The sequence below is a fragment of the Pseudomonas sp. StFLB209 genome (genome assembly GCF_000829415.1).
Lineage (GTDB): Bacteria > Pseudomonadota > Gammaproteobacteria > Pseudomonadales > Pseudomonadaceae > Aquipseudomonas.
On sequence record NZ_AP014637.1, the window covers coordinates 914587 to 972257 of the forward strand.

Below are 57671 nucleotides of genomic sequence, written 5' to 3' on the forward strand. Positions count from 1 at the left end.
GCGCATCGCTTTCAGGACATCGAAGAACTGCAGGTGCCGTGTGAGGGCGTGCAGCAGTTCAAGCTGCAGGATTACCTGGCCACCGACGCTCTGCAGTTCGGCACGCCGACAAAAATCCGCTTCAAGGCCTGGATCAGTGCCCGCCAGGCCCGCCTGATTCGCGAAACACCGCTCAGCCAGGATATGGAACTGCAGGCGCAGGAGGACGGTTTTCTGGTGCAAGCCACCGTGAGCGATACCTGGCAATTGCAGTGGTGGGTTCTGTCTCAGGGTGATGACCTGGTGGTCCATGAACCGGTCGAGCTTCGCCAGCGAGTCCAGAACACGTTGCGCCGGGCTCTGCGGGCTTACGACGACAACCACTCTCATCAAGCAGCGCAACAAACCGAAGCAACAACCGACAACCAAGGAAAGTAATGAAAAAGGCTATCAGGAAAGAACACCGGGCGCGCCGTGCCATTCTGGTACTTGAATCGCCATGGCAACTGGATGAGCGGGATGCCAACCGCTCCAGTGTCGTACCCTTTGTGGAAGGCATCGCCAAATACGCTGGCGATACTGAGGTCTACCACGCCAACTTCTACAACAAGCGCACCTTCGAGCAGGCCTTTGATGTGCTGCGTCGTTGTGGCGCAGACAACGCTCTGGTGTACATCGCCGCACACGGCGCCAAAGGCAAGATTGCAGGGTCGAAAATCGAAGACCTGATTTTCACAATCGGCGCGCATGCCCAAGAGTCCAACATCACCGGCATCATGATCGGGTCCTGCTACGTGGGTGAGGACACAACCATGATGGAAGTGTTCATGGAAGGCACCGGGCTGCGCTGGTGCGCCGGTTATGGTTCCAGTTGCGAATGGCTGACCGGTACCATGATCGACTGCGCGATCATGGCGCAGATGCTCGAACTCGATGAAGATGATCTAAGCGACCGAGACCTGATGGTTGAAAACCTCGGAGCAGCATTGAGTCCGTTTTCCAGAAGTTTTGCTATTGGTGCCGACACCGCGAACAACGATGTCGCGCTGGAAGACTCCATCAACTTCGTCGTCCAGCCTTCCGGACGGGGCTTCCGGGCCCGGGACGTCAAGGCGGAAGTTCTCGCCGAGTACGAGTTCTTTCAGATCTACGAAGACTATGACGAAGAAGACGAGGACGATTGATCCTCGATACCCGCCTGAGGATGATCAGGCACTGGTCCGGCAACTGGAAGAAACCCGTTATCCATCCCCGCCCTGAACGGCGGGGCTGGTCGCGCCCCGATGGTCAGGACATTCACGGCCCCTGCCAGAGTAGCCGCCGTCTGCCCATGAATACGTTTGGCGACATACCCCTGGAGCATACGACCCTGACCATCGATGCAGATCGACACCTGCGCCTTGTCTATTACACTCCGGGCGAAAACTGCAGCACAAAGATCGAGTTCGAACAGTGGCTGGCTTCACCGCAGTTGTGACGAAACAGAAACGGATCCTAGAATCCCCCCGAACCTCACAGGGAGTCACGCATGTCATTCAGGGTGCTGGTTGTCGGCGGCTACGGCAATTTCGGTTTTATCGTCTGTCGGCATCTGTCCGGTGCGCCGGGCATCGAGCTGTTCGCGGCCGGGCGCGATGCGGCGCGTTTGCACAAGCTGGCAGGCCAATTCCCGCTGCAGACCTGGTGCGGTGACGCCCAGGGGGCAGGGTTTGCCGAGGCGCTGCGTCAGTTGCAGATCAATCTGGTGATCCACACCGGCGGGCCGTTTCAGGGGCAGCCCTACCGGGTCGCCGAGCAGTGCATCGAAGCGGGCGTGCATTACTGCGACCTGGCCGACTGCCGGACCTTCGTCAACGGTATTGATGTGCTCGATGCCCAGGCCAAAGCGGCCGGGGTCGCCGTGCTCAGCGGCTGCAGTTCGGTGCCGAGCCTGTCGGCGGCGTTGCTGGATGAACACCGCCAGCACTTCAGCCGCATCGACCGGATCGAGCACGGCATTTCCTCGTCCTCGAAGATGCCCGGCCTGGCCACCATCGAGGGCGTCCTGGCTTACGCTGGCCAGCCGATCCTGCAACGCCGCAATGGCCAGCCCCACGCGGTGCCAGGCTGGCTGGGCTTGCAACGCCGGCATTTAGCGGGGCTGGGCTGGCGCTGGCTGGCCAATGTCGATGTACCGGACATGGACCTGTTCGGCGCCCGTTATGGCGCCCGTGAGCTAGTGTTCAAGGCCGGTCCCGGCCTGATGCCCGGCGCCCTGGCCAATGCGCTGCTGGCCCAGGCGCGGCGCATGGGGCTGATCAACGACCCGCAACCCTGGGCGCGGCGCCTGCACCGGCTGGGCACGGCCTGCGAACGGTTCGGTAACGGTCTCAGCGCGCTGTACATCGAGGCCCATGGCGTGGACCACAACAACCTGCCGTTGCGCCTGAATATCCAGCTCACCGCCGCACGCGAGAAAGGCCCGGAAATACCCAGCTGCGCCTCGGTGGCGTTGGCCCGCAAGCTGGCCAACGGTTACCGGCCTGCAGCAGGCGCGCGCCCTTGCCTGGACGAAATCAGCGTGGCCGAGTACCTGGCCGCCATCGACGCACCGAACGATATCCGGCTCAGCGTGCAGTACCAAGGTCCGGCATGACTTACCTGTACCTCAAGTATCTGCACGTCATCGCAGCGGTATTTCTGTTCGGTTTCGGCATGGGTTCGTACCTGTACCTGATCGCCGCACAGCGGACCCGCAACCCGGTTGTCATCGCCTCGGTGGCAAAGATGGTGGTGCGCTTTGACACTTGGATCACCACCCCGGCCGGGGTCCTGCAATTGGCCACCGGCCTTGGCATGCTGCACCTGACCGGTCTGTCGATAGCCCAGCCCTGGCTGCGCGATGCGCTGATCGTGTTTGTCGCGGTCGGCCTGTTGTGGCTGCCGGTGCTGGTGCTGCAAAAACGCATGCAGAGCCTGGCCGAACACGCCGCCGAGCGCGGTCTGGCACTGCCGTCGAACTGGAACCGGCTGTACCGGCCATGGCTATGGATGGGCGTGGCGGGGTTCGCCGGGATGTTCGTGATTGTGCTGTTGATGGTGACCAAGCAGGGCTTGTTTTAAAGCATGCCCTCATGGCGCGGGCGGATCGTACTCGTTCACGTGCGGAATGTTTTTCTGTAAGCGCCCCAGCAGGTCGACGAGTGTATCCACCTCGGCGGACGACAGGCCGTCGAGCAACCGGCTCTCGCGCTCCAGCGCGACTTTCAATACCCGATCATGCAAAGCCTTGCCTTCTGGCGTCAGGCTGACGGTATAGCGCCGACCGTCGAGCTTATCCACCTGGCTGGTCGCATAGCCCTGTTGTTCCAGGGCCTGAAGGGATCTGCTGACCGCCCCCTTGTCCAGCCCGATGACCTGGCATACGCGGTTGGCCGTGATGTTGTTCTCCACCGCAAGCATTGAAAGCAAGCGCCACTCGACCACGCCGATACCAAAGTGCTTGCGGTACGTCAGAGAAGCGCCCGTAGCCAGTTTGTTGGCCAAGAAGGTCAGCAACGCCGGAACGTAGCGAACAAGATCAAGCTGAGTGGGTGCAGGCATAAAAATACGAACCTTAAGAATCAAACGTTTCAGGCAAATTGGTTGACACCGCAACTAAATACGCCGATTCTACATTCCACGAACCGTGCGTGCTGATCGCATCATAAGCGACAGCCTGATCCCACAAGAATAAATAACGGGAATCCTCATGAACCACACACCTATCCTGCACCCGCCCTCCGCCACCACGTGAGCTAAGCGCTCAGCCCCTATTGAACATTTTTGTGCCACTTGACTGTGGAGGGAGAAGCCATGCTCCGTGTAAAGGTTAGCCACAAGCACCTTGTGGCCGATGATATCTGCAGCTTCGAGCTGTCCCCCGTCGACGAGCAGATCCTGCCCGCGTTCACCGCAGGCGCCCATATCGACGTCTGGACCCCAGCAGGGACGGTGCGCCAGTACTCGCTCTGCAACCACCCTGAAGAACGCCATCGCTACCTGATTGGTGTCCTGCGTGATCCCCACTCAAGGGGCGGTTCGCAGGCCATGCACGAGCTTGTGCAGGAAGGCCAGGAACTCACCATCAGTGCGCCACGAAATCTTTTTCCACTGTCGCCCGATGGGAAAAAACACCTTCTGCTCGCCGGTGGCATTGGCATCACACCCATGCTGGCGATGGCCTATGAGCTGTCCCAGCGCGGCGTTGATTTCGAGTTGCACTACTGCTTTCGCGCCAAAGCAAAAGCCGCGTTTATCGATGTGCTTGAGTCAGCGCCCTTTGCCCGGAACGTGGTGCTGCACGATGACAGCGCCGGCCCGGACGCCGCGTTGAATGCGAGCCTGTTGCTGCAGTCCCCCGTGACTGGCGTTCACCTGTATGTGTGTGGCCCAGGCGGGTTCATGGATTACATCCTGAAGGCCGCCGAAGCTGCGCACTGGCCGCAGGAACAGGTTCATCGGGAGTTCTTCGCCGCCGCACCTGTCGATCAGACCGGCGATCAAGCGTTTGAAGTGGTGCTCGCACGATCGTCCCTCACCTTTCAGATCCCGGCCGACCGCAGCGTCTTCGAAGTGCTTGATGAGGCCGGTATCGAGATACAAAGCTCCTGTGAACAGGGCATCTGCGGCAGCTGTATGACCCAGGTCCTTGAAGGCACGCCCGATCATCGCGACCAGTTCATGACCAAGGCCGAGCATGCATTGAACGACCAGTTCACCCCGTGCTGCTCACGTGCCAAAACACCGCGTCTGGTCCTGGATCTCTGACTTTCCCACTCTAACAACAGCATCGGAAAAGCCTATGAACACCTCAACCAAAGAGCTGGCCTATGAGGTCGGCAAGCAATCCACCCTGCCCAAATTTCCACTCGATCAGTGGTATGTCGCGGCGCTGGGCTGGGAGCTGAAAGACAAACCGGTCGGCCGCACACTGTTGAATAAAGCGGTGGTGCTGTTTCGTACAGCGGACGGGCAAGTCGCTGCTCTGGAAGATCGCTGCTGCCACCGGGCGCTGCCACTCTCCAGCGGCACACTGGAAAGCGGTGGGCTTCGTTGTGGATACCACGGGCTGCTGTTCGATTCTGCAGGCAAGTGCATCGAGATTCCGGGTCAGGAAAAAGTGCCCGGCAAGGCCAAGGTCGCCCTGTTTCATGTCCGCGAGCGTGACCAGATCGTCTGGGTCTGGTTTGGCAGCGAGTCGCACCCGGAGCCGACCTGCGAACCGCCCGAGTACAACGTGCACAGCAGCGGCAAGTATCTGTTTGACGGTGACGTGTACCACTACGACGCGCCCTACCAGCTTATTCACGACAACCTGATGGATCTCAGCCATCTGGGTTATGTGCATCTGAAGACGATTGGTGGCAATGCCAACGTTCATATGCATGCGCAAATGACCGTGCAAAGCGAAGGCGATGTGGTCAAGGTCATCCGTCACATGCCCAACTCGACACCGCCGCCCACCTACTCTGCCGCCTACCCGTTCAAGGGAAACATCGATCGTTGGCAAGAGATCGAGTTTCATGTCAGCCACCTGCGCATCTGGACGGGCGCCGTTGACGCCAACACAGAGTCTCTGCAAGACCCTGAACGCGGCGGATTTCACATGCGTGGGTTCCATGGCGTCACACCCGAGACCGAAAATACAACCCACTATTTCTGGTCGATGGCCACCAACCCCGAAAGCAATCATGCAGAGGTCAAGGCAAAGGTCATCGAACAAACCGCGCTGACCTTTGATGAAGACAAAATCATCATTGAGGCCCAGTACAAGAACATGTGCCGATTCGGCGAACGCCCCATGATCGATATCCATGTCGACGTCGGCGCAAATCGGGCGCGCAAAATCATTGAGCGCCTGCGCCAATCCGACCCGGCATGAGGCCGCTACACCTGCCCCGCCCCCGTCTGCAAGTCCAACGGCAGACTGACTGAAATGAGATGAAAGCAACGCCTTTGTGACTCGTCGAGAAACTGAGGTGCTGGTTAACCCGTGCGTGCTGTTTAAACAACAATAAAAGGTATAGCGCTATGTGTAAGCAATCTTCCCGATTTATCGGGCAGGCTTCGGCCGCCTTGCTTTTGCTCAATTCATTGCCATTGAACAAGGAGGTTTGACGATATGGACAAGTCAATTGGGCAACTAATGGACGAAAAACCCATGGTCAGTTCTCAATGGGGCGTGATCGCTCTTTGCATCCTGATCAACATGCTCGACGGCTTCGACGTGCTGGTAATGGCCTTCACCGCCGCGTCGGTTTCGGCAGACTGGGGACTCAACGGCATCCGCGTCGGCTACCTGCTCAGTGCCGGATTGGTCGGCATGGCAATCGGCTCGTTGTTTATTGCGCCCTGGGCGGACCGGTTCGGCAGACGCCCGCTGATCATGCTCTGCGTGAGCATCGCCGGACTGGGTATGCTCGCCTCCTCTCAAGCAAACAGTTTCGAAACACTCGCCATTCTGCGGCTGATTACGGGGCTTGGCATTGGTGGGGTTCTGGCCAGCAGTTACGTGATTGCCGGCGAATACGCCAACAAAAAATGGCGCGGGCTGGCAATCAGTTTGCAGTCGACGGCCTACGCGCTGGGTGCAACGATTGGCGGGATCATTGCCGCTCAGATCATCCCGACCCAAGGATGGCGCTCGGTGTTTCTGTACGGCGGCATCACCACGCTCTCGACACTGCCGCTGCTGTTTCTCTGGCTTCCAGAGTCACTTGCCTTTCTGACGTCTCGCCAACCGGTCGGCGCCCTGGCCAAGATCAATAAACTGCTGGTACGCGTAAAACTGAACACCATCAGCGCGCTGCCCACCGTTAACGACACCAGCCGTGCGCGCATGCGCGATACGGTAGCCGAATTGTTTTCACCGGCACTGCTGCGTTCAACCTTGCTGATCTGGCTGGCCTTCTTTCTGGTGATGTTCGGCTTCTACTTTGTGCTGAGCTGGACGCCCAGGCTACTGGTCTCGGCCGGCCTCTCCAACGCCCAAGGCATCACGGGCGGTGTACTGCTTAACATGGGCGGCATCGTCGGCACGACCGTCATCGGGCTGCTGGCTGCCCGCTACCCACTGGCTCGCCTGCTGATGCTGTACCTCATCATCAATGCGCTGTTGCTCGCGCTGTTCGTCCAGTTCACCCACAACCTCACACTGGCCTTTGCCGTGGCACTGGCCATCGGCGTATTCGTCAACGGCTGCGTCGCCGGGCTGTATGCCCTTGCCCCGTCTTTCTACAGCGCGTCACAGCGGGTAACAGGCCTGGGCTGGGGAATCGGCATGGGCCGTATCGGGGCCATCCTCTCACCGTTGGTTGCCGGTCACTTGATCGACGCCAACTGGAGCCCGTCGAAGCTCTACATCTTGTTTGCCAGCGCCTTCGTTCTGGCCGCGCTGGTGGTCTGGGGCCTCAAGCGCCGGGCAACGGCGCGCCTGGCACCGGCCAGCGCCAACTGACTGAACTGACAAAAACAAGAAATCAGGATGCTCGCAATGACTAACCGTATGAGTTGCCCCCAGCTGTTGAGCATGGGCGCGCTGGGCGTGTGTGTGTCTTTCTGCGCCGAGGCAGAACTGCTGAAGGATTCAACCGTGACATTAATGTCACGCAACTTTTATCTGGACCGTGATTACAAGGGTGCCACACCGTACGCCGAAGCCAGGGAATGGGCGCAGGGTTTCATCCTCAAGGCCCACTCCGGCTTCACCGAAGGCCCCATTGGGCTGGGCCTGGACCTGACCGGCATGCTGGGTCTGAAGCTCGACTCGTCACCCGACAGAACCGCAACCCAGCTATTGGCCTTTAACCCGCAGACCCGACAGGCGCGTGACGAATACTCAGAGCTGGGGGCGGCACTCAAAGCCAGGGTTTCCAAGACCCAACTCTCGGTAGGCACACAATTTCCCAACCTGCCGGTCCTCACCGGCAGCCCTGCGCGCCTGCTTCCACAAACCTTCCGGGGCGCCTATTTACAGTCAGGTGACATCAAGGATTTATCACTGCATCTGGGGCGAATGGACCGAGTGAACATGCGCGACTCCACGGACTACCAGCCCATCTCGATCGCCTCTCCCAATGGCCGCTTTCGGCCCGGCGCCTCTTCGCAAGAGTTTGATTTCATCGCCGGTGATTACAAGTGGTCCGACGCGCTGACGCTGCGTTACAACCACGCCAAACTCGACAACATCTATCAACAGCATTTTTGGGGGCTTTTGCACACGCTGCCCATCGGTCCGGGCCTGTTGAAAACTGACCTGCGCATTTTTGATAGCCGTGAGGATGGGCGCGCAGAATCTGGCCGGGTGGATAACCGGAGCACCGGGTTGATGTTCACCTACCAGATGGGCGCACACAGCTTCGGCCTGGGTCACATGCGCCAGACCGGTGACACCGCCATGGTCTACCTCGCAGGTGGCGAGCCCAATGTGTTGAGCGACGGGACAATGAGTGCGGACTTCGTCAACCCGAAGGAGCAGACCTGGGCGCTACGCTACGACTACGATTTCGCCGGGCTGGGCATTCCCGGCCTCAGGGCCATGGCGCGCTACCTGCACGGCAGTCACATCAATCTCCCGGCACTCGGGGGGGATGACTTATCGGAGTCGTCCAAGGATTTCGAGCTGTCCTATGCAGTGCAGTCAGGCCCTGTGAAGGGGCTGGCGCTGCGGCTGCGGCAGAATTTCTACCGCAGCGACCTGAGTTCGGCTGCCACGTTCAGAAGTGACAACGAAACCCGCGTGAACATCGATTACACCTGGAAGCTTTGGTAACCATGCGCTGCCATTGGCGCAAGGTCTGACCCACGCCACAACAACCCCCGGCATCAGGCTGGGGATTGTCGCTTTCAAGGTGACAGTAAAACGCTTTTCAGCCGATTTATCCCGTTCAGGTAAATCCTTAATCTGTGCCCAGGTTGAACACAGCGCTGAACCCAGCGCACTGACTCAACAACTTACTCAAAACCTCTCAGATAAAGGACTTACCCCATGGCCAACTTCACCTACAACCGCCTGAACAAAGACGACGCCGTAGTACTGTTGATCGACCACCAGACCGGCCTGATCTCGCTGGTGCAGGATTTCTCGCCAAACGAGTTCAAGAACAACGTGCTGGCGCTGGGTGATCTGGCCAAGTTTTTCAACCTGCCGACCATTCTCACCACCAGCTTTGAACAAGGCCCCAATGGCCCGCTGATCCCTGAATTGAAAGAGCAGTTCCCGGATGCGCCGTACATCGCCCGCCCTGGCCAGATCAACGCCTGGGACAACGAAGAGTTTGTCAAAGCGATCAAAGCCACCGGCCGCAAGCAACTGATCATCGCCGGAGTGGTGACTGACGTGTGCGTGACCTTCCCGGCCTTGTCGGCTCTGGCAGAAGGCTTTGATGTGTTCGTGGTGACTGACGCTTCCGGCACCTTCAACGAGACCGTGCAGCAAGCCGCATGGAACCGTATGAGCCAGGCGGGCGCGCAGTTGATGAACTGGTTCTCGGTGGCTTGTGAGCTGCACCGCGACTGGCGCAACGATATCGAAGGCCTGGGTAACCTGCTGAGCCAGCGCATCCCTAACTACCGCAACCTGATGAACAGCTACACCGCGCTGACTTCGCGCTGAGCCGAAGGCCTGCCGGGAACTCAAGCTGACGCTCCCCGGCAGGCCTGCTTTTACACGACTGCGCGACATATTCCTCTCTGAAATATGCATATCTCTTATTAACTGTTTCAGGAATAAGCGTTTACTTCTATAAGAGCGTTCATCTCGTTGCAGCCTCTGCATCCAACCGAACGCTCAGATGTAAACCATGCATATCGACCTTCGCCAGCTTCGTCACTTTATCGCTCTGGCCGAGCACCGCAGCTTTGTCGCGGCCGCCGCCGCGGTCAATCTGTCGCAGTCGGCGTTCAGTCGCAGCATCCAGGCGCTGGAGCACAGTGCGGGGTTTCAACTGGTCGACCGGGCCAGCAAGGAACTGCCACCGACCCAGCAGGGCCTGGTGGTGCTGGAACATGCCCGGCGGCTGATCCGCGAGGCCCAGGAGCTGAACAACGAGATTGGCCGCCTGAACGGGGCAGAAATCGGCACCCTGCGGTTCGGTTGCGGACCGGCACCGGCCGGGCAACTGGTGCCCAGGGCGGTAGCGCTGTTCATCGCCGAGTATCCCAAGGCCAAAGTGCATTTTCAGGTGGATAACTGGCAGGACCTCAACCAGCGGTTGATCAGCGAGGACATCGAGTTTTTCGTGGCCGACACCCGGCGCTTTGAAGCGGACCCCGATTACCGCATTACCCGCCTGCGTGCACAACGCATGCGCTTTTATTGCCGCGCCGATCACCCCTTGGCGCAGCAGGCATCGGTGACTTGCAAAGAGCTGTTCGGCTATCCGCTGGCGACCACCTTCCGCCCACCGAACATCCGCAAGTTACTCACCGAATACAGCGGCCGCCGCGATTTCGTGCCTCAGGTGGAATGCGAGCACACCTACGCGTTGCTCAATGTGGTCCGCCATTCGGATGCCATTGCCATCGGTAATGCGATGAACCCGGAACCGGCCTTGTTCACCGATGAGTTGCACTGGCTGCAACCGGTGGACCTGCCGCCGCATCTGGAAGAAATGAACACGCGCTACGGCATCGTCAGCCGTAACGCGAGGTCCTTGTCATCGCTGGCCAAGGCGATGATCGGCCTGATCGAAAAGACCGATCTGCACCTGGCCGACCACCTCAGCGGCGTGCCAATGCCGCATGTCGGGGTGTAGATAGGCCCGGCCGGGCCTACAAGCATTCACCCGCAGGAGATGCTTATGCCTCAAAGCATTTCAGAAGTCGTAACGCCCGGTCACACCCACGGTCCGCGGTGCGCCCATAAAGCCCGAGTAGCCGCCGTTAGGCTCACTCCACAACGAGGTGTAGTAGGTCTTGTCGAAGGCGTTCTTCACCCACAGCGACACATCCCACTGACCCTGGCCCCAGTCGCCGCGCAAGCCGGTGGCGAAGTTGGCCACGCCGTAGCCGGGGATCTGCGCATGCACGGAGTCTTCGACGATGCCCACAGCCCGCGAGCGATAGGCGTAGCTGCCGGTCACGTACTGCTCCAGGCCGTTGTCCCAGCCCCACGTGTATTCACCGTTGAAGTTAGCAATCCACTTCGAGGCGCCGACCACCTGATTGCCGCTCAGGTCGCAGGATGCCGGGGCACCGGGACGCAAGCTGACCTCCGGCGGGCACGGCGCATCCTTGTACGACAGATAACGCACGTCGTTGTAAGAGCCGTTGAGGTTGAGGGTCAGGCCGCGCAGCGGCACCACAGTAGCCTCCAGCTCCGCGCCGCGTGAACGCACAGAGCCTGCGTTGGTCAGGTACTGCACGCGGTTGGCTTGGTCGTAAGCGGTGGTCTGGTAGCCGTTGACCTGGGTCCAGAACAGGTTGCCGTTGAGTTGCAGACGGTTGTCCCACAGGGTGCTCTTGACGCCCAGCTCGAGGTTGTTGGCGCGCTCGGCACCGATCAACAGCGAGTCGGCACCGGCAGTCGGTGCGGTGCCAACCGTGAGATTGACGCCGCCAGACTTCTCGCCGTGCGACAGGGTCGCGTAACCCAGCACATCGTCGCTGAACTTGTAGCTCAGGTTGAGCAGCCCCGACGGGCTGATGCTGTACTGGTTAAGATCGCCGGAGTCATAGACACCATACCGACCGTTGCGCGCGGTCAGCGCAGCACCGGTCACCGCCACGCCGCCGGTTGGCGCGCTGCGGTTGACCCAGGCGCTCTTTTCTTCATAGGTGCCGCGAATGCCCGCAGTAAAGTCCAGCTTTGGCGTCAGGTGCCAGGTGCCCTGGCCAAACAGTGCGAAGCTGTTGGTGTCGATATGGCCCTTGGCAACGCTCTCGACATTGGCCAGCGCGCCTGCGGCAGTGCCGTTCCAGACATCGGCCAGCGGGCCGTTGCTGGCCTTGTTGGTGTTGTCCAGGTCCGAGCCATAGTAGTAAGCGCCAAGCACGTAATCGAAGGCGCCGCCGGTGGGCGAAGCCAGCCGGATTTCCTGCGACCATTGCTGGCTCTGTACCGAGACACCACCGTTGTAACTGGCCGGCACGTTGATGCCGTCGTCGTTACGCGGGCTGAAATCCCACCAGCGATAGGCGCTGACCGAGGTCAGGGTGAAATCGCTGGGCAACTTCCAGTTGGCTTCCAGTGACAAGCCGCCCTGGTGCACAGTGACCCGCTGGGTGGCGTCGATATTGACCTTGCGATCGCGGCCATTGACCAGAGTGGCGCCGGCAGCGGCAGCCCGCGACTCATAGCGGTTTACGCCATTGATGGTCGGGCCGGTGCTGTACAGCGCGCGGGTGCCGGCACTGGAAGACTCTTCGTTATAGTCGCCGATCAGGCGCAGGTTGAAGTCTTCGCTGGGCTTGTACAGCAACTGACCACGAAAGCCTTCGCGCGAGCCGCCATTGAGGTCATGGCCGTTGTATTCGTTTTTCAGGTCGCCATCGCTACGGCTGCGGTAAGCCGAAAAACGCCCGGCCAGTTCATCACTGAGTGGCCCGGAGATCGTGCCTTTGGTCTGGAAAAAACCGTCTTCAGCCACCGAGGTTTCAATCGTACGTTCCGGGGTAAAGCTCGGCGCCCGAGTGCTGATATTGACCACCCCGGCGGTGGTGTTTTTACCAAACAGCGTACCTTGCGGGCCGCGCAGCACTTCCAGTTGCTCGATGTCCATCAGGTCGAACACCGCCATGCCGGGGCGGCCCAGATAAACGTTATCAATGTACAACCCGGCACTGCCCTCCAAACCGTCACTGGCCGGGTTGTTACCCAGACCGCGGATCGACACACTGGACTGCCGGGCGTGCATGTAAGCCACGTTCAAGCTTGGGGTCAGTTGTTGCAGGTCCTGAATACGATAAACGCGCTGGCTTTCCAGGGTCTGGCCACTGACCACACTGATCGGCGTCGGCACGTTCTGCGCACTCTCCTCACGGCGTCTGGCCGTCACGGTCACGGTTTTCAATTGCGCGTCGGCTGCCTGCGAGGTGCCCGCCTGGGGCGGCTCGGCATTGAGCGAGGTCTCGGCGGCATGGGCATATGACCCGCCGGCACACCCCGCCAGCAACAGCGCCAAAGGTAGACGTTTAAGTGGCCAGCGCGGCAGCGGATGAGTCGTTGCGGACGGGTTCATACAGGCTCCTTTCAAGCAATCACACACAAACGGCGACTCGCCCGAATATTCTATTAAGTTATATATTTATTAATTAAAAGATTTCAAATGCATAAGAGCATGCATTTAAAAGGAGTCCATCCAGACTTGGGAAATGCATTTGCCCAATATTTTTAATGTGCAAAATGCATATGCGAAAAGGGCTGATGTTATGCACGCCGCGCATCGTGGATATTCAATAAATGCGCTTGCCGCATAGGTTCGTAACGGCGCAAATAAGCCTTTTTGCAATCGGTGGTGAACCGTGTCCAAGCCTGTGCGCAATGTGCTTTACATCATGTGCGACCAACTGCGTCGTGATTACCTGTCCTGTTACGGCCACCCGCATCTGCACACGCCGAACATCGACCGCCTGGCCGCTGCCGGGGTGCGCTTCAGCCGCGCCTACACCCAAGGCACTATTTGTGGCCCGTCGCGGATGTCGGCCTATACCGGGCGTTATGTGAGCAGTCATCAAGTGGCGTGGAATGCCGTGCCGTTGCCACTGGATGAGCTGACCATCGGTGACTACCTGCGCCCGACAGGGATTCGCACTGCGCTGGTGGGCAAGACCCACGCCACCCCCAACAGCGACGCACAGCAACGCCTGAACCTGCCGGCAGGCAGCGCGCAGGTGCAGCAACTCGACGAAGTGGGTTTTGAACCCTATGTACGCCACGACGGCCTGTACCCTGACGACCCGGTATTCACAGAAAAACGCGAGAGCGCGCCTTATACCCACTACCTGCGCGAGCAGGGCTTTGCCGGCGACAACCCGTGGCATGACTGGGCCAACGCGGCCGAAGGCGAAAACGGTGAGCTGCTCAGCGGCTGGAAGATGCGCAATGCGCATCGACCGGCGCGCATTCCCGAACAGTACTCAGAGACGGTCTACACCACCGAACGCGCGATCGACTTCATCGATGAACAAGGCGAGCAACCCTGGTGCCTGCACCTGTCGTATATCAAGCCGCACTGGCCCTATATTGCGCCTGCGCCCTATCACTCGCTGTACAGCCATGCGCAAGTGATCGACCCGATCCAGCCGGCCGAACCCAATGATCACCCGGTGTACGCCGCGTTTCGTCAGCATCAAGAGAGCCAGAACTTTTCCCGCGATCAAGTGCGCCTGAATGTGGTGCCGACCTACATGGGCCTGATCAAGCAGATCGACGATCAACTTGGCCGGCTGTTCGAGCACCTGCAAAGCAACGGTCGCTGGGACGACACGCTGATCGTATTCACCAGCGATCACGGCGATTTTCTCGGCGACCACTATCTGGGCGAAAAAGAGTTTCTACTGGAACAGGCGGTGGGCATCCCGCTGATCGTCCGTGACCCACGACCGCAAGCGGATGTGACCCGCGGCACAGTGGATGAGCGCCTGGTAGAAACCATCGACGCCCTGCCGACTTTTTTGCAGGCGTTGGGCCTGCCGGCAGCCGATCACCGCCTGGAGGGCCGCTCATGGATACCGCTGCTGCACGGTGAACAACCCGACTGGCGCCGCTACGCCATCGCCGAGTACGACTACGCCTTCCAGGCCCCGGCCCGCGAACGACTGGGCCAGGCCATCGACCGCTGCCGCATGTACATGGTGCGCAGCGAGCGCTTCAAGTACCTGGCGTACGATGGCTTTCGCCCGCAGTTGTTCGACCTGGAAAACGACCCGCAGGAACTGCACGACCTGGGCAGCGACCCGGCCTTTGCCAGCGTGCGCGAACAGCATCAGGGTTACCTGTTCGACTGGCTGCGCGGCCTGAAACGGCGCACCACCATCAGCAACAGCGAAATCGACCTGCGCGGCCAGCGCTTTCGCTATGGCGAGCCGGCCGAACAAAAGCTGGTGCCGATCGGGGTGTGGTAAGCGGTACAACGCTGACCCGCTGGAAGTCAGCGTGCTGGCCAATGCAGGCGCCGCATACCTGTTGCCAGCCACCCATCAAGCGCCGCGTGTGGTGACGCTGCGCTGGCCATGCACACCCACCGGCACTTCACCTTGCAGGGTCACGCGGCGCACGATGCGCGCCTGATCGCCGTAGTCGTCGACGGCGTAGTGTTGGGTCGCGCGGTTATCCCAGATGGCCACGTCGCCCACGCTCCAGCGCCAGCGCACGGTGTTTTCCAGACGAATCACGTGGCTCTGCAGCAACTCAAACAGGTGCACCGAATTGGCCTGTGAATAGCCCTTGATACGTTTGACGAAGTGCCCCAACAGCAACGAGCGCTCGCCACTGAGCGGATGCACACGCACCACCGGGTGCTCGGTCTCGAACACTGTGGAAGTGAAGGTCTTGCGGTACTTCGCCGCCTGCTCTGCAGTGACGTTCGGGCGCGGGTTGGCATAGTCGTACTCGTTGCTGTGCACCGCCCATAGCTGGTCGGCCAGCTCGCGCAGCTCGGGGCTCAGGTCGTTGTAAGCAGCCGCGGCATTGGCCCATACCGTGTCGCCCCCGGACTGCGGAGCCACCACCGAACGCAGGATCGAGGCCTTGGGATAGGCCGCGACGAACGTCACGTCGGTGTGCCAGGAGTTGGCGCGCTGGCCATCGGCGGCGCTCAGTTGCATCAGGTAGCTGGAGCCTTCGCGCACGGGCACCGTCGGGTGTGGCACCGGCTCACCGAGCAGTTTGGCGAACGCTTCCTGGCCTTGGTCGTCTAGGTGGGTCTGGCCACGGAAGAACAGCACCTTATGCTCCAGCAGTGCCTGTTGAATGGCCTCGACCAGCACCGGGTCGAGGGTGTCGCTCAGGGTGACCCCGCGCACTTCGGCACCGATGCGCCCAGCCACCGGCTTGAGGTCGAGTTGATGAGGCACAGGTTGCTTGGCGATTGCGGCATTGCTCATGGTTGATCCCTCAGGGCCGGCAGACAGTGGTCAACGAGGCAGCGAGCTATAGATATGCATAAACGCTATATCTAAAAAACAAACGCTTCGTTGACGGAATAAGAGTCTGCATTTAAAACCTGTCCCCAGCCCGAGGGCCAATACCTTCGACCTATTTTTCAAATGCCGGGAATGCATATGGACCTTCGCCAGTTGCGCTACTTCATCGCGCTCAACGAACACCGCAGCTTTGTCCGTGGTGCCGAGGCCATGGGCATTACCCAGCCGGCATTCAGCCGCAGCATCCAGAGCCTGGAACAGGAGTTCGGCTGCGTGCTGGTCGACCGCGCCAGCAAAGACCTGCGCCCGACCCCGGAAGGCCATGTGGTGCTGCAGCACGCCTTGCGCCTGGTCAAGGGCGCCAACCAGCTCACCCGCGAAGTGGCCGAAATGACCAAGCTCGATGCTGGCGAGCTGCAATTCGGTTGCGGCCCGGCCCCGGCGGTAAAACTGGTGCCCGATGCGGTCGCCAGCTTCATCAGCGCCTACCCAAGGGTCAAGGTGGGCTTTGAAGTGGACAACTGGGAAAAACTCAGCCGCAGCCTGAGCCGTGAAGAAATCGAGTTCTTCATTGCCGATATCCGCCACTTCGAGTCCGACCCGAACTTCCACACCCAGGCGCTGACACCCAAGCGCGGGGTGTTCTTCTGCCGGCCCGGCCATCCGCTGCTGGCCAAGGACAGCCTGTCGACCAACGATATGTTCGACTACCCGCTGGCTGCCACCCTGCTGCCGCCGGGGTTTCGCAAACTGCTGGCCAGCGCCAGTGGCCGCGACGACTTCAGCCCCGGCATCCAGACCGATCATTTCGCCAGCCTGATGAAAATCGTCCGGCAAACCAACGCCATCGGCATCAGCACCGAAGAGTGTTTTACCGAGGATGTCGCCCCCGGCGAACTGGTCCGCCTGCACTGGCGCAACCTGCCCATCGAACAGATGGGCGTCGGCGCGCGCTGCGGCATCGTCAGCCGCGCAGGCTTTCGCCTGTCACCGGCAGCCAGAGCGATGATCGACACGATTATCAGCCTGGATCAGGTGCACAAGGCGGCTTAGATCATAGGTCCCATTGCCTCGGCACCACACTGTCGCACAATAAACCCGGCCCCCCGTAGGAGCTGCTTCAGCAGCGAAGCCTTCGCGGCTAAAGCCAATACTGTTCGACTAGGCGCTAAAAATCTCTGTGGGAGGGGCCGGCCGGCGCTCCGGTTGCTAGCGAAAGTGGTGGCGCATTCGCAGCAGTTGCATATGACTTTACCGGCCTATTCACGAGCGAGCTCGTTCCCACAGAGACTTGCAATGTCTGGATGACAAAGCGTTCGGCGGTCAATACCAGCTGGATCTGCTGAATATCCAGAACACCCTTGATTTCAAAAAGCTGCTTTTGAGCAACCCAGAAGAAATGCGTGACGTCTTTATCCAGCAGATTCTTGAAAAGGGCGAGAAGCGCGAAGAGCCGTTGGTGGATGTCGTCGCATGATTGAGCATAAGGGCGCCTGCCACAGCAGCGCGCCCGTTACATCGTCAGGCCAACCTTACAACGCCCTATCCGACACCCACTCACTGACCTTGAACGGCTTGCGCACCAGACGCTGCTCCGCCGCCAGGTCTACCGACTTCTGCAAGCTGGCCAGAAACTCAGGGTCAAGACGCGAATCGAAGCGCACGCTCAGGTCCAGGCCCTTGAGGTCGTCCTGCAAAACCGCCTGGGGGTAGTTGGCCAGTTCCGCAACCAGTCCAATGTAGGCCTGGCGGTTGCTCTCCTGTTGCAGCCAGTGCAGCGCCTGGGCGTTGGCTTTGAGCAGTTTGTCGACCGCCTGTGGATGCGCATCGATAAACGGCCCGTAGCCCAGCAGCACGCTCTGGATGCTGCCGGCCCCGCCCAGATCCAGCGTGTTGAGCGGGATTTCGGCAAGGCCGCGTTCACGCAGCGAGTTCAATGACGCCGAGCCCCAGGTCGCGTCGATCTGCCTGGCGCCGAGGGCGGCGACGGCAGCGTTGATGTCCAGGTTGATGACCTTCAGGTCTGTTTCCTTGAGCCCCTGGCTGGCCAGTGCAGCGGCGAACGACAGCTGGTAGGCGGTGCCGCGAAAGATTGCCACGCGCTTGCCCTTGAGGTCTGCCAGGGTCTTGATCCCGGAGTCCGGTGCGACTGCCAGGTACTGCTTGATACCCCGCCCGGTGGCGCTGAGCAAGCGGGTGTCCAGACCATTGGCCTTGCCGATGATCGCCGCCAGATCGCCCAGGTAGGCGACGTCTACCTGACCGTTGGCCAGCGCTTCGTTGATGGCCGGGCCTGCGCCTTTGAAGAAATTCCACTGCACCTTGATGCCGTCGGCGGCAAACGCCTGCTCCAGCAGTTGCTGGCTGCGCAGCACGTCGGTGACACCCGTACCGCTTTTCTGCGGGCCGGCACTCAGGTCCGGGACCGCGATGCGGATTTCCTTGAGTTCGGCTGCGTTGACGATGCCTGCGGCACACGCCAACAGGCCGGCCAGCAGCGGCGCAGCGAAACGGAGGGCAAAACGGGGAAGTGAGAGATTCATGCGAGGCTCCTGGCGCATCTGAAGATGGGCGCCAGTCAGGCATACATCGCACCTAAAATAAAATACTAAAAAATGATCTTTTAGTAACTTTAAAGAATATTAGGTCTGTAACCCTTGTGCTTGCTGGGCCATGCACATCTCGCATGAAAAATATTCCGGGAATGCATTGGCTGCAATTGCCCAAGACGGTATTAATGGCAGCCTTTATCCCATATTTGAATCAAATTAATTTTTTATATTCATTTAAAGAATAAGCAAATAAGCATTGGTTTGCGACGGAGAGCCTGATGACCCGTGATGCCACCCTCCCCTTACCGCCCGCCGCACTGCGCCCCAATGGTCGCGCAGTGGTGCTGCTGGCACGCCTGCAGGGCTGGTATGTGCCAATCCTGATTTTCGCTTTGTGGTGGGTTGCCAGCCGCGAGCACTGGATGAGCGAACAGATCCTGCCCGAGCCTGCACTGGTCTGGCAGAGCGCGCTGGAACTGGCCAGTGGCGAGATCTGGGTCAACCTGGGCATCAGCCTGCAACGCCTGGCCTTCGGTCTGCTGGCAGGCATCGGCAGCGGTGCCCTGCTGGGTGCCTGGCTGGGCTCCAGCCCACGGGCTGAACGGCTGATCCTGCCGACCTTCAGCGCCCTGGCACAGATTCCGACCCTGGCGTGGATTCCGCTGTTTATGGTGTTCTTCGGTATCGGTGAAGTGCTCAAGCTGGTGGTACTGATCAAGGCCATCGTGGTGCCGGTCACGTTGCACACCCTGGTCGGTGTGCGCGACGCCCAGCCGCGCTTGCGGGAAGCCGCGGCCGTGCTGCGGCTGCCGCGCGCCCTGCTGATCCGCCGGCTGATCCTGCCTGCGGCCCTGCCCTCGTTCATGGCCGGCGTGCGTCTGGCGCTGTCGGCAGGCTGGTCGTCGCTGCTGGCCGTGGAGCTGCTGGCCTCCAGCGAAGGCATCGGCTACCTGATGGTCTGGGCCCGGCAGTTGTTCATGCTTGATATCGTCTTCGTCTGCATCGCGGTGATCGGTGTGGTCGGGGTGAGCATGGACCTGTTCATCGGCCGGGCCGACCGCAAGCTGGTGCACTGGCCGCACCCGCCCACCGCGCAACTGAATCGTGGCCGGGCCCAATCGGGCTGGGCCGCCTGGTACCTGCCCATCGCGTTGCTGCTGCTCTGGCAGGCCGCGTATCAGTTGCAATGGGTCGACCGGCAGATTCTGGTCTCGCCGCTGCTGGTGCTGCAAACCACTTGGGCCGGGCTGCTCGACGGCAGCCTGCCCGGCGCCATGCTGACGAGCCTGAGCCGCACCCTCGGCGGCCTGTTGCTCGGTGGCCTGGCCGGGTTCAGCATCGGCCTGCTGCTGGGCCTGTCGAAACCCGCCGAGCGGCTGTTCGGCCCGAGCCTGGGCGCGCTGCGGCAGATCGCGATTTTCGCCTGGGTGCCGCTGCTGACGGCATGGTTCGGCCTGGGTGAACCGGCCAAGTGGGTGTTCGTCTCGTTCGCAGCGTTTTTCCCGCTGTACATCGCCACCCAGCGCAGTGTCGCCAACCAGTCACCGCAACTGGCTGAAGCGGCGCGGGTGCTGCGCCTGAGCCCGTTGCAGCGTCTGGGCCGGTTGGTGTTGCCCGGTGCGGCGCCCGGTATCTTCGGCGGCCTGCGCCTGAGTCTGATCTACGCCTGGCTGGGCACCATCGGTTCGGAATACTTCATGCCCTCGAATGGCGGCATCGGCAGCCTGATGATCGGTGCCCAGCAACTGCTGCGCATGGACGTGATCATGGCCGGCATGTTGCTGGTCGGACTGACCGGCGCCTTGCTCAACTTCCTCGGACAACGCATCGAAGCGCGGGCCACGCGCTGGAGACACGCATGACTCAAGCTATCGTCAGTTTCAACCATGTCGGCAAGGTCTTCGAGGTCGATGGCGGCCAGATCGAGGCCATCAAAGAATTCAACCTGCAGATTGCCGAAGGAGAATTCGTCGCCATCGTCGGCTCCAGCGGCTGCGGCAAATCAACCCTGCTGCGCCTGCTGATCGGCCTGGACACCGAGTACCGTGGCGAGATTCGGGTCGACGGCAAGGTGGTCGAAGGCATCGGCAGCGAACGCGGCATCGTGTTCCAGGAGCACCGGCTGTTTCCTTGGCTGACCGTGCAGGACAACATCGGTCTGGGGCTGGTCAACGAGCCACTGAGCAACGAACAGAAACAACAGCGGGTCGCCGACTTCATCGACCTGGTGGGCCTCAAGGACTTTGCCCGTGCTTACCCGCACCAGTTGTCCGGCGGCATGGCACAACGGGTGGCCATCGCCCGTGGCCTGGTGGCCAGCCCGCGTATCCTGCTGCTCGACGAACCGTTTGGCGCCCTCGACGCGCTGACCCGCCAGCAGATGCAGAACGAACTGCTGGCAATCCGCGAACGGGCAAAAATCACCACGGTGCTGGTGACCCATGACGTCGAAGAAGCGATCTTCCTCGCCGACCGGGTGGTGGTCATGGAGCCGCGGCCGGGGAGGATCAAGCGCGTGGTCGACATCAACCTGCCGCACCCGCGCCAGCGCAGCGGCTATGACTTTCACCTGCTGCGCGAAGAGCTGCTGCATGAACTGACCAGCGACGAGCAGTACGTCGCGCCCAAGCCCACGCACATTCACGACCTGCACCCGGCATTGATTGCGCTGTAAGAGCGGCTTTAGCCGCAATACTGTTCAATTAGACCGGTGGGAGCAACCGGCCGGCGCTCCGGTTGCTGTGGTCCGGCATCCCGGCGAAGACGGCGGCACATTCGCAGCAGATGTAGTGTTTTTACTGGCCTCTTCGTCGGAATGCCGCCCAGACCAAGGTCGCTCCCACAAAGGCACGCAGTGCTTATCTGAACAATATTGGCTTTAGTCGCGAAGGCCCCAGCTCACGAGCATCACCGCCCGCCCCTCACCGGAGCTTGATTGCATCGCGCACCTCTCCCACGGCAACTGTTGCTCAGCCAACAGTTGTTGGGCAGCAATCACCGCTGAGCAACAGCAACGCCCTCATCCTTGGTGAAAAACCCCGTGAAAAGCCCCGGCCCGCCTGGGTCTGGGCTTGTGGCACAGGACTTGCGAACCCGCCTTGTCCAGCCTGTTAACGGGCTCACATTAAGGAAGCGATCATGAGCGCATTTGTGCATGGCGCTGCGGCCTGCCGCGGCGTCTGCTGTTCATTCACCGTCATTGATCAATGTCACTCAGGGAGCCGCGCATGAATGTGTTCTGGTTTCTGCCGACCCACGGTGACGGTCATTACCTGGGCACCGCCAAGGGGGCACGGCCGGTCACCCTCGGTTATCTCAAACAAGTGGCCCAGGCGGCTGATGGGCTGGGTTACCACGGCGTGTTGATTCCCACCGGACGCTCCTGCGAGGACTCCTGGGTCGTGGCCTCGGCCCTGGCGCCGCTGACTGAAAAGCTGCGTTTTCTGGTGGCGATTCGGCCGGGCATCATTTCACCGACCGTCTCGGCGCGCATGGCCGCCACCCTGGATCGTTTGTCTGGCGGACGGGTGCTGATCAACGTGGTGACCGGCGGCGATCCCGATGAAAACCGTGGCGACGGGATTCACCTGAGCCACAGCGAACGCTACGAAGTCACCGACGAGTTCCTGCATATCTGGCGCCGCGTGCTGCAAGGCGAGGCCGTGGATTACCAGGGCAAGCACTTGCATGTAAAAAATGCCAAGGCCCTCTACCCGCCAATTCAGCAGCCTTATCCACCGCTGTATTTCGGCGGATCTTCCGACGCCGCCCATGACCTGGCAGGCGAGCAGATTGACGTGTACCTGACCTGGGGCGAGCCGCCAGCGGCAGTGGCTGCGAAGATTAGCGACGTGCGGGAGCGCGCGGCCAAACATGGCCGTACGGTGAAGTTCGGGATTCGCCTGCATGTGATCGTGCGCCAGAACGAAGAAGATGCCTGGCGCGCCGCTGATGAGCTGATCGCGCACATCGACGACGCCACCATCGCCGCCGCCCAGCAGTCGTTTGCCCGCTTTGACTCCGAAGGCCAGCGGCGCATGGCGCAGTTGCACGGTGGGCGCCGCGATAACCTGGTGGTTGCTCCCAACTTGTGGGCCGGGGTCGGCCTGGTGCGCGGCGGTGCGGGCACGGCGCTGGTTGGCAATCCTGAGCAGGTTGCCGAGCGCATCAAGGAGTATGCCGACCTGGGCATCGAGAGCTTTATTTTCTCTGGCTACCCGCACCTTGAAGAAGCCTACCGGTTTGCCGAACTGGTATTTCCGCTGCTGCCCGAACCCTACGCCAGCCTGGCCGGCCGTGGCCTGACCAACCTGACCGGCCCGTTTGGCGAAATGATCGCCAATGACGTGTTGCCCAGCGCCCGAAAGCAGCCGGCGTAAACCAGAAACGGCTTAATTTGAGGATTTTTTCGTGACGACGCCTGTGATTGCTCCTGTGAAGGCCCCTTTACCTGCCTCTTTCACCAGCCCCTTACACCTGGCCCGTAACCTGGCCTGCGAATTTGCCTCCAACGCCGCCGAGCGCGACGCCCAGGGCGGCACCCCCCAGGCCGAGCGCGATGCGTTGCGCCACAGCGGCCTGCTGGGTTTGAGCATTCCGACCCGTTTCGGTGGCCTGGGCGCCAGCTGGCGCGAGACTTTTGATGTGGTGCGCGAATTCGCCAAGGTCGACAGCTCGATCGCCCACGTGTTCGGCTTTCACCACCTGATGCTGGCCACCGTGCGGCTGTTTTCCCGCCCGGACCAATGGCAACCCTGGTTCGAGCAGACCGCCCGGCAAAACTGGTTCTGGGGCAACGCCCTGAACCCGCTGGACACTCGCACGGTGCTGAAGACCTTCGACGGCTGGCGGGAATTTTCCGGGCGCAAGAGCTTTTGCTCCGGCGCCAGCGATTCGGAAATGCTCATCGCCTCGGCGGTGGATGAAAGCGCCGGCGGCAAACTGATCATTGCCGCCATCCCCAGCGGGCGCACCGGCATTACCCTGCACGACGACTGGGAAAACATGGGCCAGCGCCAGACCGACAGCGGCAGCGTGACCTTTGAGCGGGTACGGGTCGAAGAGTCGGAATTGCTGCTCGACCCAGGCCCGTTGAGCACCCCGTTTGCTTCACTGCGGCCGCTGATCGCCCAACTGCACTTCACCAATCTGTTTCTCGGCATCAGTGAAGGCGCGTTCGAAGAAGCGCGGCATTACACCCTCAAGGAAAGCCGCCCGTGGTTCACCTCCAAGGCTCAGGACATCAGCGAGGACCCTTACATTCTGCGCCACTACGGCGAGTTCTGGGCATCGCTGGAAGCGGTGCGGGTGCTGGTCGAGCGCGCCTGTGTGCTGCTCGATGCCGCCTGGAACAAAGGTCCGGAGCTGGGCAGCGAAGAACGCGCGCAACTGGCGCTGGCGATTGCCAGCGCCAAGGTCAACGCCAGCCGCACCGGCCTGGACCTGACCAGCCGCCTGTTTGAAGTCACCGGTGCCCGCGCCACCCATGCCGCCCTGCGCCTGGACCGCTTCTGGCGCAACCTGCGCACCCAGACCCTGCACGACCCGCTGGATTACAAACTGCACGAGCTGGGTGACTGGGCCCTGAACGGTGCCCGCCCGACCCCGACTTTTTATTCTTGAGCGAGAGCCCTCATGCAACTGCTGACCCTGCCCCCTTCGCCGGCCCTGGCCACGTCCATTCGGGCCACCGCCCAAGTGTTCGAAGACCCTAAATCGCGCGCGCTGTTGGCCCACCTGCAACAGATCGCCCCCAGTGAGGCCAGTGTGCTGATCATCGGTGAAACCGGTACGGGCAAGGAGTTGGTGGCCAGGCACTTGCACAACCTCAGTGGCCGACGCAACGGGCCGTTCGTGGCGGTCAACTGCGGCGCGTTTTCCGAATCGCTGGTTGAAGCCGAGCTGTTCGGCCATGAAAAAGGCGCCTTCACCGGCGCGTTGAGTGCCAAGGCCGGCTGGTTCGAGGAGGCCAACGGCGGCACTTTGTTTCTCGATGAAATCGGCGATTTGCCGATGGCCATCCAGGTCAAGCTGCTGCGGGTACTGCAAGAGCGCGAAGTGGTCCGCCTGGGCTCGCGCAAAAGCCTGCCGATCAACGTGCGGGTGCTGGCAGCGACCAATGTGCATCTGGAAAAAGCCATCAACGCCGGGCACTTTCGCGAAGACCTGTATTACCGGCTGAACGTGGTGACCCTGTCGTTGCACGGCCTGCGCGAGCGGCCGGGCGATATCCTGCCGTTGAGCCGGCATTTCATCCGCACCTACAGCGAGCGCCTGGGTTACGGGCAGATGACCCTCAGCCCCGGCGCCGAAGCCAAGCTGGTGGGTTACAGCTGGCCGGGCAATATTCGTGAGCTGGAAAACGTTATTCACCACAGCCTGCTGACTTGCCGCGACGGTGAAGTACAAGCCGATGACCTGCGCTTGTCCAACCTGCGCCTGGAGCGCCAGGACGACGCCGGCTACTCGCGCACCGGCGCCGACGGTGACTCGCTGGAGCAACTGCTGCAACACACGTTCCGCCGGCTGTGCGAGGAGCAGCCCGGTGCATTGCACGAGCGGGTCGAAACCGCGCTGCTACGGGCGGCCTACCATTTCTGCCATCACAATCAGGTGCACACCGCCGAACTGCTGGGCCTGTCACGCAACGTCACCCGCACGCGGCTGATCGCCATTGGCGAACTGGTGGTCAACAAACGCCGCAACCAGGATCACGAACTGGATAACCGCCTGTTGCGCCTGTCGATCTGAGCCGTTTCACCCATCACCCTGCTTCAAGCGCAAGCGACCGACGACGGACTTGCCGCTTGTGGCCTGCAACAGGCCCAGCATCAACTGTTGCCTGAGCAACAGTGCCTCGACATTCTGCCGCACCACATACAGCAGCCCGTCGCCGGCAAACCGTCCCAAACGCCCGTACTACGTGGCCAGCAGCCTGATGGCACGCCCCGTGCAAACAGTCATGGTTACCCAACAGCTGATTCACAGCCCGTCCTCCATGCCTTGCGGAACCTACCCATGCGTCTGACTCTCCTGGCCTCATCGCTGACCCGTCTGCCCCGCTCTGTGAAAGTCCTGGCCGCCGCCTGCATCGCCGGCCTGGCCCTGAACAGCACCGCTTATGCCGAGACCGCGCCCAAGGAAGTGCGCCTGGATTACGCCTATTACTCGCCGGTGAGTCTGGTGCTCAAGCACTTCGGCTGGCTGGAAAAAGCCCTGCCGGACTCGAAAGTCAGTTGGGTGTTCAGCCAGGGCAGTAACCGCTCGCTGGAATACCTCAACAGTGGCGGCGCCGACTTCGGTTCGTCGGCCAGCCTGTCCGCCGTGTTGGCCCGCGCCAACGGCAGCCCGATCAAATCGGTGTACGTCTACAGCCGCGCCGAATGGACCGCGCTGGTGGTCAGCAAGGATTCACCGCTGAAAAGCATCAACGACCTCAAGGGCAAGAAAATCGCGGCCACCAAAGGCACCGACCCGTACCTGTTCACCCTGCGCGCCCTGGCCAGTGCCGGGCTGAACAAGAACGACGTGGAACTGCTGCACCTGCAACACCCCGATGGCCGCACCGCCCTGGAAAAAGGCGATGTCGATGCTTGGGCAGGCCTGGACCCGCACATGGCCGCCAGTGAACTGCAAGCCGGCTCGCGCCTGCTGTATCGCAACAAGGACTTCAACAGCTACGGGGTGATCAGCGTGACCGAGACCTTCGCCAAAGAGCATCCACAAACCATCAATACGGTGATCAAGGCCTATGAGCAGGCGCGGCGCTGGGCACTCGAACACCCTGAAGAGTTCGCCAAACTGCTGGCTGATGAATCCAAATTGCCGCTCGACGTGGCCAAGCTGCAGCTGACCCGTACCGACCTGTCGGCGCCGCAACTGAGCGACAAAGACATCGCCGCCTCGCAGGCCGCAGCACCGATTCTGGTCTCTGAAGAACTGGTCAAACGTGGCGTGGACGTCAAGCAAGTGATCTACCAGTTGATCGAGCCGTCGTTCGGCAAAGCCAGTATCCAGCCATGAGCCAGACCAGCAAGGCGCTGAGCGCAGCGGCACCTGCCGAGCGCCCGACCAGCAACACCGGCCAGTGGCGGCGGCGGGCCAAGGGCCTGGCACTGCCGGTGCTGATCATTGTGGTTCTGGAAGCGGTGGTGCGCCTGGGCTGGATCGCCTCCTATCAGATGCCCGCGCCCAGCGAAGTGGCGCAAACCCTGGTGCAACTGGCCGACGGCGCGCTGTGGAAACATATCGGCGCCAGCCTGTCGCGAGTGCTGGCCGGTTTCGCAGTGGGCGCCAGTCTGGGGCTGCTGTTCGCCGCCTGGGTCGGCCTGAGCCGCGAAGCCGAAGCCTGGCTGGAGCCAACCTTCGCCAGCCTGCGCGCCATTCCCAGCCTGGCCTGGGTGCCGTTGCTATTGCTGTGGTTGGGCATCGGCGAAACTTCCAAGGTGGTGCTGATTGCCATCGGTGCGTTTTTTCCGGTGTACCTCAATGGCGTGGCGGCGATTCGCAATATCGACCGCAAACTGGTGGAAGTCGGGCGCATGTACGGCTTCAGCCGTGCGCGCCTGGCCCGGCGCATTCTGTTGCCTGCGGCGTTTCCCGGGGTGTTCACCGGCCTGCGCAGCGCCTTGAGCCTGAGCTGGATGTTTCTGGTGGCCGCCGAACTGATCGCCGCCACCCGCGGCCTGGGTTACCTGCTCAGCGATGGCCGCGAAACCTCACGGCCCGACCTGGTGCTGGCGGCCATTATCGTTCTGGCCCTGCTGGGCAAAATCAGCGACGGCCTGCTGGCCAGCCTTGAGCGCCGCTGGCTGACCTGGCGCGACACCTTTGACGGCGCAGGCCCCGGAGCCCAACCATGAGTATTGCCCAGGCAACCCCATCCAGCGCTGATCTGTTGCACTTGCGGGTCGAGCGCAAATCCTTTGCCGAAACGCCCGTACTGGGCCAGATCGACCTGCGGTTGCAACCCGGCGAAATCGTCAGCCTGCTCGGCCCCAGCGGTTGTGGCAAAAGCACCCTGCTGCGCCTGGTCGCGCAACTGGACAGCGACTTTGTCGGTGAGCTGCGCCAGCGGCCCGAACAGGTCGGGTTCGTGTTCCAGGAACCGCGGCTGATGCCCTGGCTGAGTGTGGCCGACAATATCGGCTTCAGCGACGACCGCCAGTACGACCGTGAGCGGGTTGCGGCGTTGATCGACGAAGTGGGCCTGAGCGGCTTTGCCGACGCCCTGCCCAAACAGCTGTCTGGCGGCATGGCGCAACGGGTGGCCATCGCCCGTGGCCTGTATGGCCAGCCTGAGTTGCTACTGCTCGACGAACCGTTCAGCGCGGTGGATGCCTTTACCCGCTACAAGCTGCAAGACCTGCTGCTGGAGCTGGCCCGCCGACACCATATCGGATTATTGGTGGTGACCCACGACATCGACGAAGCGCTGTACCTGAGCAATCGGGTGCTGGTGATCGGCAACCGGCCCGGCACCGTGCGCCAGGAACTGCACGTACCGCTGAGCTACCCCCGCGAACGCAGCGACGACACCCTGGCAAGGCTGCGCAGCCAGGCGTTGAGCGCATTGCATGATGCACGGGTACTGTAGGAGCGAGCGGGCGGCGATCCGTCTTGCTCGCGAAAGCTATCTGCCAGACGCCCCATATGTATTGTCTGGACCGGCCATCTCGCGAGCAAGCTCGCTCCTACCAAGTGCAGGTCGCAGCTATGCCAGCGGCCTGCGTAGCCGCCACTCGCGCAATGTGGCACCGCCGCGCTCCTGTTCATGCACCAGCCCTTGATCACGCTGGTAACCCAGGGTCTGGTAGAACGCCAGAGCTCGGGCGTTGCCTTCCAGCACCCACAGGGTCACCTCACTAAACCCAGCGCCGGCCAGTTCAGCATGGGCCGTTTCCATCAATCGCCGCCCGGCACCCAGCCGCCAATGAGCCGGGTCCAGGTTGATGGCGTGAATCTCGCCGCAGCCAGCCCGCGCCTCGGCATCACGGCTGTGGCCCCAGACCAGCCAGCCGATGACCTGCCCGGCGCGCTCAGCCAACAAAACCCGTTGCCCCTCGCGAATCCGCTCTTGCCACTGCCGGGTGCGCGTCGGCAACTGATTGCCCAGGCCGCGCAGGTAGTGCTCAGGCAGCAAGTGTGCATAACCCTGTTGCCAGGCCTGAATATGAATGGCAGCGATTCTGGCGCCATCAAACGCTGTCGCGGGGCGAATTCCGGTTTCAGTCACCCTTATCTCCTTGCAGCGGTTGCGCCGTATTGGCCAGGCGATAAAACACCACACTCGATGCCGCGCACGATAGCGCACACAACAACAGCACCACGACGATATCACCGACCGAGGTTTCGCTGCGCCCATCCAGGCTTGCCAACAGGCCCAGTAATACCCCGGCCATGCTCACCGAGACGCTCATCACCAGTTGCCCGGCCATGGCCGACAGGCTGCTGGCGGCGGCGCTGCGCTCCAGCGGTACGTCCAGGTAGGTCACCGCGCCCATGGTGGTGAATTGCAGCGAGCGCGCCAGCCCTGCACTGAACAGGATCAACGCCATCAGCCAGACGGCCATTTCATGATCGAAGCTGGCGCACAGGGCGATGCCCAAGGCGCTGAGCAGGGCGTTACCAGCCAGCAGGTGACGATAGCCAAAGCGCCGCACCAGCGGCACCGCCAGCAGCTTTATCAACAACGCGCCAACCCCGCCACACACCACCAGCCAACCAGCGGCCAGCGGGGTCATGCCCAGGCAGTTCTGCAGCAACAGCACCAACAAAAATGGCTGGGCCGAAGTGCCCAGACGAAACAGCGCGCCACCTGCCTGGCTCAAACGAAAGCCGGGCAGGCGAAACAGTCCGAGATCGATGAGTGAGTCACGATGGCGCCGGGCATGGATGACATACCCAAGCGCCAACAGCCCACCACCGACAATCAAGCTGCCAGCCAGCAACCTGGGCAGTTCACCTTGCGCCAGGGAGTCGAAGCCGAACACCAGCAGCGCCAATGCTCCGCCGCCCAATAGCAGCCCGCGTTTGTCCAGCGGCGGCACCTGGCGCGCCGGAAAATCCGGCACATGGCGCACAATCAGCCAGCAACCGAACAGGCAGATCGGCAGGTTGATGAAAAAGATCCACTGCCAGCTCAGGTAGGTCACCAGCACGCCCCCGAGCAGCGGCCCCACCAGTGGCCCGACCAACGCCGGCAAGGCCAGCCATGACATGGCTTGCAGCAGTTGCTCACGACTGGACCAGCGCAGGATGATCACCTGCCCAACCGGGGTCATCAATGCCGCGCAAGCGCCCTGCACCATACGCCCCAGACACAGCTCCAACAGCGTGTCAGCCAGGGCGCAGACCAAGGACGCAACGGTAAACATGCCCATCGCCAACAACAGCACCCGGCGCGGCCGAAAGCGTTCGGCCGCCCAGCCGCTGACCGGCACGAACAACGCCAGCGCCAGCACGTAAAGCGACACCACCAGGTTCATGCGCAAGCCCGGTTCGCCAAGGTCCTCGGCCATTTTTGGCAAGGCGGTCATCACCGCCGTGCTGTCGAGCAACTCCATGAACAGCGCTGCGCCGATGATCACCGGCACTTTCGGGCTTTGCTCAGCGGTGGCTAACGTGACCGGTATCGCGCTCAAAACAGGCCCGAGACCGGCGGCCGCGTGCCTTTGAGCTGCCAGGCACCGACCACTGCAGCTTTCCAGTGCCGTGGGTTGTGGTTGGCCACGGTGCGGGCGTTGCGCCAATGCCGGTCCAGGTTGTGCGCCCGCCCGGTGGTGGACGCGCCGCCCACATCGAACACCGTCTCAGCCGCCTTGAGCGCCAGTTCGGCCACCAGGTACTGGGCCTGGGCGACCTCCACGGCGGCCTGCTCGACGTCAGCGTCTTGCAAGCCTTCGGCCCAGGCCCGGTCGATGCTGTCGGCGGCGCGCAACACCAGCGCCTCGGCGCCATAAGCACGGGCGGCGATATCGCCCACCGACAACTCCACGTAAGGGTCGTCCACCGACTGGCTGGCGCTGCTGTGCTTGATCGGCCTGGCATGTTCGCGGGCAAACCGGCTGGCGTCATTCAGTGCATTACGGGCGATACCGGCCTGCACGGTGCCGAGGAACAATTGCAGGAAGGGCGTGACGATGGTGCGCTTGCCCTCCTCCACGGTGCGGGTGCGCAGCTCGCTGGCGTCGACCCGCACGTTATTCAGGTGGGTGGTGCCACTGGCGGTCAGGCGCTGGCCCATGGCGTCGAAGTCGTCGAGCAACTCCAGGCCCTCACGGCCACGGGGCAGGATGAACGACACTGGCTGTTCATCTTCGTCCAGCGCCACGGCGCTGACCCAGTCAGCGAACAGCGCACCGGTGCTGTAGAACTTGCTGCCGGTTGCCCGGTAGTGATCGCCCTCGCGCACCAGCCGTGCGGCAATCGAGCCATTGGCACCGCCCAGTTCCCAGCCGGCATTGCCAATCACCGCGCCATCCAGATAGCGGGCAAACCAATGCTGGCGCTCTGGTTCGGCGTCATCGCTGGTTGAAGCCAGCAAGCCTTCGACAAAGGCAAAGCCGGGACGCAGCGCCTGGGCGACATTGGAGTCCACCGAGGCTACCTGCAGCAGCAGTTCGATCACATCGCGCACACTGCCTTCGGGGCCGCCAAAGCGGCGCGGGATGCGCACGGTGTAGAGACCGGCGGCGGCCAGTCGGGCAATCGCCTCGAACGGCAAGCGGCGTTCACGCTCGCGCTCGGCGGAGCCTGCGCCAATCTCGGGCAGCAGCGCCGCAATACGCGCCTTGAGTTCAGCCACACTGGTCGCCGCAGGCTGGGTGGGCAGTCGTTGATAAGTGGTCATCAGGCAGTCCTTAAATGGCGATTTTCCAGAGGCGGGTTTCATCGAACAGATCGAACGCCTCGTGTTCCGGGTCCAGCGGCGGCACTTGCAGTTCGGCGCCGCTGCCGGGCAAACGCGGCACCGAGCCCAGCAGGCGCCGGGTGTATTCATGGGCCGGCTGCTCAAACAGTTGCTCAACCGGGGCCAGCTCCACCACCTCACCATGGCGCATCACCAACACGTCGTCGCTGACGTGGCGGATCACCCCCAGGTCGTGGGAAATGAACAGGTAAGCCAGGCCCAACTCGTCTTGCAGGTCAGCCAACAGGTCCAGTACCTGGGCCTGAACCGACACGTCCAGCGCCGACACCGGCTCGTCACAGACAATCACCTTGGGCTCACTGGCAATGGCCCGGGCGATGGCGACCCGCTGGCGCTGACCACCGGACAACTGCAATGGCCTGCGCTCGGCCAGTTCTGCGGGCAGGCGCACCTGATTGAGCAAGCGGGTGATGCGCGCCGGGCGCTGTTGGGCGTCGATACCAGCAACGTGCAAGGCGTCGTCGAGAATCTGCGCCACGCTCCAGCGCGGGTCGAACGAGCTGAGCGGGTCCTGGTAGATCACGCTGATCTCGCGGCGCAGCGGCCGGCGATGCTTTTCATCAACCCCGCCGTGGGGCAGAGTCCACGGCTGGCCCCGGTAATGCACTTCACCGGCATCAGGCTGCAACAGGCCCAAAGCGATACGCGCCACGGTGGTTTTGCCTGAGCCCGATTCACCGACGATGCCCAGCGTGCGGCCGGAGCGCAGCTCAAAGCCGACATCCCGCACCACTTGCCGTACCTGGCCGTCAGGCCCCAGATAACGTTTACCCAAACCCTGGGCGCGCAGCAGCACTTCAGCGTCCTGACGCACTGGCGGCGACACGTAGCTGGCACGCTCCGGCGACAGTCGGCTGCCGCGTGGATGCTCAGCGGGCACCGCCGCCAGCAGCGCTTTGGTGTAGGCATGAGCCGGCTGGCGCAGCACTTGCTCCATCGGGCCTTGCTCGACCACTTCACCGTGACGCATGACCACCACGTCGTCAGCCAGTTGCGCGACCACCGCCAGGTCATGGCTGATGATCAGTAACGAGGCGCCACGGGCCTTGATCTGCTGGAAGACCTCAAGAATCTGCGCCTGCACCGTGGCGTCCAGCGCAGTGGTCGGCTCGTCGGCAATCACCAGCGCCGGGTCCATCGCCAGCGCACTGGCGATCAACGCCCGCTGGCGCAAGCCGCCAGACAACTGTCCTGGCCGCTGCCGGGCACGCAGCGCAACATCCGGCACGCCGACCCGCTCCAGCAATTCCAGTACCCGCGCCTGGCGTTGCGTGCGGTTGCCGAAGCGATGGGTTTCCAGCACTTCAAGAATCTCTTTGCCCACCGGGCGCAACGGGTCCAGCGACACCAGCGCGTCCTGCAGCACAAAGCCAATGTCCTTGCCGCGTACGCTGCGCCATTGCCGCTCGCTCAGGCTCAGCAGGTCGCGCCCGGCAAAACTCAGGCCCCTGGCGGCCACCTCGGCCCGGCCGCCGGCCAGCCCGACCAGGCTGCGGGCACTGACGCTCTTGCCCGAGCCCGATTCACCGACCAGGGCCACGCAGCGTCCCGGCGCCAAGGTAAAGGACAGGTCATGGACCACGGTCTGGCCATCGAACGAGACGTTCAGGCCATCGACAATCAGAGTGTTATCGCTCATGGCAGGCGGCCCTCCAGGCGTTTCTGGATGTAGCGGCCGGTCGCCGTGGTCGACAGGGTGGTCAGCACGATGAACAGGCCGGGAAAGAAGGTCAGCCACCAGGCAGTGGCAATGAAGTCGCGGCCCATCGACAGCATGGTGCCCCACTCCGGCGCCGGAGGTCGGGCACCCAGCCCCAGAAAGCTCAGCGCCGACGCCCAGACGATGGCCTGGCCGACACCCATGGTGATGGTCACCACCAACGGACGCATGGCATTGGGCAGCAACTGGCGCAGGATAATGCGCGAGGTCGGGTGGCCCAGCGCCCGGGCCGCCTCGATGTAACCGGCATTGCGCACCGCCAGTACCTGGCCACGGACCATGCGCGCATAACCGGGGGCACCGCCCAGACCGGTGGCGATGATCAGCGGGCCGATACCGCTGCCGAATACCGCGACGAACAACAGCGCCAGCACCAGACTTGGGAAGGCAAACAGCACTTCAAGCAGCCAGCCCACACCACGGTCGATACGCGCCCCACCCAGCCCGCCCAGCAGCCCCAAGGCAATGGCGATGGTTATGGATAACGCGGTGGCGGCCACCCCGATGAACAGGCTTTGCCGGGTGCCATGGATGATCCGGGCAAAAATATCGCGGCCTGACTGATCGGTGCCCAGCCAGTGTTCCCAGCCCGGCGGCACAAAGGCGTCGCGGGGCACGATGGCCAGCGGGTCGATGCGGGTGAACAACTGTGGGGCCAGCGCGGCGAGTACCAGCAAGCCGAGAAAGCCGATCGACAGCGTTGCGCCCCAGGGTGGCAGGCGCCAACGGCGTTGGCGCAGCAGCGGACGGTGAGTTGCCGCAAGGGTCAGTTCGCTCATCAGTGCTGCTCCTGTTGCCGAGGGTCGATCCATTGATAAAGCAGGTCCACCAGAATGTTGGCCAGCACATAGCCGGCGGCCACCACCAGGCTGATGCCGATCACCAGCGGCAGGTCCTGGGTTTGCACCGCCTGATACAACTGACGGCCCACGCCCTTGCGCGAGAAGATCACTTCACAGACCACCGCGCCGCTGATCAGCGCACCGATGGCCCAGCCCGACAGCGACACCCCCGGCAGCAAGGCATGGCGCAGGGCATGCTTGAAACGTACTTTCAGATCGCTCAGGCCACGGGTGCGGGCAGTCAACACGAAGGGTTGCTCCAGGGTCAGTTCCAGCGACTCGCGGGTCACTTGAGCAATGAACCCGGCCAGCGGAATGGCCAACGACAACGCCGGCAAGACCAGGGTCGCCAACCCGTCGCTGCCGGCTGGCGGGAACCAGCGCAGGCCAAAGGCAAACACCGCCAGCAACACCACCCCCAGCCAGAAATGCGGCAATGCGGCGCTGAGGGTTTCCAGCAAAGAGGCCGCGCCGCCAATCAAGCGCCCGCGCCCGGCGGTGATCACCGTGGTCAGCAGCACCAGCGCCCAGGCCAGCACCAGGGCCGCCACGGTCAGTTCCAGGGTCGCGCCGCCCTGCTCGGCCAGAACCCGGGTCACTGGCATATGCTGGGAATAGGAGACCCCGAGGTCACCTTGCAACAGGCGGCCGAGGTACAGCACGTACTGAACCGGCAACGGCTTGTCCAGGCCGTACTCGGCACGGGTGGCTTCGATGGTTTCCGGGCTTGGGTTGGCGCTCGGCCCGCCGAGAATCGCCAGCACCGGATCACCCGGCATTGTGCGCAAGGCAAAGAACGTCAGGGTCGCGACCGCCAGCAGCACCAGTGCCCCACCGCCCAACCGCAGCAGCGCACGGCGGCCCAGCGCGGCCAGGCGTTCGCGGCGCGGATCGGTCACGCCCGACGGCGTCGTTGCAATACTCATTTGCTCACCCATGCGTCATAGAGATAGGTCACCGCCAGCGAAGGCTCCAGGCGCACGCCATGGGCGGTCTTGTAGATACCCAGGCGGGTGCTCTGCGGGTACGTGGCCAACTGCAGGTACTCAGCGGCGACCTGCTTCTGCGCCTGGTAGTAGATTTGCCGACGCTGCTCGGGGTCCTGGGTCGCCAGGGCGCTTTCGATCAAGGCATCGAAGCCCGGATCGGCGTAACCGGCGGTGTTCTGGTGATAACCACCGACCCCGGCCGGCTGAATGAATGCCGAGCTGTAGATGATGCGCAGCACATCCGGGGTGTTGGTGTTCCAGTAACCGATGCGGATGTCGTAATCCCAGGCGGCCTGACGCGCCGTGGCCTGGGCGTCGCTCATCTGGTCCATGACCAGCTCGAAACCGGCCTGACGTGTGGTGGCCTGCACCTGCTCCCAGAGGGTCAATTCCGACGGTGGGGTGCGGGCGCCGATCACCACCACCACCCGCAGCCGTTTGCCGTCCTTGGTGCGATAACCTTCGCTGTCACGCTGGGTCCAGCCAGCCTGGTCGAGCAGTTGCGCGGCTCTGGCCGGGTCGTAGTCCTGGATGCGTTCGAACTCCGGGCTATAAAACGGCGTGGCCACACTCAACGGTCCGCCGGCCCTTGGGAACTCGCCGAAATACACGCTTTTGAGCGCGCCTTCGACATCGGCACTGCGTACAAAGGCTTCGCGCACACGCACATCGGCGAAGGGTTCGCGGCGCATATTGAACGTGCCATTGGTGGGGTTGCCGGGCCGCTGGGCGATGATCAGTTGCAGATCCGGGTTGCGCCGCGCCGCTTCGTGGGACTCGGGCGGCAGGGTCTCGATCACATCGACCTCGCCGGCCTGCAAGGACGCAAAGCGTACCGAAGGCTCTTGAATGAACTTCCAGATCACCCGCTCCAGATACGCCGGGCCCTGGTGCTTGGCGGTGGGCGGCGCCCAGTTGTAATCGGGGTTGCGCGCAAGCTCGATCTGGTTCTGGCGCTGCCACTTGACCACCTTGAACGGCCCGCTGCCCACCGGGCTTTCACAGTTCTGGTCGCGGCTGCGGGCCAGCGCGGTGGGCGACTGAATGCCCAGAAAGCCCTGGGCCAGCACTTCCAGAAAGGCCGCATAAGGTGTTTTCAAATGCACCACAGCGGTGTAGTCGTCGATGATCTCGGTGCTGCGGTACTGGCGGATATAGCCCCCGGCGGTACTGGACTGGGTCTTGGGGTTGGCCATGTGGTCGAGGTTGGCCTTGACCGCATCGGCCTTGAACGCGGTGCCGTCGGTGAACTTGACGTCGTTGCGCAGGTGGAAGGTGTAGCGCAGGCCGTCAGGCGAAACCTCCCAGCTTTTCGCCAGCCATGGGCCGATCTGCCCTTGGCTGTCCATCGACACCAGCGAGTCGAGGTACTGTTGGGCGACGAACACTTGCGGCATGTCGCCGGCCACATGAGGGTCCAGGCAGGTGGGTTCGCGGTCGGTGGCATACACCAGGGTGCCGCCGTGCACCGGCTGGTCGCTATGGACGCTGGCCTGCTGTTGGCGCTCGCAACCGGCCAGCAGCAGGACTGTGAACAGCGGGGTGAGGTAACGGGTATTGAAGTTCAAGGTCGCTCCTGCGGGTTACAGCGCCAGTGGCGGTTGCAGAGATGGTTGCAGGGGCTATTGCATGACCCGTGCCGGGTCTCAATACCTTGATTTTGTTGGGGTTCGGGGTGAATGCGATGATGGTGGGTGGACAAAGTGTCGAGGGGATGTTGCTGGTACAACAGCTGCTCTTGATCTTCGAGCACAGATGGCACAGACACCACCGATCGCGACGTTGGTGCAGGCCGAACGCAGGCGCCGCGTAGGGGGGATAAGGGCCATGGATGGGCATGTGCGCCGCCCCCCCGAAGCGGCGCCGGAGTGAGGGAACCCGACGAACATTCAACCGCGGCAAAAAATCGTCCACCACCGCAAGGCAGCTTTTACCTGTGTGCTGATAGAAACTGCGGATACCTTACGATGAAGCAAGGCTCATCGCCGCAGTTGTTCATACGTCGGGTTCCGCCCCGACGGGCGGGTTACTTTGTCTTGGCAAAGTAACCAAACCGCTTGCTCCGGGTTGGGCCCCTTCGGGGTTCCCTCACTCCGACGCCACTCCGGGGGTCGGCGCACATGGGCCTTCCATGGCCCATTGCGCCTAACGGGCCATCCATGGCCCTTATCCCCCCTGCGCAGCGCCTCCGTTCGGCCTGCACCAACGTCGCGCTCGGTGTCGTCTGGGAGATTTGTGCTTGAAGATCAAGGTCAAGATCTACAGCACGTCAACGTCAACGCAGCATCATGCTGCCTGGCGATTCCATAAGCGGTGGTAATACCCCTGTCGGGCCAGCAGTTGTTCGTGGGTTCCGTCTTCGACGATGCGGCCTTCGTCAAAGACAATGATGCGGTCCAGATGCGCAACGGTGGACAGCCGATGGGCGACGACCAGGGTGGTTTTGTCTTCCATGATTTCGTCGAGCTTGTCCTGAATGAAACGCTCGGTGATCGAGTCCAGGCTGGAGGTGGCTTCGTCCATCACCAGAATGGGCGCATTCTTGAGCAACACCCGGGCAATGGCGATGCGTTGCCGTTGGCCACCGGAAAGCTTGACCCCGCGCTCGCCCACCAGTGAATCGTAACCCTGCTCCATGGCCTCGATGAAGTGCCGGGCGCCGGCGCGTTCGATGGCCGCATGCAAGGCCTCTTCGCCGGCATCGAGTTGGCCGTAATGGATATTCTCGCGAATGCTGCGGTGGAACAGCCCCGGTTCCTGGGGAATCAAGCCCACCTGCTGGTGCAGCGAATGCTGGGTCACGCTGCGGATATCCTGGCCGTCGATCAGCACTTGCCCGGCATTGACGTCGTACAGGCGCAACAACAGGCTTAGCAGCGTCGATTTACCCGAGCCGGATGCGCCCACCAAGCCCACCCGCTGCCCGGCCGGGATGTGCAGGTTGAAGTCGCGAAACACCGGCTTTTCCGGCTGATAACCAAAGCTGACATTCACAAACCGCACTTCACCGCGCTGCACTTTCAGCACCTGTGCGTGCGGCTGGTCGGTGACTTCATGGGGGCGAATCAGGGTGCGCACGCCGTTGGCGATGTTGCCGGTGGCTTCGAAGAACTCCAGCAGGCGCCGCGACAACCCCGAGACGTCGGTGATGATCATCAGCGACAGGCTGGTGGCGGTGACGAAGGTGGCAATATCGATACTGCCGCGCTGCCACAACCACAGCGCCAGCAGCAGGATGCCCAGCTTGAGCAACACGCCGCAGCCGTTCTGGAACCAGCGGATTTTTCCATGTAGCCCAGTGAACGCTTGGCCGCTTCGACTTCACGGTCGAGAAAACGCCCAAGATACTGGTGCTCGAAAGGATGACGGGCAAACAGGCGGATGTTGGTCAGGTTGGTCACCGCATCAACCACCTTGCCGGTGCTGACGCTGCGCGCCGCTGAAAAGGCCCGGGCCAGCGGATGGCTGCGCCGCGCCAAAAACCAGCACAGGCCCAGAAAGCCCGCCGCCCAAAAACCCATGAACGCCGCCAGCCACAGGTCGGCCGTGGCCAACAGCAGCACCGCCAGCGACAAGGTAACCAACAGCGGGATCAGGTCGAAGATCAGAATCGCCAGGGCCATGGTGGTGCCCAGCGAGACTTCGCTGATGCGGTGCGCCAGGGCCCCGGCAAACTCGCTGGTGATGTAGCGGTGCGAATGCTGTTGCAGATAGGCAAACAAGGCGTGAGTCACCGCCCGGCGCTGACGCGGCAGGGTGTAGACATGCAGGGCGCTGGCACAGCGCACAAAGAGCATTTCCAGCACCAGCAAGGCGGTCAGCCCCAGCAGTGGCCAGGTCAGCGCATCGAACGCGCGATCGGTCTCCAGGCCCTGGGTCACCAGCCGGGTGATCTGCCCCAGCGCCCAAGGCACCAGCACTGCACAAATCACCGCCGCCGTTTGCAGCCCCAGCATGCCCGCATAAGCCACCCCGGTAGCGCTGGATAAAGGCCCAGACAAACGCCAGCGGAGTGTCGGGCAGATGACGAATGTTCCAGCCGCCATCCTCTGTTGCCGGGTCACTCATGGCTGACCTGCCTGAGCAAATCTCAGCGGCGGCAAAGGCTGGCTGAGCGCGGCCGGGTCGCGGTAGCGGGCCGCCGGGTGATTGGCCGGCAGGCGCGCCTGGCCTGCGCCAAACAGCCGCTCGCGCAGGGTTTCGCCCGGCGTGTAGCGCTCACGAAAACGTCCGCGTCGGCGCAACTCAGGGACCACCAGATCGATGAAGTCACGGGCGGTTTCAAACGACAGATACTGGCGCAGGTTGATGCCGTCGATGCCGTCCACGTCCAGCCAGCGTTCGATCTCGTCAGCCACCACCGTAGGCGTGCCGGCCACGAAATAGCGGTCCTCTTGCAGACCGGCGAAGCCTTGCAACATCTGCCCGACCGTGGTCTCGGGGTTGAAGCGGTTGAGGGCGCCCCAACCGATATCACCCCGCTTGATGATGTCGGTCAGCCGCTGATGAGGCGCGTAAGCGCGCAGGTCGATGCCCAGTTGCGCATGCGCCATGGCGCCGTCGGCGCTGACCAGCCGGCGGTAGCTGTCGAGCTTGGCGGCGACCGCCTCATCGCTGCGCCCGGCGATCACCCCGGCCTGGACGATGAACTTGATGCCCGCCGGGTCGCGGCCTTGTTGTTCGGCATTGCGGCGCATGGTTGCGATGTTGCGGCGCACATCTTCAGGGGTCGCGCCGCCGGTGAACACCACCTCGGCATGGCGCCCGGCAAAGGCGCTGCCGGCCGGCGAGCCGGTGGCCTGGAACAACACCGGGGTGCGCTGACGCGAAGGCTGGCACAGGTGCGGGCCGGCGACCTTGAAATGCTCACCCACGTGGTTGATGTAACGCACCTTGGCCGGGTCGGTATACACGCGCTGCTCACGGTCCTGAATCACCGCGTCGTCGTCCCAGGAACCCTCCCAGAGTTTGTAGAGCACATCAAGGTATTCGTCGGCGATTTCGTAGCGGTGATCGTGGGGCACTTCCTGGTCCAGGCCGAAGTTACGCGCAGCATTGGGCAGGTAGGAGGTAACGATGTTCCAGCCCACCCGGCCCTTGGTCAGGTGATCCAGGGTGCTCATGCGCCGGGCAAAGGCAAACGGCGGCTCGTAGGTGGTGGAAAAAGTCACCCCAAAGCCCAGTTCACGGGTCACCGCCGCCATGGCCGGGATCAGTAACAACGGGTCATTGCTGGGCACCTGCAAGCCTTCGCGCAGGGCGGTTTCCGGGCCGTTGCGAAAGCGGTCGTAGACGCCCACGACATCGGCGAGAAACACACCGTCGAAGGTGCCGTACTCCAGCAGTTGGGCCAGCTCGGTCCAGTAGTCCAGGTCGTTGAAGCGATGACGGTTGTTGTCCGGGTGAACCCACATGCCATGCATGATGTGGCTGACGCAGTTCATTTCGAACAGGTTGACGTGCAGTTGCTTGGGCACAGTGAGATCCTTATACAGCGATACGATTGGCCCACGCCGGCTGCGGCGCAGGAAGCTCGGGCACTGCGTCGAGCAGCGCGCGGGTGTAGGCATGGCGTGGCTGGCGCAGGACCTGGGCAACCGGGCCCTGCTCCACGACGTGGCCACCTTGCAGCACCAGGACCCGGTCGCTGACCTGCTCGATCACCCCCAGGTCATGGGAAATAAACAGACAGGCCAGGCCCAGTTCGGCCTTGAGTTCAGCGAGCAATTGGAGAATCCGCGCCTGCACCGAGACATCCAGTGCTGACACCGGCTCGTCGCAGACCAGTACCCGCGGCTTCATCGCCAATGCCCTGGCAATAGCGATGCGCTGGCGCTGACCACCGGACAATTCCTGCGGCCGCCGGTCCAGGACGCTGACCGGCAGGTGTACCCGCTCCAGCAAGCTGGCAGCCTCGGTGCGTCGCAAGGCACGGGGCACACCGGCCAGCGCCAGGGCTTCACTGAGCACCCGTAGCACGCTGAAGCGCGGGCTGAACGAGGCCTGCGGGTCCTGGAACACCACCTGAATACCTTGCCGGGCCAAGCGCTGTTGCTCAGGCGACAGGCTTGACCAGTCACGACCATCGAGCAGCACCTGGCCGCTGTCAGCCTGTTCCAGGCCGAGCAGGATGCGCCCCAGGGTGCTTTTGCCAGAGCCGGATTCGCCGACCACGCCAAGGGTTTGCCCGCCATACAATTGCAACGAGACGCCGTGCAGCACCGGACGCGGCGCGCCATTAGGGCCGGGGAAACTTTTACGCAGCGCGCAGGCTTCAAGCAGCGGCGTACCGCTCGCAGGCACAGGGTCTTCGACCAACCCCAGAAGCGGCGCGGCCGGGCGCTGGAAATGCACCGCACGGGCGGCCTTGAGCAAGCTTTGCGTGTAAGGGTGGACGGGGTCTTGAAGAATCTGTTCGGCGCAGCCCTGCTCGACCACTACCCCGGCGCGCATCACCGCCACCTGATCGGCCAGCCGCGCCACCACGGCCAAGTCGTGGCTGACCACCAGCAAGCTGTTGTCGCTGCCGCGCAGTTGTTCAAGCAAGCGCAGAATCTGCGCCTGCACCGTCGCGTCCAGCGCGGTGGTCGGCTCGTCGGCAATCAACAAGCGCGGCTGGCAGGCAATGGCCGAGGCGATCAAGGCACGCTGGCGCAGGCCACCGGAAAGCTGCCAGGGGTACTGGCGGGCCCGCACCTCAGGCTCCGGCACGCCCACCTGTTGCAACAGCTCCAGCACCCGCCGCTGTTGCTCGGCATGACTGAGCCGGGTGTGCAGGCGCAGCGGCTCTTGCACCTCAGCCCCGACCCGGCGCAACGGGTCCAGCGAACCCAGCGCGTCCTGCATCACAAAACCGATGGCCGCGCCGCGCAGGCGTTGCCAGTCGCGCTCATCGAAATCGCGCAAATCAATGCCGGCAAACGCCAGGCGCTCGGCGCTGATCCGCGCGCCTGGTCCGCTCAGCCCGACCAAAGTACGGGCGGTGACACTCTTGCCCGAACCGGACTCCCCCACCAACGCCAGGCATTGCCCGGCGTGTAATTGCAGGCTGACACCGCGCACCACCGGTACGCCGCCGAAACTGACCCGCAGGTTGTGGATATCTATTAACGGTGCGTGCTTGTGGATAACGCTCATAAGCCTTTGCCCTCACTGCGCCGCAGCCAGTCACGGCCAATGACGCTGATGGAAATGACACTCAGGGTGATCGCCAGCGCAGGCCAGGCCACCAGCCAGGGTGCGTTGGCCAGAAAGTTGCGACCGATGGCCAGCATGCCGCCCCATTCGGCGGCCGGTGGCGGTGCGCCAAAGCCGAGAAAGCTCAATGCCGCACCCGCCGTGATTGCGCCGCCCAAGCCGATGGTGGCCATGATCAGCACCGGCGCGATGGCGTTGGGCAGCACATGGGTGCAGACCACCGCCAGCGGGCGCCGGCCCAAGGTGACGGCCGCCTCGACGAAACTGGCGTTGCGGATGCTCAAGGTCTGCGCCCGTACCAGCCGGGCATAACGCGGCACCGCAGCGATGCCCACGGCCAGAATCAGGTTGCTGGTGCCTTGACCAAACAGCGTGATGATCACCAGTGCCAGCAGCAGGTCCGGGAACGCCAACAGCACGTCCACCCCGCGCATCAACAGGTTGTCCAGCCAGGCCGGTGCCAGGCCGGCGAGCAATCCCAGCAAGGTGCCGGCGCCCAGCCCGACCAGGGTCGCCGCCAGTCCAATGAACAGCGACGGTCTGGCGCCATGGATAATCCGGCTGAGCACGTCGCGGCCATTTTCATCACTGCCCAGCCAGAACAGCGCATCCGGCGCCTGATACGCCCGCCGCGCATCAGCGGCCAACGGGTCAAACGGTGCCAGCCAATCTGGCACCAGCACCGCCAGCATCAACACAGCAAGCACCGCCCAGGCCAGCCACAGCCCCGGCCGGCTGACAGGCCAGCGCCAGGCCGGACGGGATTGGCCGGCGCGCATCAAGGTCAATACCGCATCAGGAGCATTGCTGGTCATACGGGCCTCTTCGCGAGCAGCGCTCGCGCCCACAAGTGGTGTGTTTACAAGCCGATCAGGGCGCCGGGTTAGGGATGCGCTGGTGCAGGGCCTGGATCTCTCCGAGCACGGCATCGTCCAGGGTCAGCTCCAGCGCACCGAGGTTGTCTTGCAATTGCTCAAGGGTGGTCTGCCCGGTGATGGCGCTGGCGACAAAAGGCTGGGCAATGACGAACGCCAGCGCCAGTTGAGCCGGGGTAACACCATGGCGCTGGGCGATCTCGACATAGCCACTGATGGCCTCGTTGGCCGACGGGCTGTCGTAGCGGTTGAAGGTGCGATACACCGACGACAGCCGCGCGCCTTCAGGGCGGGCGCCATTGAGGTATTTGCCGGTCAGGGCACCGAAAGCCAGCGGCGAATACGCCAGCAGGCTGATGCCATCACGGTGGCTGAACTCCGACAGGCCGTTCTCGTACAGGCGGTTGAGCAGGCTGTAGGGGTTCTGGATGCTGGCGATGCGGGCCAGGCCGCGATCCTCGCTCTGGCGCAGAAAACGCGCCACGCCCCAGGGTGTTTCGTTGGACACACCAATGTGGCGGATCTTGCCGGCTTTGACCTGCTCATCGAGCACTTGCAGGCTTTCTTCAATCGCGGCGGTGTGCGGATGGTCAGCCACGTAGGGGTATTCGCGAATGCCAAAAAAGTTGGTGGTGCGGTCCGGCCAGTGCAGTTGGTACAGGTCCAGGTAATCGGTTTGCAGGCGCTTGAGGCTGGCATCCAGCGCGGCGACGATATTGTGCCGGTCGTGATGCGACAGGCCATCGCGAATATGGCTCTGAGCATTGGAGTCGCGGGCAGGGCCGGCGATCTTGCTGGCCAGGATCACCTGCTCACGCTTGCCGCTGGCGGCCAGCCAGTTGCCGATGTAGCGCTCGGTGGTGGTCCAGGTCTCGGCACGGGTTGGGGTCGGATACATCTCGGCCGTATCGATCAGATTGATCCCATGAGCCAGGGCGGCGTCCAGTTGGCGGTGGGCATCTTCTTCGCTGTTCTGGTGCCCCCAGGTCATGGTGCCCAGACTGAGGACGCTGACTTGCAGGTCGGTATGACCCAAACGACGGTATTGCATGCTTAGCTCCTTAATAACCGGACGCGGCTTGTGCGCGGGCGGTGGTGAACTGGTTTTCGGCCACCGGCAGGCCAAGGTGGTCACGCAGGGTGCGGCCCTGATACTCACGGCGGAACACGCCGCGCTGCTGAAGCAAAGGCACGACCTGTTCGACAAAAATCTCAACGCCGGAGGGGAACATGTCCGGCATGATGTTGAAGCCATCCCCGGCGCCCGCCAGAAACCATTGCTCCAGGGTGTCGGCGACCTGTTCGGGAGTGCCGACCAGCAGCCGGTGGCCGACCAGAATGCGCCGCGACAATTGGCGGATGCTCAGGTTCTCGCGGCGCGCCAGATTGAGCTGGGCCTCAAGAAATCCTTGTGAGCCACGTTCAAACTCCGCCACCGCGCCAATCCGTGCCCACGGCAACGGGGCGTCAGGGTCCAGCTCTTCGGCGGCGATACCGATGCGGCCGGCCACCTGTTGCAGCAACCCGTGTTCGCCGTGCCAGGCATTGAGCCGGTCGAAGCGCGCATGGGCCTCGGCCTCGGTGCTGCCGATCACGGTCGACAGGCCCGGCATGATCTTCAGGTGCTCAGGGTTACGCCCCCACGCCCTGGCCCGGCCTTTCATCTCACGGTAAAAGGCCTGGCCATCGGGCAGCGTGGTCTGGGTAGTGAAAATCGCATCGGCGTAGCGCGAGCCCAGCGCCTTGCCGCCTTCAGAGGAGCCAGCCTGGACCAGCACCGGTCGGCCCTGGGGCGAGCGCGGCAGGTTGAGCGGACCTTTGACCGAAAAATGCCGGCCCTTGAAGTCCAGGGTATGCACCTTGGCCGGGTCGGCGAAGCGGCCGCTCTGGCGGTCACCGATCAGTGCGTCGTCTTCCCAGCTGTCCCAGAGCTTGAGGGTTACATCGAGAAACTCCTCGGCACGACCATACCGGTCGACATGCAACGGTGCGCCGGCCAGGCCGAAGTTCTGCGCGGCTGCATCGGCGGCATTGGTGACCACGTTCCAGGCCGCCCGGCCAGCGCTGATGTAGTCCAGTGAGGCAATGCGCCGGGCCAGGTTGAACGGCTCGTTGTAAGTGGACGAGGCCGTGGCAATCACTCCGATGCGTTCGGTGGCTGCCGCCACGGCGGTGAGCAGAATGGTCGGTTCCAGGCGTGCACCGGGCTGGGTCGCGACATCACCGCCCAGCGCCGGGCCGTCGGCCAGAAAGATGGCGTCCAGGCAACCGCGCTCGGAAATCCGCGCAATATTGCGGTAGTAATCGACGTCCAGATACGCGTCTACCGGCGCATCGCCTTCACGCCAGGCAGCGGCATGGGCGCCGAAACCGAGGATATTCATGCCCAGGCTCATCTGGGTTTGTGGCTTGTTCATAGATTCTCCTTACACCGCGCTGGCTTCATCGCCGCTGCCTTGTCCTTCGCAGGCCTGCGCATGCAAGGCGCGCCAGGCCGCGTTGGGGGTGATGCCGTTGAGGTAGTAGTTGCCCAGCGCCTGTTCGCGGTAGATGGCCGGGTTGTGCGAAGCCAGGGTCCGGGCGTTGCGCCAGTGCCGATCAAAACGCCGCTCGGTGCTGGTGGCCGAGGCGCCGCCGACTTCAAACAGCAAGGTGGTGGCCTCCAGCACCTGGGGCAAAACGATCTGCTGGGCCTGGAAGGTGTGGATTTCCACGTCGGTGTAATGCGCCTCGCTGGCCTGCCCGGCTTGCTCGGCCTCGTACACCGCTTGCAGGCTGTGGCCCACCGCGCGCACTTGAGCATCGGCGGCAAATGCCAGGCTCGACAGGCGGCCGATGACCCGCTGCACCAGCGGGTCATTGGCTGGCGTGGAAGTGCCAGGAATACCAAAGCCGCGAGTCCGGCCCTGAACGAAGCTCACCGCGTCGTTGAGCACCGCCCGGGCGATACCGGCCAGGGTCGCCAGATGCACGGCCTGGTAGAAGGCACTGAGGTAAGACTCGGCGCGCAGCTCGCCTTTTTTGAAGCGCCGCAGAATGTGCTCGGCGGGCACCTTCACCGCCTCGAAACGGGTGGTACCGCTGCCGGTCAGGCGCTGGCCGAAACCGTCCCAGTCATCCACCACCTCGACGCCGGGTGCGGTCACCGGCACCGCCAGGCTGACAAAGTCGTCGCCGTCATTGGCCACCGCCGCCACCCAGTCGGCGTACAGGGTGCCGGTGCAGTAATACTTCTGGCCGTTGAGCAGGCCACCGCAGGCGTCCACCGAGGTCAACTGCACGGTGTTGCCCGTACTGTCGGTGCGCTCGGCCATGGCCGCGCCCCACAGATCACCCTTGGCCACTTTGGCAAACCAGTAGTCCTGCGAAGCGCTGTCGCGCGACGACAAGCGCCCTTCGACGAAACCGAAATGGGCACGCAGAATTTGCGGCAGGTTCGAGTCGGCGGCGCCCAATTGGCTCAGCAAGCGCAGCAGTTGCGGCAGGCTGATGCCCAGGCCGCCCTGCTCGCGCGGCACGCGCAGGGCGCCAAAGCCGGCCTCGCGCAACCACTGCACCGGCTCATGGGCCAGCAAGCGCTGTTGTTCGCGCTCGACGGCACCGGCCGCAATACGCGCGAACACCTCGGCAAACCGCGCATCGAGCTCGGCATCCGGTTCGGCCTCGTAGCCCGGTGATTGAAGATTCTGGCTCATGACAGCTCCTTGCAATGAATGATTCAGGCCCTGCTGCTGCGCGGGTCGATGAACTGGTTCAACACGTCCACCAGCAGGTTCACCAGTACGTAAATGGCCGCCGCCAGCAGGGTCACGCCCAGCACCAGCGGCACGTCCTTGTTGGAGGTGGCATTGAGCATCAGGCGGCCGATGCCCTGGCGCCCGAACAGCAGTTCCACCACCACCGCGCCGCCCAACAGGCTGGCAAACACATAACCGGACAGGGTCACCAGCGGCACCAAGGCATGACGCAGGGCGTGGCGCAGGCGCACCGCCGTGTCGCTCATGCCGCGGGCGCGGGCCTGGCTGATAAAGGGCTGCTCCAGCACGTCTTCCAGCGAATGGCGCAGCACTTGGGCCAGCACCGCCATCACCGGCAGGGCCAGCGCGACGGTCGGCAATACCAGCGACTGCCAGCCTTGCGAGCCGGACGGCGGCAACAGGCGCAGCTCGAAGGCAAACACCCACAGCAGCACCAGCCCTGAGACCAGCGACGGGGTCGACGACAGCACCAGCTCGGTGCCGGAAGCCAGCGCACGCAGACGCCGGCCGCGCCCGGCGGTCAGCAGCGCCGAGGCCAGCGCCAGCAGCACCGCCAGTAACCCGGCGCAGGCCGCCAGTTGCAGGGTGGCGCCCAACTGTTCGCTGATCGCCTGGCTGACCGGAATCTGCAGACGGTACGATTCGCCCAGATCACCCTGGGCCAGGCGTCCCAGGTAGTGGCCGTACTGCACCCATACCGGTTGGTCCAGCCCATATTCAGCACGCACCTGGGCCAGCAGTTCGGGCGTCGGCAAAGACTGCGTATCGCCAAGAATGGCCAGTGCGGTATCGCCGCCACTGAAGGTCACCGCCAGAAAGGTCAGGCTGGCCGCAGCCCACAGAACCAACAGCCCGTCACGCAGACGGCGCAGGGTGAACGGCAGCAGCTTCATGGCGACTCCGGTTCCAGCCATAAGCTGGTAAACAGTGGAACGTTATGCGAGCCGTCGAACAGCACGCCTTTGACTGACTTGCGATAAGCCACCAGCATCTGGCTTTCCACCGATGGCACCGCCGGTACGGTTTCACCCAGGCGTTGCTGGGCCTGCCGGTAGAGTTCGCGGCGTTGGGCCGGGGCGGTGCTGCGCCGGGCCTCGCTCAGCAGCCGGTCGAGCAACGGGTCGCTGAAATGGCCAACGTTCTGGCCAATCAGCCGGGCGCTGGGAATGGCCTGGCTGTGATAGAGGATGAACAACCCGTCGGGGGTATTGGTGTGCCAGTAACCGCCACCAATGGCATCGAACTGCCCGGCGTAACGGCGCTCGGAGACGCGGGTCACCGGCAGCAGTTCGATTTGCAGGTCGAAGCCGACCTTCTTCAGATCGGCCTGCACCGCCACCGAGACATTGGCCGGAAACGCCGGGTTGTCATAGGTGAGCATCGTCGCGCCAAGGCGCTGGCCGGCGCGGGTGCGGTAGCCTTGGGCATCGCGCCCGGTCCAGCCGGCTTCATCCAGCAGCCGGTTGGCCAGGGCCACATCGTAGTCCAGCGCATGCTGGGCAACCGGGTCGTAGTCACGGGTGTTGACCGCCAGCAAATCGCCCTTGGCCAGGAACTCGCCGAAGCCGCTGATCCACGCCAGACCGTCACGGTCGATGGCCCGCGCCACCGCCTGGCGTACACGCACATCGTCAAACGGGACGCGCTGCACATTGAAGGTCATGCTGCGGCTCGGGTTGCCCTTGCGAATGCGGCTGCGCAGCACCAGTTGCGGATTACTGCGAATCGCAGCCGCGTTCTGCGGCGGCGCATCCAACGCCAGGTCACTGCGCGCCGACTCCAGGGAGGTGTAGCGAATCATCGCTTCGGGCACATAACTCAGTTCAATGCGCTCCAGGTAGGCTTCGCCCTGATGCGCGATGGCCGGCGGCGCCCACTGGTAACCGGCACGCCGCACGAAGCTGGCACCCTGGTCGCGCACATAGCTGTCGAGCACAAACGGCCCGCTGCCGATGGGCCCGCTGGCGATGCTGCGCGGTGCTTCACGGATCTGCCGCGGCGAGATCATGCCCAGCCAGGCTTGCGACAGCACATCCAGAAACGGCGCATAGGGTTCGCGCAGGGTGGCCTCAAAGGTGTAGTCATCCACCACCCGGCCACTGAGGTAGGGCGCGATGTAAGCGGCCGCCAGCGGCGACCTGGTCGCCGGGTCGCGCATGTGTTCAAGGTTAAGCCGCACCGTTTCAGCGTTGAAGCGCTCGCCATCGCTGAAGGTCACGTCGTCACGCAGGTGGAAGGTGTAGGTCTTGCCGTCGGGGCTGATGTCCCAGCTTTTCGCCAGCCAGGGCGTGAGCGTGCCGTCGCCGGTTTGATAGACCAGGCAGTCGAACAGGATGCGTCCCATCCACTGCATATTGCCGTGCGACAGCCCGTGAATGTCGAAGCTGCCGGCATCGGTGGCCGCCGAGACTCGCAAGGTGCCGCCGCGCCGGCCTGGTTGCTGCTCGACAAAATCACTCGCCGGGTAACGCAGCACGCCGTCTTCACCCAGCCGTGTTTCGTCGGCCAGCGCCGAGCTGGCGGAAGCATTGCCTGATGAAGAGCCTGGCGGCGTGGCCGGCGAGCAACCGGGCAGCGCCAGCATCAGCAGCGGCAGGCACAGCGGGGCCAGGCAATGCCGGGCTTGCCGTAACAACATGCTCATCAGCGCAGGCGCCGGGGTATTGGTCTGTTCATGCCCTTGGTATTGCAGTGCTTGTGCCAGTCTCGGCCAATACCGCTTCAGGCCAGGATTCGCCGGGCCTGGAGCGGTTTTGCGGATCAGCACAGACCTGCGTGTAACCCGCTCTGGAAACGACAAAGTGTCGGGGCACTGTTGCCAGGCCAACAGCGGCTGCGGCTTCAAAAGCGAAACGCCACACCGGTGGTCACCGAAAAGGCGTCACCGGGATAGAAGTTTGCCGAGTCACGGCCATTGGCGTTGTAAGCCGTGTTGGCGGCCGTGGCATAGCGCTCGTCGGTGATGTTGCGCAGGTCGGCAAACACCTCCCACTTTTTGCTCGGCGCCTGGTAACCGACCTTGGCACCCCAGAGTACATAGGACGGTGCCTGCCAACTGTTGGCGTAGTCGATGTAGTAACTCGACGCTGCCCGCAGGTTGAGCGAGGCATAAAAACCACTCTGTTGCCGATACGCCAATTCAGCCTGATACACCTGGCGCGGCAGGCTCGGCAGTTCGTTGTCGCCAAAGGTGCTGTCGTTGCGATAGTGGAAATCGTTGAGGGTGTAAGCCTGACGCAGGTCCAGCGTGTCGCCATTGGCGCCGCTCCACAACAGGGTGTTAAGCCCGGCCTCGATGCCTTGGTGAATGGTCGAGCTGGCGTTGGAGGTGCCGGTCAGCTGGTCTTGAGTCGCAGTGGCCTGGCGGGTCACCACGGTCAGCAGTTCATCCTGCACCCAGGAGCGGTACAAGGTCAGGCTGCCGTCGAAGATGCCGTGGCTGCCACGAATCCCCACCTCGAAGGTATTGGCTTTTTGTGGCCGCACATCCGACAGCCACGGGTTGCCGGTACTGCCCAATTGCCAGGTTACCGGCGGGTCGATACTGCGGCTGACATTACTGAACAGCTGAAGGTCAGGGTTCAACTGGTAGCGCACGCCGATGCGTGGCGCCAGGTAGTTCTCGCTGTACTCAACCGAGCTGGGGAAGGCTGAGGTGTTGACGCCTGTGGTGTACTCGATCTCGGCCTTGCGCTTGATGTTGATCGCCGACAGGCCGGTAGACAGCCAGAGCCTGTCGGCCAGTTGCAGCTCGTTACCGAAGGTCAGCACGGTGTCGCGCGAGCCGGTGTAGTTGGTTTCCTGCTGTTTGATGCCGGTGGCAGCGCTGTGGGATTTCACGTCGGCCAGGTAGGCCCGGGTGTTGCTGAAAATGATGCTGCTGTCGCTGGGCAGGCCGAAGAAACTGTCGCCGGTACGCAGATAGCGCAGGGTCAGGTTGATGTCTTTGGAGCGCCAGTCCTGGGGCGCTACCGCGTAGCGCCAGCCGTTGAGCAGCGGGTAGTTGTTGTAGGCCGCACCGACTTCGAGCCTGGCACCGTCATCGAAGGTCCAGGTGGTCTTGTTGCCGATAAAAGTGGTGCCGTCCTTGCGCCGCCCGGTGGGCAGCAGATTGCTGCGCGGGTCGTGCTTGAGCTGCTGGCGGGTCAGGGTGTTGCCGTTGACCAGTTCTTCTTCACGGTATTTGACGAAGAAGCGGGTTTGCAGCTTGGGGCTGAACACATGGCCAAAGTTGGCGGCCAGACTCTGGCCTTCATTGGCCGCATGATCCTGATAGCCGTCGCGCTCGTTGTGGGTCAGGTTGATGTAGTAGTCGCTGTCGCCCACCACCCCTCCGGTGCTCAACTGCTGTTTACGGTAGCCGTAGCTGCCGATTTCAAAACGCGCGTAGTGACCGGGGTCGGTACGCCCGGTCTTGCTGACGAAATTGATCGCCCCGCCGAGCGACAGCGCCGCGTACTCGGCAGCGTTGGCGCCGTACAGCACTTCGGTGTGGTCAACGGCCTGCAGATCGAGAAAGTCCTCTTGAGTGCCGCCGGGGCCGGTGATCGGCAAGCCGTCGAAGAGGAATTTGGTGCCCAGCACATAGCCTTGATAGAAGGTGTTCAGGCCCGAGCCGCGAATCGAAATCTTGTTGGCTCCGGTGCCGCTGGTGGCCTGGGCGAAGACCCCAGGCTGCAGGGCCAGCACGTCTTCGGCATTGGAGGCCCTGCCCTGCTCGACCTGGCGGTTATCGACCACGGCGGTATTGCCGGCCACCTTCTGCAAGCGCTTGCGCTCTTTGTGCACGTCACTGACCGCAGCCCCGGTCACCGTGACCCTCTCCAGCGTGGTTTGCGAATCGCCCGCCGCCTGCGCAAAAGGCACCAGCAACGCCGTCAGGATCGGCAGGCTGGCAGCACTGGCCAACACCGGCAAGTAACGCCCATAGTTGTGTTGCTTAAGCATATTAACGACGCCCCAAGTTAGAATTTCGCTGGCCCGGAAGCCGGGCACGATTAAAGGTTCTTAAAAGAGGCATTGCACTTGTCGTGCCAGCACCCAACAAGGTGTTATTCAGCACCCACAGACTTTTCTTAAGTAACAAGCCCGTACAATCTGTTTATTCACTGTTGGCAGGCAAACAATAAACCGCGCACAACAGTCAAATCCCGAAGGCAATAGCCGGGCTGTGCAAACCTCAACAAACACAAAGCCAAGCCGCTAATAACCATCGGTTACCGGCTTATTACCCGCACTGACCGCCACCACACAGTCATTCCACAAAGTTTCCTGTTTTCGCTCAGCTCATTATTAAGCAGCACTGTAAAACCCGCTATTTGCCGTTCTTTTAATACTGGCATAGAACCTGCTCTGCACTCTTTCCAGTGGCCTGACTATGCGCATAGAACGCCGAAGACAATGACCCATGGACGTCAGGAAACATCGCAATGTATTTAACAAAGAAAGATCACTTACAGGGAGCCTCTAAAAACGTCGGCGAGGAAGCCAGCGCAAGGCAAAAACAGGCGAGGAAGCGGAGTTTACAGGTTGTAAATGAGCATTCTGAGCCTGTTTTTAACGCAGCGATGGCGACGCAGGTAGTTTTTAGAGGTTCCCTACAGGCAGCTATTGGCCGGGCCACTTTATTGATAGGCGCGCTGGGTTGCAGCATCGCCATGGCCGACGACAGTCCGCGTCGGCTCGAAACGGTCACCGTACAGGGCGAGCGGCAGAGCGCTGCTGAACAGGCCAGGAGCCAGTTGGCCGAGGTGCCGGGCGGCACCAGTGTGGTGGACAGTGAAGAGTTGGGCAAAGGCCGTACCGCCAACCTGCAAGACACCCTGGGTTACCAGCCCGGCGTGTTCGTGCAATCAACCGGCGGTAACGATGCGGCGAAGATTTCGATTCGCGGCTCTGGCGCCAACACCTCGCCGGGTTACTTTCGCGAAGGCATCAAATTTCTGTTCGACGGTTTGTCGCTGACCGGGCCTGGCGGCACCCCCTATGAGTTTCTGAACGCCTCCGGGGTCGACTACACCGAGATTCTGCGCGGCGCCAATGCCTTCCAGTACGGCGCGTTGACCCTGGGCGGGGCGGTAAATTTCGTCAACCACACAGGCTACAGTGCGCCTGGCCTGCGCTTGCGTGCCGAGGCCGGCAGCTATGGCTACCAGAAGCAGGCGGTCAGCATCGGCGGCGTCGAGGGGGCGCTGGATTACTACCTCAACGTCGACAATTATCGCAATGAGGGCTATCGCGACTACAGCCTGTCGAAAAGCTCAGGCGTGGTGGCCAACGCCGGTTATCGCTTCAGCCCGCAACTGGAAACCCGCGTACTGCTGCGCTACCGCGACGAATTCCACAACGACCCCAGCGCCACCACCCTTACAGCGATCAAAGACAACGCCCGCCGCGCCAGTGCCACCGCCCGCTCCAGCGGTGCCGGGGCCAGGCGCCCCGGGAGTATCTGGCTGGGCAGCAAGACCACCTACACCTTCGATGACGATTCACGGCTGTCGCTGGGCCTGGCCTACCACGACTACCGGCACACCAATAACCCCAACAGCCCGAGCAACCCGAGCTATTGGGACTGGCACGACCTGAACCTGGCACTGGGTTATGAGCGCTTCGACCAGGTGTTCGGCCGTGAGAGCCGCAGCAGTATTGCCTTCACCTCGACCCAGCATTTGCGCGGCGGGGTCAACTCGGCAACCGCTGGCAAATCCACGCTCAAGCGGGTGAATTACGAGGACTCGTTCGACCGGGTGTTTTCCCTGGGCAATGACCTGAGCCTGACCGACCGGTTGTGGCTGACCAGTGGCGTGTCGTTCATCAATGTCCGGCGCAAGACCGACATCGAGCAGGCGGTCAATGCCAACACCACCAGCTTTCCCACTTACGAGGATTACAACAATTGGAGCATCGCCCCGCGCATCGGCTTGCGTTACGAGTTCACCCCGCAGTTGCAGGCGTTCGTCAACTTCAGCCGCTCCATCGACCCGCCGGCGTCCTGGGAATACTCAGGTTCCGGCCCGACCACGCCTTACATCAGGCCGCTGGTCGAGCAGAAAGCCAACACCCTGGAGTTCGGCATCAAGGGCACAGCGGGGATCTTCGACGGCAGCCTGGCCCTGTACCGCTCGTGGATTCATGACGAACTGCTCAATGTGCAACTGATCGCCGCCACCGCCAGCTCGGCGGCGGTCACCGGCGCTTTCAACGCCTCGCCGACCATCCACCAGGGGGTGGAAGCCGGGTTGACCACCCGCCTTTGGGAAAATCCGCAAGGCGACCGGTTGAACTGGCGTCAGGTGTACACCTGGAACGACTTCTACTACCGCAACGATGACACCTTCGGCAGCAACCAGTTGCCGGGCCTGCCAGAACACGTCTATCAGTCAGAGTTGCAGTACCAGCATCACAGCGGCTTCTACACCGGCGTCAATGTGCAGTCGGCGGCGCGTACCGCAGTGGACTACGCCAATACCTTTTATGCGCCCTCTTACACAATCTGGGGTGCCAACGTTGGTTTCGCCGCCCCCAAGGGCGACTGGAAAGTCTCGCTGGACCTGAAGAACCTCGCCAACAAGGCCCACGTAACCGCAGTGACCCCGCAATACAACGTGGCAGGCAACGACACCGCAGCGCTGTGGCCCGGAGACGGCATCGGCGCTTATGTGGCGGTGGAACTGCGGTATTGAAAAAAGCCCTGGGCTGGGCTATTCAGGCAGTTCAATGCGTCCTGAGCCTGGAGTGATGGCCAATGAAGTGGCTGCGTTTGCTGTGTGTTGTAGCGCTGGGCGCGGGCCTGTCCGGTTGCCTGAATGGCGCCGCTATCGAGCTGCCATGGCAGCCGCTGGAGCCATACCGGGCGGGCTATCGCGACGGCTGCGCAGACAAGCTCAAGCAAGACTATGACCGCAACCGGAAAGTACCCGCCACCGACGAGGCTGAGTACCTGCGCGGGTTGTCTGACGGTTTTGCGCTGTGTGATGCAGAGCGGGCGCGCCGCATCCCCAGCGGCAGCTATGCGCCGCCGCCCGCTTTCCCGGACGACGATAAGGACGCAGCGCTCAAGACCAAGGACTGCCGGGAAAAGCGCCGGTTGTGCTACCCCGAAGTGCGCAACAACTGACGCCGACCGTGCGGCTTACTCCTGGCCAAATACCGGATCGCCCAGGTTGAGCATCAACCGGTTGGCCCAGGCAAAGATCGCCACCGCCTGGATCAAGTCCAGAATCTCGCCATCCTCAAGCCCGGCTTCACGCAGCGGCAGGAGGTGCTCCGGGCCGGTGGCGCCGGGGTCGAGGGTCAGGTCGATGGAGAAACGGATGATCGCTTGCTCGCGCTCATTGCCGCCTGCGGTTTGCGGGTCGGCGAAGATTTCGGCGATCACTTCATTGCGTTTGGCCAGTTGTTCGAAACGCTGGGCATGCACCGAGGCGCAGTACACGCAGTGGTTGACCCGTGACACGACGGTGCTGGCCAGTTCGCGTTCGGCACGCGGCAGGCCGCCGGGGGCGTACATGATGGCGTTGAACACCAGCGAACGCTGGCGCAGCACTTCGGGCTGGTGGATCAGGGTCAGGTAATACTCACTGGTCAGCGCCTTGGGATGGCTTTCCTTGAGCACTTCCAGTTGCTCGGGGTTGGCCTGCTCCGGGGTGACGATCGGCAACCAGGATTTCCAGCCCAGGGTTTCATTGGTGAAGCCGTTGTGACGAATGATCTGGCTCATTGCGCAGCTCCCAACGCTTGCAGGGCGGCAAGACCGGCGGTCAGGCGTACCTGGTAAGAGATAAAGGCGATCAGTTGCGCCAGGGTCACGACGTCGAGCGGGCTGAGGCCGGCTTCACGCAATGCCTCCAGGGCTGCGCGGTCGCCTTCTTTCGGCGCGACAATCAGGGTGCGGGTGTAGCCCAGAACCTGGCGCAGTGGCGCGTCATTGATAGCGCTCAGGTCGTCTTGCTCGACGGCATTGATTACAGCCGTGGCGCTGTTGAGCTCGACCAAGCGTTCACGGTAGTAGGCAACCAGCGCGGTCTGGCGGCTCAATGCGCTGCCATAGAGCGCCACCAGCAGGCGGGTTTCGACACTCAGGCTGCCGGCCAGCTCGGCGGCGAACAGGGCGTCGTGGCTGGCCTGAGTGGCCAGGGTGACTTTGCTGCGCGCCTGGCGAATCTCGCGCAGCGGGCTGTGTTCGCTCAGCACCAGGCTGTCGATCAGATCTGTAGCAGTGGCACTCATGGGTGTTTCTCCAGACTTGCCTGGCGCGCGGCCACGGCGTCTTGCAGGAATTGACGCACGCCCTGCCACGATTGCTCGTTGGCCTCGGCGTTGGCGGCGGGATTGCCGTCATTGCTCCAGGTGGACGGAATGTACGGCAGCAGGATGCTGTGCCCGGCCTGCGGGAAATCCAGATGCTGCACCGGCCAGCCGTGGTGGTGCTGCTCCAGGCGTTCACTGACCATGCGCGAGAACAAATCCGACGGCCAGGCCGCGTCATCACCGGCCGAAAGCAGGATCACCGGACCTTTGATGTTCTCCACCTTGATACGCGCCCGCTCGACCGCCTCAGGGTCATCCAGGGCGGTGCGCATCGATACGGCGTTTCGCTGGCCGGCATCGCGGGCCTGCCAGTTGGCGGTGCGGTTGTCATTCCACAGGTGCACCAGCGGTTTGCCCTGATACAACCAGGCCGGGCCATCACGGCCCACGGCAGGGTCGGCGGCGGCCTGACCGCCATGCACCAGCGCGCTGGGCACGTAGCCGATCACCGCCGAGACCTTGTCCGGGAACAGGCTGCCGAGCAGCAGCACCAGTTCACCACCGCGCGACTGGCCGCTCAAGGCGACGAAGTCATGGGCCGGTTTGACCTCACTGCGCAGCCAGTCCAGGCCACGCTCGAAGTATTCCAGCGGGGTGTTGGAGATGTAGCCCGACAGCCCCGGCGCCTTGAAGTAACCCAGGGCCAACGCGGCGTAGCCACGCGAGGCATACAGCGCCGCGCGGGGTTCGTTGATGCCGCCGCCTGAGCCGTTGAGCACGATCACCGCCGGGTGCGGCCCGGCTCCGGCCGGCAGGAACAGGGTGCCGACCAGCCCCTCTTCACGCACCTCGCGCCGGGTCACCCCGGCAGCCGCCAGATACTGGGTCAGGGTCGCAGATGCCTCGCTGCCCTCAATGCTGATGCGGGTCTGCAAGGGTTGCAGCAAGTCGTCCGGGAACACCGCGCCAGTGGCCGGCTGACTTTCGGGTTGCTGGCTCCAGAGCAGGCCCAGCGGGCTGATGCCCTGATAATCGCCAGCCACCGGCGCATCACGTTGCAGGTCTACCGTGCCTTGGGCATCGGCGACAAAGCTGGCCTGGCTGACCCAGTCCACGCCCTTGCCACGTCGGGTGCGGGCGGTCAGGGTGACAGTCTGCCCCGCTGCCAGACCTGCGACACGGATGTGCCGCAGCTCGTCGAGCAGGCCAGTAGCCGGAGTGACAGTCAGTTGGCCCATCACTTTCCCCCGCTTGGTTTCTCTTCAGTCACCATCAGTGCGGTGGTGCGGTCGCTGACCCAAGGCACCACCTTCAGGCCGTCACGGGCCGCCCAGATGTTCTGGTAGTGGAACAGCGGCAGGATGCCGACGTCGTCGCTGACGCGCTTGACCGAGTCACGCAGGATCGCGGCGCGTTTGGCTTCGTCGAACTCGACAGTGGCCTTGTCCAGGTCCGCATCGACCTGCGGGTTGCTG

At 62.7% G+C, this 57671-nt stretch carries 51 protein-coding genes (2 of these 51 only partly in view); 24 read left to right on the forward strand and 27 right to left on the reverse strand.

Annotated elements, in window-relative coordinates; all coding sequences use genetic code 11:
• The 5 genes in view from PSCI_RS04285 to PSCI_RS04300 are tightly spaced (at most 51 nt apart) and all read left to right on the forward strand, a layout consistent with a single transcriptional unit that may run on beyond the window.
• Positions 1-417, forward strand: the final stretch of a protein-coding gene (locus tag PSCI_RS04285) for a helix-turn-helix transcriptional regulator (RefSeq protein ID WP_084709838.1). 648 nt of this gene lie to the left of the window's left edge; the window shows 417 of its 1065 coding nt (coding positions 649-1065); its start codon lies beyond the left edge, outside the window; the stop codon is at positions 415-417.
• Positions 417-1163, forward strand: a complete 747-nt coding sequence (locus tag PSCI_RS04290; RefSeq protein WP_045483251.1) for a hypothetical protein — start codon at positions 417-419, stop codon at positions 1161-1163. Before PSCI_RS04285 ends, PSCI_RS04290 begins: the two co-directional genes overlap by 1 nt.
• Positions 1160-1456, forward strand: coding sequence for a hypothetical protein (locus PSCI_RS28950; RefSeq protein WP_144403194.1), 297 nt, complete (start codon positions 1160-1162; stop codon positions 1454-1456). Before PSCI_RS04290 ends, PSCI_RS28950 begins: the two co-directional genes overlap by 4 nt.
• A gap of 51 nt (positions 1457-1507) precedes the next feature.
• Positions 1508-2614, forward strand: coding sequence for a saccharopine dehydrogenase family protein (locus PSCI_RS04295; protein ID WP_045483254.1), 1107 nt, complete (start codon positions 1508-1510; stop codon positions 2612-2614).
• Positions 2611-3081 carry a DUF2269 family protein gene (locus tag PSCI_RS04300; protein WP_045483257.1) on the forward strand — a complete coding sequence of 157 codons (471 nt, stop codon included), beginning with the start codon at positions 2611-2613 and terminating at the stop codon, positions 3079-3081. The genes PSCI_RS04295 and PSCI_RS04300 overlap by 4 nt, the downstream gene beginning before the upstream one ends.
• 9 nt (positions 3082-3090) lie before the next feature.
• Here the strand turns inward: PSCI_RS04300 and PSCI_RS04305 are convergent, their stop codons facing one another.
• A complete protein-coding gene (locus PSCI_RS04305) occupies positions 3091-3561 on the reverse strand; it encodes a MarR family winged helix-turn-helix transcriptional regulator (protein ID WP_045483260.1) in 471 nt (156 codons plus the stop codon).
• Between the two features lie 252 nt (positions 3562-3813).
• Between PSCI_RS04305 and PSCI_RS04310 the strand changes: the two genes are divergently transcribed.
• From PSCI_RS04310 to PSCI_RS04335, 6 genes are all read left to right on the forward strand, one after another.
• Positions 3814-4767 (forward strand): PDR/VanB family oxidoreductase, encoded by a 954-nt coding sequence (locus PSCI_RS04310; protein WP_045483263.1) that lies wholly within the window; start codon positions 3814-3816, stop codon positions 4765-4767.
• 34 nt (positions 4768-4801) lie between these two features.
• Positions 4802-5881 carry an aromatic ring-hydroxylating dioxygenase subunit alpha gene (locus PSCI_RS04315; protein ID WP_045483266.1) on the forward strand — a complete coding sequence of 360 codons (1080 nt, stop codon included), beginning with the start codon at positions 4802-4804 and terminating at the stop codon, positions 5879-5881.
• Positions 5882-6121: 240 nt separating this feature from the next.
• Complete coding sequence (locus PSCI_RS04320; protein WP_045483269.1) at positions 6122-7456, forward strand: MFS transporter; 1335 nt, start codon at positions 6122-6124, stop codon at positions 7454-7456.
• Positions 7457-7528: 72 nt separating this feature from the next.
• Positions 7529-8770 (forward strand): OprD family porin, encoded by a 1242-nt coding sequence (locus tag PSCI_RS04325; RefSeq protein WP_231906359.1) that lies wholly within the window; start codon positions 7529-7531, stop codon positions 8768-8770.
• 216 nt (positions 8771-8986) lie between these two features.
• Positions 8987-9613 carry an isochorismate family cysteine hydrolase YcaC gene (ycaC, locus tag PSCI_RS04330; protein ID WP_045483275.1) on the forward strand — a complete coding sequence of 209 codons (627 nt, stop codon included), beginning with the start codon at positions 8987-8989 and terminating at the stop codon, positions 9611-9613.
• Positions 9614-9800: 187 nt separating this feature from the next.
• Positions 9801-10754, forward strand: coding sequence for a LysR family transcriptional regulator (locus PSCI_RS04335; RefSeq protein WP_045483277.1), 954 nt, complete (start codon positions 9801-9803; stop codon positions 10752-10754).
• Positions 10755-10814: 60 nt separating this feature from the next.
• On the opposite strand, the gene PSCI_RS04340 is transcribed toward PSCI_RS04335, so the two are convergent.
• Positions 10815-13178: a TonB-dependent receptor gene (locus PSCI_RS04340; protein WP_045483280.1), complete on the reverse strand. Its 2364-nt coding sequence runs from the start codon at positions 13176-13178 to the stop codon at positions 10815-10817.
• 283 nt (positions 13179-13461) lie between these two features.
• On the opposite strand from PSCI_RS04340, the gene PSCI_RS04345 reads away from it, so the two are divergent.
• A complete protein-coding gene (locus PSCI_RS04345) occupies positions 13462-15063 on the forward strand; it encodes an alkaline phosphatase family protein (RefSeq protein WP_269451203.1) in 1602 nt (533 codons plus the stop codon).
• Positions 15064-15138: 75 nt separating this feature from the next.
• On the opposite strand, the gene PSCI_RS04350 is transcribed toward PSCI_RS04345, so the two are convergent.
• Positions 15139-16044: a TauD/TfdA dioxygenase family protein gene (locus tag PSCI_RS04350; protein ID WP_045483286.1), complete on the reverse strand. Its 906-nt coding sequence runs from the start codon at positions 16042-16044 to the stop codon at positions 15139-15141.
• 177 nt (positions 16045-16221) lie between these two features.
• On the opposite strand from PSCI_RS04350, the gene PSCI_RS04355 reads away from it, so the two are divergent.
• Together PSCI_RS04355 and PSCI_RS04360 are read left to right on the forward strand one after the other, a co-directional pair.
• Positions 16222-17136 carry a LysR family transcriptional regulator gene (locus PSCI_RS04355; RefSeq protein ID WP_045483289.1) on the forward strand — a complete coding sequence of 305 codons (915 nt, stop codon included), beginning with the start codon at positions 16222-16224 and terminating at the stop codon, positions 17134-17136.
• 238 nt (positions 17137-17374) lie between these two features.
• On the forward strand, positions 17375-17560 hold the full coding sequence (locus PSCI_RS04360) for a hypothetical protein (RefSeq protein ID WP_045483292.1): 186 nt from the start codon (positions 17375-17377) through the stop codon (positions 17558-17560).
• Positions 17561-17615: 55 nt separating this feature from the next.
• Here PSCI_RS04360 and PSCI_RS04365 read toward each other — a convergent pair whose 3' ends face one another.
• Positions 17616-18626 carry an ABC transporter substrate-binding protein gene (locus PSCI_RS04365; RefSeq protein ID WP_045483295.1) on the reverse strand — a complete coding sequence of 337 codons (1011 nt, stop codon included), beginning with the start codon at positions 18624-18626 and terminating at the stop codon, positions 17616-17618.
• A gap of 287 nt (positions 18627-18913) precedes the next feature.
• Between PSCI_RS04365 and PSCI_RS04370 the strand changes: the two genes are divergently transcribed.
• From PSCI_RS04370 to PSCI_RS04390, 5 genes are all read left to right on the forward strand, one after another.
• Entirely contained in the window at positions 18914-20497 is a 1584-nt protein-coding gene (locus PSCI_RS04370; protein ID WP_045483298.1) for an ABC transporter permease, read from the forward strand.
• The gene (locus tag PSCI_RS04375) at positions 20494-21309 is read left to right on the forward strand and encodes an ABC transporter ATP-binding protein (protein ID WP_045483301.1); all 816 of its coding nucleotides are present in this window, start codon (positions 20494-20496) and stop codon (positions 21307-21309) included. Before PSCI_RS04370 ends, PSCI_RS04375 begins: the two co-directional genes overlap by 4 nt.
• A gap of 553 nt (positions 21310-21862) precedes the next feature.
• A complete protein-coding gene (gene ssuD, locus PSCI_RS04380; protein ID WP_045483304.1) occupies positions 21863-23014 on the forward strand; it encodes an FMNH2-dependent alkanesulfonate monooxygenase in 1152 nt (383 codons plus the stop codon).
• A gap of 55 nt (positions 23015-23069) precedes the next feature.
• Positions 23070-24257 carry an acyl-CoA dehydrogenase family protein gene (locus PSCI_RS04385; protein WP_045483307.1) on the forward strand — a complete coding sequence of 396 codons (1188 nt, stop codon included), beginning with the start codon at positions 23070-23072 and terminating at the stop codon, positions 24255-24257.
• 12 nt (positions 24258-24269) lie between these two features.
• Positions 24270-25385: a sigma-54 interaction domain-containing protein gene (locus PSCI_RS04390; RefSeq protein WP_045483310.1), complete on the forward strand. Its 1116-nt coding sequence runs from the start codon at positions 24270-24272 to the stop codon at positions 25383-25385.
• Between the two features lie 6 nt (positions 25386-25391).
• Here PSCI_RS04390 and PSCI_RS29420 read toward each other — a convergent pair whose 3' ends face one another.
• Positions 25392-25544, reverse strand: a complete 153-nt coding sequence (locus PSCI_RS29420; RefSeq protein WP_158497580.1) for a hypothetical protein — start codon at positions 25542-25544, stop codon at positions 25392-25394.
• 108 nt (positions 25545-25652) lie between these two features.
• Between PSCI_RS29420 and PSCI_RS04395 the strand changes: the two genes are divergently transcribed.
• Genes PSCI_RS04395 through PSCI_RS04405 form a run of 3 tightly spaced genes read left to right on the forward strand, consistent with a single transcriptional unit; the run spans position 25653 to position 28230 of the window.
• The gene (locus PSCI_RS04395) at positions 25653-26657 is read left to right on the forward strand and encodes an aliphatic sulfonate ABC transporter substrate-binding protein (RefSeq protein WP_045483313.1); all 1005 of its coding nucleotides are present in this window, start codon (positions 25653-25655) and stop codon (positions 26655-26657) included.
• Entirely contained in the window at positions 26654-27496 is an 843-nt protein-coding gene (locus PSCI_RS04400) for an ABC transporter permease (protein WP_045483316.1), read from the forward strand. The genes PSCI_RS04395 and PSCI_RS04400 overlap by 4 nt, the downstream gene beginning before the upstream one ends.
• Positions 27493-28230 carry an ABC transporter ATP-binding protein gene (locus tag PSCI_RS04405; protein WP_045483319.1) on the forward strand — a complete coding sequence of 246 codons (738 nt, stop codon included), beginning with the start codon at positions 27493-27495 and terminating at the stop codon, positions 28228-28230. The genes PSCI_RS04400 and PSCI_RS04405 overlap by 4 nt, the downstream gene beginning before the upstream one ends.
• A gap of 117 nt (positions 28231-28347) precedes the next feature.
• Here PSCI_RS04405 and PSCI_RS04410 read toward each other — a convergent pair whose 3' ends face one another.
• From PSCI_RS04410 to PSCI_RS04490, 18 genes are all read right to left on the reverse strand, one after another.
• On the reverse strand, positions 28348-28869 hold the full coding sequence (locus tag PSCI_RS04410) for a GNAT family N-acetyltransferase (protein WP_052483348.1): 522 nt from the start codon (positions 28867-28869) through the stop codon (positions 28348-28350).
• Positions 28862-30277, reverse strand: a complete 1416-nt coding sequence (locus PSCI_RS04415) for an MFS transporter (RefSeq protein WP_045483322.1) — start codon at positions 30275-30277, stop codon at positions 28862-28864. The genes PSCI_RS04410 and PSCI_RS04415 overlap by 8 nt, the downstream gene beginning before the upstream one ends.
• The gene (locus PSCI_RS04420) at positions 30274-31485 is read right to left on the reverse strand and encodes an acyl-CoA dehydrogenase family protein (protein ID WP_045483325.1); all 1212 of its coding nucleotides are present in this window, start codon (positions 31483-31485) and stop codon (positions 30274-30276) included. Before PSCI_RS04420 ends, PSCI_RS04415 begins: the two co-directional genes overlap by 4 nt.
• Before the next feature lie 10 nt (positions 31486-31495).
• Positions 31496-33205 carry a dipeptide ABC transporter ATP-binding protein gene (locus PSCI_RS04425; RefSeq protein ID WP_045483328.1) on the reverse strand — a complete coding sequence of 570 codons (1710 nt, stop codon included), beginning with the start codon at positions 33203-33205 and terminating at the stop codon, positions 31496-31498.
• Complete coding sequence (locus PSCI_RS04430) at positions 33202-34065, reverse strand: ABC transporter permease (RefSeq protein WP_045483330.1); 864 nt, start codon at positions 34063-34065, stop codon at positions 33202-33204. The genes PSCI_RS04425 and PSCI_RS04430 overlap by 4 nt, the downstream gene beginning before the upstream one ends.
• Positions 34065-35054: an ABC transporter permease gene (locus PSCI_RS04435; protein ID WP_045493807.1), complete on the reverse strand. Its 990-nt coding sequence runs from the start codon at positions 35052-35054 to the stop codon at positions 34065-34067. Before PSCI_RS04435 ends, PSCI_RS04430 begins: the two co-directional genes overlap by 1 nt.
• Positions 35051-36655: an ABC transporter substrate-binding protein gene (locus PSCI_RS04440; protein WP_045493810.1), complete on the reverse strand. Its 1605-nt coding sequence runs from the start codon at positions 36653-36655 to the stop codon at positions 35051-35053. The genes PSCI_RS04435 and PSCI_RS04440 overlap by 4 nt, the downstream gene beginning before the upstream one ends.
• A 748-nt stretch (positions 36656-37403) precedes the next feature.
• Positions 37404-38372, reverse strand: coding sequence for an ABC transporter ATP-binding protein (locus PSCI_RS29710; RefSeq protein WP_231906360.1), 969 nt, complete (start codon positions 38370-38372; stop codon positions 37404-37406).
• Positions 38273-39163 (reverse strand): ABC transporter transmembrane domain-containing protein, encoded by an 891-nt coding sequence (locus tag PSCI_RS29715; protein WP_231906361.1) that lies wholly within the window; start codon positions 39161-39163, stop codon positions 38273-38275. The genes PSCI_RS29710 and PSCI_RS29715 overlap by 100 nt, the downstream gene beginning before the upstream one ends.
• An 18-nt stretch (positions 39164-39181) precedes the next feature.
• The gene (locus PSCI_RS04450) at positions 39182-40594 is read right to left on the reverse strand and encodes an LLM class flavin-dependent oxidoreductase (protein WP_197540942.1); all 1413 of its coding nucleotides are present in this window, start codon (positions 40592-40594) and stop codon (positions 39182-39184) included.
• 10 nt (positions 40595-40604) lie between these two features.
• The gene (locus PSCI_RS04455) at positions 40605-42254 is read right to left on the reverse strand and encodes a dipeptide ABC transporter ATP-binding protein (RefSeq protein WP_045483332.1); all 1650 of its coding nucleotides are present in this window, start codon (positions 42252-42254) and stop codon (positions 40605-40607) included.
• Positions 42251-43093 carry an ABC transporter permease gene (locus PSCI_RS04460; RefSeq protein WP_045493816.1) on the reverse strand — a complete coding sequence of 281 codons (843 nt, stop codon included), beginning with the start codon at positions 43091-43093 and terminating at the stop codon, positions 42251-42253. Before PSCI_RS04460 ends, PSCI_RS04455 begins: the two co-directional genes overlap by 4 nt.
• A gap of 91 nt (positions 43094-43184) precedes the next feature.
• On the reverse strand, positions 43185-44240 hold the full coding sequence (locus PSCI_RS04465) for an NADP(H)-dependent aldo-keto reductase (protein ID WP_045483334.1): 1056 nt from the start codon (positions 44238-44240) through the stop codon (positions 43185-43187).
• Between the two features lie 10 nt (positions 44241-44250).
• Positions 44251-45606: an LLM class flavin-dependent oxidoreductase gene (locus tag PSCI_RS04470; protein WP_045483336.1), complete on the reverse strand. Its 1356-nt coding sequence runs from the start codon at positions 45604-45606 to the stop codon at positions 44251-44253.
• 9 nt (positions 45607-45615) lie between these two features.
• Positions 45616-46884 carry an acyl-CoA dehydrogenase family protein gene (locus PSCI_RS04475; protein WP_045483338.1) on the reverse strand — a complete coding sequence of 423 codons (1269 nt, stop codon included), beginning with the start codon at positions 46882-46884 and terminating at the stop codon, positions 45616-45618.
• A gap of 23 nt (positions 46885-46907) precedes the next feature.
• Complete coding sequence (locus PSCI_RS04480; RefSeq protein ID WP_045483341.1) at positions 46908-47840, reverse strand: ABC transporter permease; 933 nt, start codon at positions 47838-47840, stop codon at positions 46908-46910.
• Positions 47837-49591 (reverse strand): ABC transporter substrate-binding protein, encoded by a 1755-nt coding sequence (locus tag PSCI_RS04485; protein WP_045493819.1) that lies wholly within the window; start codon positions 49589-49591, stop codon positions 47837-47839. The genes PSCI_RS04480 and PSCI_RS04485 overlap by 4 nt, the downstream gene beginning before the upstream one ends.
• A 197-nt stretch (positions 49592-49788) precedes the next feature.
• Positions 49789-51894 carry a TonB-dependent receptor family protein gene (locus tag PSCI_RS04490; protein WP_045483344.1) on the reverse strand — a complete coding sequence of 702 codons (2106 nt, stop codon included), beginning with the start codon at positions 51892-51894 and terminating at the stop codon, positions 49789-49791.
• A gap of 710 nt (positions 51895-52604) precedes the next feature.
• Here PSCI_RS04490 and PSCI_RS04495 point away from each other — a divergent pair.
• Positions 52605-54629, forward strand: coding sequence for a TonB-dependent receptor family protein (locus PSCI_RS04495; protein WP_231906363.1), 2025 nt, complete (start codon positions 52605-52607; stop codon positions 54627-54629).
• A 62-nt stretch (positions 54630-54691) separates the two neighbouring features.
• Entirely contained in the window at positions 54692-55063 is a 372-nt protein-coding gene (locus PSCI_RS04500; protein ID WP_045483350.1) for a hypothetical protein, read from the forward strand.
• Between the two features lie 15 nt (positions 55064-55078).
• On the opposite strand, the gene PSCI_RS04505 is transcribed toward PSCI_RS04500, so the two are convergent.
• The 4 genes in view from PSCI_RS04505 to PSCI_RS04520 are tightly spaced (each overlapping or abutting the next) and all read right to left on the reverse strand, a layout consistent with a single transcriptional unit that may run on beyond the window.
• Entirely contained in the window at positions 55079-55666 is a 588-nt protein-coding gene (locus tag PSCI_RS04505; protein WP_045483354.1) for a peroxidase-related enzyme, read from the reverse strand.
• On the reverse strand, positions 55663-56175 hold the full coding sequence (locus PSCI_RS04510; protein ID WP_045483356.1) for a CMD domain-containing protein: 513 nt from the start codon (positions 56173-56175) through the stop codon (positions 55663-55665). The genes PSCI_RS04505 and PSCI_RS04510 overlap by 4 nt, the downstream gene beginning before the upstream one ends.
• A complete protein-coding gene (locus tag PSCI_RS04515; RefSeq protein WP_045483359.1) occupies positions 56172-57434 on the reverse strand; it encodes an acyl-CoA thioesterase/BAAT N-terminal domain-containing protein in 1263 nt (420 codons plus the stop codon). The genes PSCI_RS04510 and PSCI_RS04515 overlap by 4 nt, the downstream gene beginning before the upstream one ends.
• Positions 57434-57671, reverse strand: partial view of an ABC transporter substrate-binding protein gene (locus tag PSCI_RS04520; protein ID WP_045493821.1) — the final stretch only. It continues 1352 nt past the right edge of the window; the window shows 238 of its 1590 coding nt (coding positions 1353-1590); its start codon lies off the right edge, out of view; it ends in the stop codon at positions 57434-57436. Before PSCI_RS04520 ends, PSCI_RS04515 begins: the two co-directional genes overlap by 1 nt.

Coding starts and splice junctions, on each gene's coding strand:
- PSCI_RS04290 (WP_045483251.1), top strand. CDS start 417: ATGAAAAAGGCTATCAGGAAAGAACACCGGGCGCGCCGTGCCATTCTG.
- PSCI_RS04295 (WP_045483254.1), top strand. CDS start 1,508: ATGTCATTCAGGGTGCTGGTTGTCGGCGGCTACGGCAATTTCGGTTTT.
- PSCI_RS04300 (WP_045483257.1), top strand. CDS start 2,611: ATGACTTACCTGTACCTCAAGTATCTGCACGTCATCGCAGCGGTATTT.
- PSCI_RS04305 (WP_045483260.1), bottom strand. CDS start 3,561: ATGCCTGCACCCACTCAGCTTGATCTTGTTCGCTACGTTCCGGCGTTG.
- PSCI_RS04310 (WP_045483263.1), top strand. CDS start 3,814: ATGCTCCGTGTAAAGGTTAGCCACAAGCACCTTGTGGCCGATGATATC.
- PSCI_RS04315 (WP_045483266.1), top strand. CDS start 4,802: ATGAACACCTCAACCAAAGAGCTGGCCTATGAGGTCGGCAAGCAATCC.
- PSCI_RS04320 (WP_045483269.1), top strand. CDS start 6,122: ATGGACAAGTCAATTGGGCAACTAATGGACGAAAAACCCATGGTCAGT.
- PSCI_RS04325 (WP_231906359.1), top strand. CDS start 7,529: ATGGGCGCGCTGGGCGTGTGTGTGTCTTTCTGCGCCGAGGCAGAACTG.
- ycaC (WP_045483275.1), top strand. CDS start 8,987: ATGGCCAACTTCACCTACAACCGCCTGAACAAAGACGACGCCGTAGTA.
- PSCI_RS04335 (WP_045483277.1), top strand. CDS start 9,801: ATGCATATCGACCTTCGCCAGCTTCGTCACTTTATCGCTCTGGCCGAG.
- PSCI_RS04340 (WP_045483280.1), bottom strand. CDS start 13,178: ATGAACCCGTCCGCAACGACTCATCCGCTGCCGCGCTGGCCACTTAAA.
- PSCI_RS04350 (WP_045483286.1), bottom strand. CDS start 16,044: ATGAGCAATGCCGCAATCGCCAAGCAACCTGTGCCTCATCAACTCGAC.
- PSCI_RS04355 (WP_045483289.1), top strand. CDS start 16,222: ATGGACCTTCGCCAGTTGCGCTACTTCATCGCGCTCAACGAACACCGC.
- PSCI_RS04365 (WP_045483295.1), bottom strand. CDS start 18,626: ATGAATCTCTCACTTCCCCGTTTTGCCCTCCGTTTCGCTGCGCCGCTG.
- PSCI_RS04370 (WP_045483298.1), top strand. CDS start 18,914: ATGACCCGTGATGCCACCCTCCCCTTACCGCCCGCCGCACTGCGCCCC.
- PSCI_RS04375 (WP_045483301.1), top strand. CDS start 20,494: ATGACTCAAGCTATCGTCAGTTTCAACCATGTCGGCAAGGTCTTCGAG.
- ssuD (WP_045483304.1), top strand. CDS start 21,863: ATGAATGTGTTCTGGTTTCTGCCGACCCACGGTGACGGTCATTACCTG.
- PSCI_RS04390 (WP_045483310.1), top strand. CDS start 24,270: ATGCAACTGCTGACCCTGCCCCCTTCGCCGGCCCTGGCCACGTCCATT.
- PSCI_RS04395 (WP_045483313.1), top strand. CDS start 25,653: ATGCGTCTGACTCTCCTGGCCTCATCGCTGACCCGTCTGCCCCGCTCT.
- PSCI_RS04400 (WP_045483316.1), top strand. CDS start 26,654: ATGAGCCAGACCAGCAAGGCGCTGAGCGCAGCGGCACCTGCCGAGCGC.
- PSCI_RS04405 (WP_045483319.1), top strand. CDS start 27,493: ATGAGTATTGCCCAGGCAACCCCATCCAGCGCTGATCTGTTGCACTTG.
- PSCI_RS04420 (WP_045483325.1), bottom strand. CDS start 31,485: ATGACCACTTATCAACGACTGCCCACCCAGCCTGCGGCGACCAGTGTG.
- PSCI_RS04425 (WP_045483328.1), bottom strand. CDS start 33,205: ATGAGCGATAACACTCTGATTGTCGATGGCCTGAACGTCTCGTTCGAT.
- PSCI_RS04430 (WP_045483330.1), bottom strand. CDS start 34,065: ATGAGCGAACTGACCCTTGCGGCAACTCACCGTCCGCTGCTGCGCCAA.
- PSCI_RS04435 (WP_045493807.1), bottom strand. CDS start 35,054: ATGAGTATTGCAACGACGCCGTCGGGCGTGACCGATCCGCGCCGCGAA.
- PSCI_RS29715 (WP_231906361.1), bottom strand. CDS start 39,163: ATGGCGGCTGGAACATTCGTCATCTGCCCGACACTCCGCTGGCGTTTG.
- PSCI_RS04455 (WP_045483332.1), bottom strand. CDS start 42,254: ATGAGCGTTATCCACAAGCACGCACCGTTAATAGATATCCACAACCTG.
- PSCI_RS04460 (WP_045493816.1), bottom strand. CDS start 43,093: ATGCGCGCCGGCCAATCCCGTCCGGCCTGGCGCTGGCCTGTCAGCCGG.
- PSCI_RS04465 (WP_045483334.1), bottom strand. CDS start 44,240: ATGCAATACCGTCGTTTGGGTCATACCGACCTGCAAGTCAGCGTCCTC.
- PSCI_RS04470 (WP_045483336.1), bottom strand. CDS start 45,606: ATGAACAAGCCACAAACCCAGATGAGCCTGGGCATGAATATCCTCGGT.
- PSCI_RS04475 (WP_045483338.1), bottom strand. CDS start 46,884: ATGAGCCAGAATCTTCAATCACCGGGCTACGAGGCCGAACCGGATGCC.
- PSCI_RS04480 (WP_045483341.1), bottom strand. CDS start 47,840: ATGAAGCTGCTGCCGTTCACCCTGCGCCGTCTGCGTGACGGGCTGTTG.
- PSCI_RS04485 (WP_045493819.1), bottom strand. CDS start 49,591: ATGAGCATGTTGTTACGGCAAGCCCGGCATTGCCTGGCCCCGCTGTGC.
- PSCI_RS04490 (WP_045483344.1), bottom strand. CDS start 51,894: ATGCTTAAGCAACACAACTATGGGCGTTACTTGCCGGTGTTGGCCAGT.
- PSCI_RS04495 (WP_231906363.1), top strand. CDS start 52,605: ATGGCCGACGACAGTCCGCGTCGGCTCGAAACGGTCACCGTACAGGGC.
- PSCI_RS04500 (WP_045483350.1), top strand. CDS start 54,692: ATGAAGTGGCTGCGTTTGCTGTGTGTTGTAGCGCTGGGCGCGGGCCTG.
- PSCI_RS04505 (WP_045483354.1), bottom strand. CDS start 55,666: ATGAGCCAGATCATTCGTCACAACGGCTTCACCAATGAAACCCTGGGC.
- PSCI_RS04510 (WP_045483356.1), bottom strand. CDS start 56,175: ATGAGTGCCACTGCTACAGATCTGATCGACAGCCTGGTGCTGAGCGAA.
- PSCI_RS04515 (WP_045483359.1), bottom strand. CDS start 57,434: ATGGGCCAACTGACTGTCACTCCGGCTACTGGCCTGCTCGACGAGCTG.